Annotated in this window: 64 protein-coding genes (1 of these 64 only partly in view); 47 read left to right on the plus strand and 17 right to left on the minus strand. The window is 67.0% G+C overall.

What is annotated here, in order from left to right; genetic code table 11:
- Positions 1-177: 177 nt before the first annotated feature.
- Entirely contained in the window at positions 178-942 is a 765-nt protein-coding gene (locus OPU67_RS11820; protein WP_267619741.1) for a TlyA family RNA methyltransferase, read from the plus strand.
- Positions 943-1,034: 92 nt separating this feature from the next.
- Here OPU67_RS11820 and OPU67_RS11825 read toward each other — a convergent pair whose 3' ends face one another.
- Positions 1,035-1,256 (minus strand): hypothetical protein, encoded by a 222-nt coding sequence (locus OPU67_RS11825; RefSeq protein WP_267619742.1) that lies wholly within the window; start codon positions 1,254-1,256, stop codon positions 1,035-1,037.
- Positions 1,257-1,558: 302 nt separating this feature from the next.
- Between OPU67_RS11825 and OPU67_RS11830 the strand changes: the two genes are divergently transcribed.
- The 5 genes from OPU67_RS11830 (at position 1,559) to OPU67_RS11850 (ending at position 5,321) form a co-directional block, all read left to right on the plus strand.
- Entirely contained in the window at positions 1,559-2,107 is a 549-nt protein-coding gene (locus tag OPU67_RS11830; protein WP_267619743.1) for a TspO/MBR family protein, read from the plus strand.
- Positions 2,108-2,277: 170 nt separating this feature from the next.
- Positions 2,278-2,526 (plus strand): accessory factor UbiK family protein, encoded by a 249-nt coding sequence (locus OPU67_RS11835; protein WP_267619744.1) that lies wholly within the window; start codon positions 2,278-2,280, stop codon positions 2,524-2,526.
- Positions 2,527-2,544: 18 nt separating this feature from the next.
- Positions 2,545-3,147 carry a DNA repair protein RecO gene (gene recO, locus OPU67_RS11840; RefSeq protein WP_267619745.1) on the plus strand — a complete coding sequence of 201 codons (603 nt, stop codon included), beginning with the start codon at positions 2,545-2,547 and terminating at the stop codon, positions 3,145-3,147.
- A gap of 13 nt (positions 3,148-3,160) precedes the next feature.
- Positions 3,161-4,219, plus strand: a complete 1,059-nt coding sequence (gene leuB, locus OPU67_RS11845) for a 3-isopropylmalate dehydrogenase (RefSeq protein WP_267619746.1) — start codon at positions 3,161-3,163, stop codon at positions 4,217-4,219.
- A gap of 7 nt (positions 4,220-4,226) precedes the next feature.
- Positions 4,227-5,321 (plus strand): glycosyltransferase, encoded by a 1,095-nt coding sequence (locus OPU67_RS11850; protein ID WP_267619747.1) that lies wholly within the window; start codon positions 4,227-4,229, stop codon positions 5,319-5,321.
- Between the two features lie 52 nt (positions 5,322-5,373).
- Here OPU67_RS11850 and OPU67_RS11855 read toward each other — a convergent pair whose 3' ends face one another.
- Together OPU67_RS11855 and OPU67_RS11860 are read right to left on the minus strand one after the other, a co-directional pair.
- Positions 5,374-6,711 (minus strand): phospholipid carrier-dependent glycosyltransferase, encoded by a 1,338-nt coding sequence (locus OPU67_RS11855; RefSeq protein ID WP_267619748.1) that lies wholly within the window; start codon positions 6,709-6,711, stop codon positions 5,374-5,376.
- Between the two features lie 151 nt (positions 6,712-6,862).
- Positions 6,863-7,273 carry a hypothetical protein gene (locus OPU67_RS11860; RefSeq protein WP_267619749.1) on the minus strand — a complete coding sequence of 137 codons (411 nt, stop codon included), beginning with the start codon at positions 7,271-7,273 and terminating at the stop codon, positions 6,863-6,865.
- Positions 7,274-7,376: 103 nt separating this feature from the next.
- Between OPU67_RS11860 and OPU67_RS11865 the strand changes: the two genes are divergently transcribed.
- The 4 genes from OPU67_RS11865 to OPU67_RS11880 all read left to right on the plus strand — a co-directional run bounded on the left by OPU67_RS11865 (position 7,377) and on the right by OPU67_RS11880 (position 11,639).
- On the plus strand, positions 7,377-7,913 hold the full coding sequence (locus OPU67_RS11865) for a TetR/AcrR family transcriptional regulator (RefSeq protein WP_267619750.1): 537 nt from the start codon (positions 7,377-7,379) through the stop codon (positions 7,911-7,913).
- 10 nt (positions 7,914-7,923) lie between these two features.
- Positions 7,924-9,141 carry a trans-sulfuration enzyme family protein gene (locus OPU67_RS11870; RefSeq protein ID WP_267619751.1) on the plus strand — a complete coding sequence of 406 codons (1,218 nt, stop codon included), beginning with the start codon at positions 7,924-7,926 and terminating at the stop codon, positions 9,139-9,141.
- 12 nt (positions 9,142-9,153) lie between these two features.
- Positions 9,154-9,774, plus strand: coding sequence for a 2-hydroxychromene-2-carboxylate isomerase (locus OPU67_RS11875; RefSeq protein WP_267619752.1), 621 nt, complete (start codon positions 9,154-9,156; stop codon positions 9,772-9,774).
- A 119-nt stretch (positions 9,775-9,893) separates the two neighbouring features.
- Positions 9,894-11,639, plus strand: a complete 1,746-nt coding sequence (locus OPU67_RS11880) for a methyl-accepting chemotaxis protein (protein WP_267619753.1) — start codon at positions 9,894-9,896, stop codon at positions 11,637-11,639.
- Between the two features lie 26 nt (positions 11,640-11,665).
- On the opposite strand, the gene OPU67_RS11885 is transcribed toward OPU67_RS11880, so the two are convergent.
- On the minus strand, positions 11,666-12,388 hold the full coding sequence (locus tag OPU67_RS11885) for a M15 family metallopeptidase (protein ID WP_267619754.1): 723 nt from the start codon (positions 12,386-12,388) through the stop codon (positions 11,666-11,668).
- A gap of 240 nt (positions 12,389-12,628) precedes the next feature.
- Here OPU67_RS11885 and apaG point away from each other — a divergent pair, with 240 nt between their 5' ends.
- Together apaG and OPU67_RS11895 are read left to right on the plus strand one after the other, a co-directional pair.
- On the plus strand, positions 12,629-13,042 hold the full coding sequence (gene apaG / locus OPU67_RS11890; protein ID WP_267619755.1) for a Co2+/Mg2+ efflux protein ApaG: 414 nt from the start codon (positions 12,629-12,631) through the stop codon (positions 13,040-13,042).
- 59 nt (positions 13,043-13,101) lie between these two features.
- Positions 13,102-13,905, plus strand: a complete 804-nt coding sequence (locus tag OPU67_RS11895) for a LysR family transcriptional regulator (RefSeq protein ID WP_267619756.1) — start codon at positions 13,102-13,104, stop codon at positions 13,903-13,905.
- On the opposite strand, the gene OPU67_RS11900 is transcribed toward OPU67_RS11895, so the two are convergent.
- Positions 13,882-14,772: a hypothetical protein gene (locus OPU67_RS11900; RefSeq protein ID WP_267619757.1), complete on the minus strand. Its 891-nt coding sequence runs from the start codon at positions 14,770-14,772 to the stop codon at positions 13,882-13,884. The genes OPU67_RS11895 and OPU67_RS11900 overlap by 24 nt on opposite strands.
- 275 nt (positions 14,773-15,047) lie before the next feature.
- Positions 15,048-16,793, minus strand: a complete 1,746-nt coding sequence (locus OPU67_RS11905) for a hypothetical protein (protein ID WP_267619758.1) — start codon at positions 16,791-16,793, stop codon at positions 15,048-15,050.
- A 435-nt stretch (positions 16,794-17,228) separates the two neighbouring features.
- On the opposite strand from OPU67_RS11905, the gene rpsL reads away from it, so the two are divergent.
- The 35 genes from rpsL (at position 17,229) to OPU67_RS12080 (ending at position 41,275) form a co-directional block, all read left to right on the plus strand.
- Entirely contained in the window at positions 17,229-17,600 is a 372-nt protein-coding gene (gene rpsL, locus OPU67_RS11910; RefSeq protein ID WP_006831873.1) for a 30S ribosomal protein S12, read from the plus strand.
- Between the two features lie 137 nt (positions 17,601-17,737).
- Positions 17,738-18,208: a 30S ribosomal protein S7 gene (gene rpsG, locus OPU67_RS11915; RefSeq protein WP_069310558.1), complete on the plus strand. Its 471-nt coding sequence runs from the start codon at positions 17,738-17,740 to the stop codon at positions 18,206-18,208.
- 120 nt (positions 18,209-18,328) lie between these two features.
- Complete coding sequence (gene fusA, locus OPU67_RS11920; RefSeq protein WP_267619794.1) at positions 18,329-20,461, plus strand: elongation factor G; 2,133 nt, start codon at positions 18,329-18,331, stop codon at positions 20,459-20,461.
- Positions 20,462-20,555: 94 nt separating this feature from the next.
- The gene (gene tuf / locus OPU67_RS11925) at positions 20,556-21,746 is read left to right on the plus strand and encodes an elongation factor Tu (RefSeq protein ID WP_267619797.1); all 1,191 of its coding nucleotides are present in this window, start codon (positions 20,556-20,558) and stop codon (positions 21,744-21,746) included.
- A 328-nt stretch (positions 21,747-22,074) separates the two neighbouring features.
- The gene (gene rpsJ, locus OPU67_RS11930) at positions 22,075-22,386 is read left to right on the plus strand and encodes a 30S ribosomal protein S10 (protein ID WP_017665146.1); all 312 of its coding nucleotides are present in this window, start codon (positions 22,075-22,077) and stop codon (positions 22,384-22,386) included.
- A 278-nt stretch (positions 22,387-22,664) separates the two neighbouring features.
- Positions 22,665-23,432: a 50S ribosomal protein L3 gene (gene rplC / locus OPU67_RS11935; protein ID WP_066529797.1), complete on the plus strand. Its 768-nt coding sequence runs from the start codon at positions 22,665-22,667 to the stop codon at positions 23,430-23,432.
- A gap of 3 nt (positions 23,433-23,435) precedes the next feature.
- Positions 23,436-24,062, plus strand: coding sequence for a 50S ribosomal protein L4 (rplD, locus tag OPU67_RS11940; RefSeq protein WP_267619804.1), 627 nt, complete (start codon positions 23,436-23,438; stop codon positions 24,060-24,062).
- Entirely contained in the window at positions 24,055-24,363 is a 309-nt protein-coding gene (locus OPU67_RS11945; protein WP_267619807.1) for a 50S ribosomal protein L23, read from the plus strand. Before rplD ends, OPU67_RS11945 begins: the two co-directional genes overlap by 8 nt.
- 23 nt (positions 24,364-24,386) lie before the next feature.
- Positions 24,387-25,223 carry a 50S ribosomal protein L2 gene (gene rplB / locus OPU67_RS11950; protein WP_267619809.1) on the plus strand — a complete coding sequence of 279 codons (837 nt, stop codon included), beginning with the start codon at positions 24,387-24,389 and terminating at the stop codon, positions 25,221-25,223.
- 6 nt (positions 25,224-25,229) lie between these two features.
- On the plus strand, positions 25,230-25,505 hold the full coding sequence (gene rpsS / locus OPU67_RS11955) for a 30S ribosomal protein S19 (RefSeq protein ID WP_088914647.1): 276 nt from the start codon (positions 25,230-25,232) through the stop codon (positions 25,503-25,505).
- A complete protein-coding gene (rplV, locus tag OPU67_RS11960; RefSeq protein WP_072675056.1) occupies positions 25,505-25,882 on the plus strand; it encodes a 50S ribosomal protein L22 in 378 nt (125 codons plus the stop codon). Before rpsS ends, rplV begins: the two co-directional genes overlap by 1 nt.
- A gap of 1 nt (position 25,883) precedes the next feature.
- Complete coding sequence (gene rpsC, locus OPU67_RS11965) at positions 25,884-26,579, plus strand: 30S ribosomal protein S3 (RefSeq protein WP_267619815.1); 696 nt, start codon at positions 25,884-25,886, stop codon at positions 26,577-26,579.
- Between the two features lie 12 nt (positions 26,580-26,591).
- Positions 26,592-27,026, plus strand: a complete 435-nt coding sequence (rplP, locus tag OPU67_RS11970) for a 50S ribosomal protein L16 (RefSeq protein ID WP_017665138.1) — start codon at positions 26,592-26,594, stop codon at positions 27,024-27,026.
- Positions 27,026-27,238, plus strand: coding sequence for a 50S ribosomal protein L29 (gene rpmC, locus OPU67_RS11975; RefSeq protein ID WP_066529807.1), 213 nt, complete (start codon positions 27,026-27,028; stop codon positions 27,236-27,238). Before rplP ends, rpmC begins: the two co-directional genes overlap by 1 nt.
- An 11-nt stretch (positions 27,239-27,249) precedes the next feature.
- A complete protein-coding gene (rpsQ, locus tag OPU67_RS11980; protein WP_066529809.1) occupies positions 27,250-27,540 on the plus strand; it encodes a 30S ribosomal protein S17 in 291 nt (96 codons plus the stop codon).
- A 76-nt stretch (positions 27,541-27,616) separates the two neighbouring features.
- The gene (gene rplN / locus OPU67_RS11985; RefSeq protein ID WP_066529816.1) at positions 27,617-27,985 is read left to right on the plus strand and encodes a 50S ribosomal protein L14; all 369 of its coding nucleotides are present in this window, start codon (positions 27,617-27,619) and stop codon (positions 27,983-27,985) included.
- The gene (gene rplX, locus OPU67_RS11990) at positions 27,985-28,305 is read left to right on the plus strand and encodes a 50S ribosomal protein L24 (protein ID WP_267619821.1); all 321 of its coding nucleotides are present in this window, start codon (positions 27,985-27,987) and stop codon (positions 28,303-28,305) included. Before rplN ends, rplX begins: the two co-directional genes overlap by 1 nt.
- Positions 28,298-28,879, plus strand: a complete 582-nt coding sequence (gene rplE, locus OPU67_RS11995; protein ID WP_267619824.1) for a 50S ribosomal protein L5 — start codon at positions 28,298-28,300, stop codon at positions 28,877-28,879. The genes rplX and rplE overlap by 8 nt, the downstream gene beginning before the upstream one ends.
- A 43-nt stretch (positions 28,880-28,922) precedes the next feature.
- Complete coding sequence (gene rpsN, locus OPU67_RS12000; protein ID WP_086609106.1) at positions 28,923-29,228, plus strand: 30S ribosomal protein S14; 306 nt, start codon at positions 28,923-28,925, stop codon at positions 29,226-29,228.
- 10 nt (positions 29,229-29,238) lie between these two features.
- Positions 29,239-29,634 carry a 30S ribosomal protein S8 gene (gene rpsH / locus OPU67_RS12005; RefSeq protein WP_073975064.1) on the plus strand — a complete coding sequence of 132 codons (396 nt, stop codon included), beginning with the start codon at positions 29,239-29,241 and terminating at the stop codon, positions 29,632-29,634.
- The gene (gene rplF / locus OPU67_RS12010; RefSeq protein ID WP_267619830.1) at positions 29,634-30,167 is read left to right on the plus strand and encodes a 50S ribosomal protein L6; all 534 of its coding nucleotides are present in this window, start codon (positions 29,634-29,636) and stop codon (positions 30,165-30,167) included. Before rpsH ends, rplF begins: the two co-directional genes overlap by 1 nt.
- Position 30,168: 1 nt before the next feature.
- Entirely contained in the window at positions 30,169-30,513 is a 345-nt protein-coding gene (gene rplR / locus OPU67_RS12015; protein ID WP_267619833.1) for a 50S ribosomal protein L18, read from the plus strand.
- Between the two features lie 2 nt (positions 30,514-30,515).
- Entirely contained in the window at positions 30,516-31,220 is a 705-nt protein-coding gene (rpsE, locus tag OPU67_RS12020) for a 30S ribosomal protein S5 (RefSeq protein WP_267619835.1), read from the plus strand.
- 6 nt (positions 31,221-31,226) lie between these two features.
- Complete coding sequence (gene rpmD, locus OPU67_RS12025) at positions 31,227-31,403, plus strand: 50S ribosomal protein L30 (RefSeq protein WP_066529830.1); 177 nt, start codon at positions 31,227-31,229, stop codon at positions 31,401-31,403.
- Between the two features lie 74 nt (positions 31,404-31,477).
- The gene (rplO, locus tag OPU67_RS12030) at positions 31,478-32,002 is read left to right on the plus strand and encodes a 50S ribosomal protein L15 (protein ID WP_267619868.1); all 525 of its coding nucleotides are present in this window, start codon (positions 31,478-31,480) and stop codon (positions 32,000-32,002) included.
- Between the two features lie 139 nt (positions 32,003-32,141).
- Positions 32,142-33,506: a preprotein translocase subunit SecY gene (secY, locus tag OPU67_RS12035; protein WP_267619870.1), complete on the plus strand. Its 1,365-nt coding sequence runs from the start codon at positions 32,142-32,144 to the stop codon at positions 33,504-33,506.
- A 103-nt stretch (positions 33,507-33,609) separates the two neighbouring features.
- Positions 33,610-34,257: an adenylate kinase gene (locus tag OPU67_RS12040; RefSeq protein WP_267619873.1), complete on the plus strand. Its 648-nt coding sequence runs from the start codon at positions 33,610-33,612 to the stop codon at positions 34,255-34,257.
- 88 nt (positions 34,258-34,345) lie between these two features.
- Entirely contained in the window at positions 34,346-35,134 is a 789-nt protein-coding gene (locus tag OPU67_RS12045) for an SRPBCC family protein (protein WP_267619876.1), read from the plus strand.
- A gap of 280 nt (positions 35,135-35,414) precedes the next feature.
- Complete coding sequence (gene rpsM, locus OPU67_RS12050; protein ID WP_267619878.1) at positions 35,415-35,783, plus strand: 30S ribosomal protein S13; 369 nt, start codon at positions 35,415-35,417, stop codon at positions 35,781-35,783.
- Positions 35,784-35,839: 56 nt separating this feature from the next.
- Positions 35,840-36,229, plus strand: coding sequence for a 30S ribosomal protein S11 (rpsK, locus tag OPU67_RS12055; protein ID WP_017666383.1), 390 nt, complete (start codon positions 35,840-35,842; stop codon positions 36,227-36,229).
- A gap of 124 nt (positions 36,230-36,353) precedes the next feature.
- The gene (locus tag OPU67_RS12060) at positions 36,354-37,409 is read left to right on the plus strand and encodes a DNA-directed RNA polymerase subunit alpha (protein WP_267619883.1); all 1,056 of its coding nucleotides are present in this window, start codon (positions 36,354-36,356) and stop codon (positions 37,407-37,409) included.
- Between the two features lie 190 nt (positions 37,410-37,599).
- Positions 37,600-38,019 carry a 50S ribosomal protein L17 gene (gene rplQ / locus OPU67_RS12065; protein WP_267619885.1) on the plus strand — a complete coding sequence of 140 codons (420 nt, stop codon included), beginning with the start codon at positions 37,600-37,602 and terminating at the stop codon, positions 38,017-38,019.
- Between the two features lie 89 nt (positions 38,020-38,108).
- Entirely contained in the window at positions 38,109-39,500 is a 1,392-nt protein-coding gene (locus OPU67_RS12070) for a serine hydrolase domain-containing protein (protein ID WP_267619887.1), read from the plus strand.
- Positions 39,501-39,687: 187 nt separating this feature from the next.
- Positions 39,688-40,212, plus strand: coding sequence for a hypothetical protein (locus OPU67_RS12075; protein ID WP_267619889.1), 525 nt, complete (start codon positions 39,688-39,690; stop codon positions 40,210-40,212).
- A 202-nt stretch (positions 40,213-40,414) separates the two neighbouring features.
- Complete coding sequence (locus tag OPU67_RS12080; RefSeq protein ID WP_267619891.1) at positions 40,415-41,275, plus strand: hypothetical protein; 861 nt, start codon at positions 40,415-40,417, stop codon at positions 41,273-41,275.
- A 4-nt stretch (positions 41,276-41,279) separates the two neighbouring features.
- On the opposite strand, the gene OPU67_RS12085 is transcribed toward OPU67_RS12080, so the two are convergent.
- The 11 genes from OPU67_RS12085 to mdh form a co-directional block, all read right to left on the minus strand.
- Positions 41,280-41,924: a trimeric intracellular cation channel family protein gene (locus OPU67_RS12085; protein ID WP_267619893.1), complete on the minus strand. Its 645-nt coding sequence runs from the start codon at positions 41,922-41,924 to the stop codon at positions 41,280-41,282.
- On the minus strand, positions 41,921-42,601 hold the full coding sequence (locus OPU67_RS12090; RefSeq protein WP_267619895.1) for a hypothetical protein: 681 nt from the start codon (positions 42,599-42,601) through the stop codon (positions 41,921-41,923). The genes OPU67_RS12085 and OPU67_RS12090 overlap by 4 nt, the downstream gene beginning before the upstream one ends.
- 136 nt (positions 42,602-42,737) lie before the next feature.
- On the minus strand, positions 42,738-44,096 hold the full coding sequence (locus OPU67_RS12095; RefSeq protein ID WP_267619896.1) for an amidase family protein: 1,359 nt from the start codon (positions 44,094-44,096) through the stop codon (positions 42,738-42,740).
- An 89-nt stretch (positions 44,097-44,185) separates the two neighbouring features.
- The gene (locus tag OPU67_RS12100) at positions 44,186-45,628 is read right to left on the minus strand and encodes a DUF4403 family protein (protein WP_267619898.1); all 1,443 of its coding nucleotides are present in this window, start codon (positions 45,626-45,628) and stop codon (positions 44,186-44,188) included.
- Between the two features lie 89 nt (positions 45,629-45,717).
- Positions 45,718-46,557 (minus strand): hypothetical protein, encoded by an 840-nt coding sequence (locus OPU67_RS12105; protein ID WP_267619901.1) that lies wholly within the window; start codon positions 46,555-46,557, stop codon positions 45,718-45,720.
- A 10-nt stretch (positions 46,558-46,567) separates the two neighbouring features.
- Positions 46,568-47,971 (minus strand): dihydrolipoyl dehydrogenase, encoded by a 1,404-nt coding sequence (lpdA, locus tag OPU67_RS12110; protein ID WP_267619903.1) that lies wholly within the window; start codon positions 47,969-47,971, stop codon positions 46,568-46,570.
- A gap of 107 nt (positions 47,972-48,078) precedes the next feature.
- On the minus strand, positions 48,079-49,329 hold the full coding sequence (gene odhB / locus OPU67_RS12115; RefSeq protein WP_267619905.1) for a 2-oxoglutarate dehydrogenase complex dihydrolipoyllysine-residue succinyltransferase: 1,251 nt from the start codon (positions 49,327-49,329) through the stop codon (positions 48,079-48,081).
- 105 nt (positions 49,330-49,434) lie between these two features.
- Positions 49,435-52,230 (minus strand): 2-oxoglutarate dehydrogenase E1 component, encoded by a 2,796-nt coding sequence (locus tag OPU67_RS12120; protein ID WP_267619907.1) that lies wholly within the window; start codon positions 52,228-52,230, stop codon positions 49,435-49,437.
- Positions 52,231-52,315: 85 nt separating this feature from the next.
- Positions 52,316-53,206: a succinate--CoA ligase subunit alpha gene (gene sucD / locus OPU67_RS12125; protein WP_267619909.1), complete on the minus strand. Its 891-nt coding sequence runs from the start codon at positions 53,204-53,206 to the stop codon at positions 52,316-52,318.
- Positions 53,206-53,676: a hypothetical protein gene (locus OPU67_RS12130; protein ID WP_267619912.1), complete on the minus strand. Its 471-nt coding sequence runs from the start codon at positions 53,674-53,676 to the stop codon at positions 53,206-53,208. Before OPU67_RS12130 ends, sucD begins: the two co-directional genes overlap by 1 nt.
- Positions 53,676-54,042, minus strand: the 3' end of a protein-coding gene (mdh, locus tag OPU67_RS12135; protein ID WP_267619914.1) for a malate dehydrogenase. The gene runs 596 nt beyond the window's last position; 367 of the gene's 963 nt are visible here — the last part of the coding sequence; the start codon falls outside the window, past its right edge; it ends in the stop codon at positions 53,676-53,678. Before mdh ends, OPU67_RS12130 begins: the two co-directional genes overlap by 1 nt.

Raw genomic sequence — 54,042 nt, forward strand, 5'->3', positions numbered from 1 at the left:
GGCGCGGGTCGCTGCGCCGCGGACGGCGCGGCGGGCGGCGCCTGGACCGAGGGGGAGCAGGCGGCAAGCGCGAGGGTGGCGGCGGTCAGGGCTGCGGCGGCGGGGGCGCGGGGCGGAGCGGCTTTCATGGGCGCACATTGCGCGCTAGGGCCCATGCCTGTCCACCCCGGAACGCCCATGCCCGATCACACCCCTCGCGCCCCCAAGGCCAAGAAGCGCCGCGTCGACCAGCTGCTCACCGAGCGCGGCCTCGCCGAAAGCCGCGCGCGGGCGCAGGCGCTGGTGATGGCGGGCCTCGTCTTCGCCGGGGACACCAAGATCGACAAGCCCGGCCAGCAGATCGCCGAGGATGCCGCGATCGAGGTGCGCGGGCGCGATCATCCCTGGGTGAGCCGGGGCGGGATCAAGCTCGCCCATGCCATCGACCATTTCGGCCTCGACCCGGCGGGCGCGGTGGCGATGGATATCGGCTCCTCCACCGGCGGCTTCACCGATGTGCTGCTGACGAGGGGCGCCGCGCACGTCTTCGCGGTCGACAGCGGCACCAACCAGCTCGCCTGGAAGCTGCGCGAGGACCCGCGCGTGACGGTTCTGGAACAGCTTTCCGCGCGGCTGCTGACCCGCGAGCACATCACGCAAGCCTGCAATTGGGTGGTGTGCGATGCGAGCTTCATCGGCCTGGCCAAGGTGCTCGAGGTGCCGCTTGCGCTGGCGGCGGAGCGGTGCCGGCTGGTCGCGCTCATCAAGCCGCAGTTCGAGGTGGGTCGCGAGGAGGTCGGCAAGGGCGGGGTGGTGCGCGATTCCCGCCTGCACGCGCGGGTCTGCGACGAGGTGCGCGGCTGGCTCGAAACGGCGGGCTGGGAGGTCGACGGGATCACGACCAGCCCGATCACCGGGCCGCAGGGCAATGTCGAGTTTCTGATCTCGGCCCGGCGTGGCTGAGGGCAAAGAAAAACCGGCGGCCACCCGAAGGTCGCCGCCGGTATTCTGATACCTGGCGTCCCGCAATTGCGGGAACCGGCAAGCCGAAAGGCTTACTGGGCAGCCGGGGTTTCGGTCGCAGCCGGGGTTTCGGCGGCCATCGCGTCGGCAGCCGGGGTTTCGACGGCCATGGCGTCGGCGGCCGGGGTTTCGACAGCCATCGGCTCTTCAGCGGTCATGGTGTCGGCGGCGGTGTTGGCGTCTTCGGCCGGCTTCGAGCAGGCGGCGGTGGCGAGAGCGAGGCCGGCGACGGCGACGAGAGCGATCTTCTTCATGGCTTAGGTTCCCTTTGACCCTCGCGGGCCGATGATGAGCACACAGCGCGTTCTTCGATCTTCCTGCCGGCAACGCGCTTCGAATCACGGCAGGAATGTGGCAGCCTCTAGCAGACGGATTCGCCGCCTCACAGAGGAAATGTGACGACCTGCCCCATTTTTACCACATTTTTGCCGCGATCGCCGCAAACCGGGCGAAGTGCGGGATGGAACGCGCGCCGGAATGGGGCAGGGGCCGCTGGCCGGTTGGCGCGGCGTCGCGGCTCTGATATCGCGGGTGTTCCTCGTCTGGCGGAGACCCGATGAACACCCTTGCATCCCCTGCCCAATTGCGGGCGAGCTTCCTGCGCTGGGCGCTGTTCATGGTGCCGACGATCCTGCTCGTGGGCTTTGCCGCAGGGCAATTGGGCGGGCCGGACACGCCGTGGTTCGCCGCGCTGGCCAAGCCCGCGATCTACCCGCCGCCGATGCTGTTCGGGATCGTGTGGAGCGTCCTGTTCGTGCTGATCGGCCTGTCGCTAGCGACGGTGGCGAGCGCCTGGGGCGCGCCGGGGCGCGGGCTCGCGCTGATCGCCTTTGCGGTCCACTTCATCGTCACGCAGAGCTGGACCCTGGTGTTCTTCGGGTTGCAGGACATGTTCTCAGGGCTGCTGGTGCTCGGCTTCGGCATCGCCTCGCTGCTGGTGGTGCTGGCGTTCTTCTTCCGCGTCCGGCGCGCGGCGGCGCTGCTGCTGCTGCCCTATTTCGCCTGGCTGTGCTTTGCGGGGCTGCTGAACTACCGGTTCATCGCCGAAAACCCCGACGGCGGCCCGCGCGGCGCGAGCGGCGCCGAGACGCGCATCGAGCTTTAGGGCAGCCGAGCACGATTGTGGCTCAGGCCCCGCGGCGCGGCCGTGTGGCATTACACGGATGGCGCAGCATGTCCGCAAGGCCGAACGGCCGCCCGCAGCGACGCGCCCGCAGGGCGTGTGAGCGAGGATTGATGCTTGCCCTTCCGGGCAAGCATCTCCAAATAACCCGCATGCAAAGCCAGAACCCGATCATCGCCGACCTCGTCAAGCTTGCCAACAGCGCCGCCGGAACCATGGCGGGCATGACCCGCGAGGCGCGCGAAAGCGCGCGCGAACGGATGCGCGAGGCCTTCGGCGGCATCGACTTCGTCAGCCGCGAGGAGTTCGAGACGGTCAAGGCCATGGCGCAGAAGGCGCGCGAACAGGCAGATGCCCTCGAAGCGCGCCTCGCCGCGCTGGAAGCCAAGTCCGGCCAGTAAGCCGCTGCGGCGCGGGCCATGACCTCGCGCGCCTCCGCGATCATCCTTGCCCAGCGCCCGCAGGGCGAGACCGGGGCGATGGTGCGGCTGCTCACCCCCGACCAGGGCCTCGTCGCCGCCTATGTCGCCGGCGGGCGGGGCCGACAGATGCGCGCGGCGATGGTGCCGGGGAACCGCGTGGCGGCGGAGTTCACGATCCGGCCCGGCAGTCAGCTGCCCTTCGCCCGGCTGGAGCTCGAACGTTCGCTCGGCGCGCTCATCACCGAGCCCCTGCCGGCGGCCGCGATCCAGTGGGCCTGCGCGCTCGCCGCCGCCGCCCTGCCCGAGCGCCAGCCTTACCCTGCGCTCCACGCAGCGCTCGGCGGGCTGCTCGATGCAATCGCGCTCGCCCCCTCGGCGCGCGGCTGGGTGAGCGGGCTTGCCGCCTACGAGACATTGCTGCTGTCGCAGCTCGGATATGGCGGCGGCGCACCCCCGCCGCCCGCGCCCGACTGGGCCGGGCAGATGGCGCAGCTCGAGACCCTCGGCCGGCGCATCGCGCACTACCTGCTTGCAGGCCCCAAGAGCGATGTTATGGGCGCCCGGACGCTGCTGACCGAGCGGCTCCAGCGCATGGAATGAGGGCGAGACACCCATGAAGATTGCCATCCTGCCCGGCGACGGCATCGGCCCGGAGGTCACCGCCGAGGCGGTCGCGGTGCTCGAGAGCCTCGGCCTGCCGGGGCTCGTGCTGTTCGAGGGCGACGTGGGCGGCATCGCCTATCGCCGCCACGGCGTGCCCCTGCCGGACGAAACGCTGGCGATGGCGCGCGAGGCCGATGCGATCCTGTTCGGCGCGGTGGGCGATCCTGCCTGCGACGCGCTGGAGCGGCACCTCAGGCCCGAGCAGGCGATCCTCGGCCTGCGCAAGCACCTCGGCCTCTTCGCCAACCTGCGCCCGGCGCGGGTGTTTGCCGGGCTCGAGCATCTCTCGCCGCTGCGCGCGGACATCGCCCGCAGCCTCGACCTCGTGATCGTGCGCGAGCTGACCGGGGACGTCTATTTCGGCGCCAAGGGCCAGCGCGTGACCGACGCGGGCGAGCGTGAGGGGTGGGACGCGATGGCCTATGCGGAAGGCGAGGTGCGCCGCATCGCCCACGTCGCCTTCCGCGCCGCCGAGGCGTCCGGGCTCCCGCTCACCAGCGTCGACAAGGCCAACGTGCTCGAGACCAGCCAGCTGTGGCGCGACGTGGTGATCGAGACCGCCGCCGAGTATCCGCAGGTCGTGCTCGACCATATGTATGTCGACAATGCCGCGATGCAGCTGGTCAGCCATCCGGATCGGTTCGGCGTGGTCCTGACCGGCAACCTGTTTGGTGATATCCTGTCGGATCTGGCAAGCGCGGCAGTGGGCTCCATCGGCCTGCTCCCCTCGGCCTCGCTGGGTGAGCGGCGGACCGACCACGGCACCTTCGGCCTTTATGAACCCATCCACGGCTCCGCGCCCGATATCGCGGGGCAGGGCAAGGCCAACCCGATGGCGACGATTCTCTCGGCGGCTATGATGCTGCGCCACTCCTTCGGCCGCGAGGACGAGGCCGCGCGGATCGAGGCGGCGGTCGCCCGCACGCTCGCCGACGGCATCCTCGGCGGCGATCTGGGCGGAAGCCACGGCACGGCGGCGATCGGCGCAGGCGTGCGGGAACGGCTCTAGGCGCGCCATGCCCCTCGATCTGGCGATCATCCTCCCGACGCTCAACGAGCGCGACAACCTCGCCCCGCTGGTCGAGCGGATCGACCGCGCGATCGGCGATGCGGCGGCGTGGGAGGTCATCATCGTCGACGACGACAGCCGCGACGGCACGGCCGACGAGGCGCGCGCGCTGGCGCTCACCGATGCCCGCGTGCGGGTGATCCAGCGGATCGGGCGGCGAGGCCTTGCGAGCGCGGCGATCGAGGGCTTCTGCGCCACCGCCGCGCCCTATGTGGCGGTAATGGACGCCGACCATCAGCACGATCCGGCGCTCCTGCCGGGGATGCTGGCGGCGCTGAAAGAGGGCGAGGCCGAGATCTGCGTCGCCAGCCGCTTCGCCGAAGGGGCGAGCACCGCGCAATGGGCTGCGCCCGAACGCGAGAAGCTCTCGACCTACGCCAATGCGCTGGCGCGCCGGATCACGGGCGTCGAGCTCACCGATCCGATGAGCGGCTATTTCATGCTCCCCGCCGCCACCGCGCGCGCGCTGGTGCCGCGCCTGTCGGGGATCGGCTTCAAGATCCTGCTCGACCTGCTGGCCACCGCCGATGCGCCGATGCGGGTCAAGGAATTCCCCCTCGATTTCGCCGCCCGCCGCGAAGGAGAAAGCAAGCTGGACCGCGCCATCCTGTTCGATTTCCTCGCCGGGCTTTACGACAAGACGCTGGGCAAGGTGATCCCGACCCGCTTCGCCCTGTTCGGCACCGTCGGCGCGCTCGGCGTGGTGGTGCACTTCGCGGTGCTCTCGGCCCTGCTGTTCGCCTTCGGGGAACGCTTCTCCATCGCCCAGACGGGGGCGGTGCTGGTGGCGATGAGCTTCAACTTCTGGCTCAACAACTGGCTGACCTACCGCGACAAGCGCCTCACCGGCGCGCTGGCGCTGCTGCGCGGCTGGCTGGGCTTCATCGCAACCTGTGCGGTCGGGGCCTTCGCCAATGTGGCGATTGCCACCTTCCTCGAAGGGCAGGGCATCCACTGGGCGCTGGCGGCGCTCGCGGGGATCGTGGTGGGATCGGTGTGGAACTACGCTCTGTCGAGCCGCTTCGTGTGGGGGCGGTTTTGAGGACACTTCGTCATTGCGAGCGAAGCGAAGCAATGACGAGGGGGATGATGCTCTACCGCCACCCGTCGAGCCACATCCAGGTCTCGTAGCTCTGCGCGCCCTTCAGCGGGTAGGCGGAGAGGATCGGGTAGAACCATGCGAACACCGCCGCCGACGCGAGCGGGATTATCCAGCCGAGCCAGCGCGTGCGCGGCCCGGCGCGGGCGAGATCGCTGCACGCCAGCGCCAGCGCCGCAAGGAGGAAGATGCTGGGCGTGAAGTAGTGGTAGTAGAACTGCGTCGGCTTGGGCGCGACCACCCACAGGCCGAGCGCCGCCGCGTAGCCGAGCGCCGCTGCGAGCCGGGCCCGGTCCCGCACCCATGCCCCGCGCACCAGGCACCACAATGCCGCCGGCAACCCGATCAGCATGGTCAGCGGGTTGCCGATCAGCAGCACCCCGCGCTGGGCCCCGTCGACAGGCTCGTAGAGATACCAGATTCCGCGCGTGTTCAGCACCCAGTCGGGCCAGGTGCTCATGTAGCGGTGCGGGGTCTTGAGACCGCTCTGGAGCCGGAGCATCTCGCCGTGGAGCCCGACGAGGCCCTCTTCGGCCAGCGGTGAGGGGTGGAGCGGCGCGGCCAGCCAGTAGCCGGGGATGAAGGTGGCGGCATAGACGGCGAGCGGCACGATCCCCAGCCACACGAAAGCCTCCACCAGCGTGATCCCCGGCACCGGCGCGCCGCGGCGGCTGAGCAGGAGGCGCCGCCTTCCGGCCAGCGCGCGGGCGATGAAGAAGGTGATCCCCGGCAGCACCGCGAGCGGGATCGCGTTCCACTTCGCGCCCATTGCCACGCCCAGCGCCGCTCCCGTCAGCGCCAGCCGGCGGCGGCCCTGTTCGGGCTGCGCGACGGCGGCGGCGAACTGCCAGGCGGCGACCATCAGGGCGGCAACCATCACCATGTCGAGCATCGCGATGCGCGCGTGGACGAACAGCGGGAAGCCCGTTGCCAGCAGCACGGCGAAGGCCAAGGTGGCGAAGCGTTCGTGGCTCGCGTGCCACATCGCGCGGGCTGCGGCGAAGAAGGCGATCACGCCGGACAGCCAGGGCACGATCCGCCAGCCGAGCGGATTGTCGCCGAGGGCCAGCATGGCAAGCGCGATCAGCTCCTTGGCGAGCGGCGGGTGCTCGCGGTTGCGGAACATTCCCGCGCCTGTCTCGAAGAGCTTCACCCACTCGCGCGCGGCCGGGATGTAGTGGACCTCGTCGAAATAGAGGGTCGAGGGGGTGGCGAGCCGCCATCCGGCGAGCGCCGCGAACAGCCCGGTGAGCGCGAGGGTCCAGCCCAGCGGATCGCGCAAGGCGCGGGGCGGGACGGCGGCGGGAAGGGGGGACGCGTGCGCCTCGGCCATGGCGGGGCCGCGCTTAGGCAGCCCCGCCATCGAGGGCAAGCATCTGTTTGTTCCGCACGCCATCCGGCGTGCGAAATCCTTGCTCATGCGACCTGAAGGTCGCGTCGCTGCGGGCGGCCGTTCGGCTTGGCGGCGCCTTGGGCGCCGAGTTTCATGCCCGTTGCGGCGCGCCTTGCGCCTGTTCGAGCCAGAACAGCCGTGCGACCATGGCGAGCAGGCCGATGCTGGCGGTGGCAAGGACGAACAGCGTCCAGGGCAGGGCGTTCATCCCCGCCGCCCGGGCCCGCGGCAGGACGAAGAAGAAGGCAACGCCGAGCGAGAACAGCAGGTCCCACCACACCTGCACGCCCCACAGGTTGGTGGTGTGGTTGACGATCACCGGCCAGACGCCTTCGGTGGCGATGGTCACCGCGGTGAAGGCGGCAAAGCCGGCGGACAGCGCGCCGGCGACCAGCGCGCTGCCGGCTGCCAAGGGCCGCAGCAGGATCGACAGGATCGCGGCGACGCCGAACACGAGGCCGCCGGCGGCAAGGGCGATGAACGGGGCGGAAGGATCGGGCATGGGGGTGTCCTCTCTGAGGTGTGTAGCGAATGCTACGCCGGCTTGTAGCCGCATGGCGCGCCCGCTACAAGGCCGCATGGCAAGCGCTGCAAGAAAACCTCCCATGTCCAAGGAGAGCCTGCTGCCGCTGCTGATGGCCCACGTGCTCGAACATGGCATGGGGCAGGCGAGCCTCAGGCCGCTCGCCAAGGCGGCGGGCACCTCGGACCGGATGCTGATCTATCACTTCGGCACCAAGGAAGGGCTGCTGAAGGACCTCCTCGGGCACATCGCCGGGACCTATGCGCTGTTGCTTGACGCGGCGATCGCCGGGAGCGCGCCGCCGGCAACCCGATCGGAGCTGCTCGCCCGGATCCTTGCGCAGTTCGGCGATCCGGCGATGGAGCCGTTCATGCGGCTGTGGTGGGAGATCGTCGGCGGATCGGCGCGCGGGTCACCCGGCTTTCGCGCGGCGGCGCAGGCGATGGTGGACAAGCTTGTCGTCTGGCTCGAGGCGCAGATGCCCGCTGGCGATCCCGATCCGGCCGGGGGCGCGCGCTTCCTCCTCGCCGCGATCGAGGGGACCGCGATGCTCGCCGCGGTCGGGCATCTGGAGACCGCGCAGCAGGGCCTGCTTGCGGGCGGGCTTCTGCCATCCTAGAGGCGGGCCCATGAAGAAGACCACCGGCATGGACCGCGCCGCCACCGCCCATTGGCGCCCTGCCACCAAGGCGCTGCGCGGCGGCACCTGGCGCAGCGAGCACGGCGAGACCAGCGAGGCGCTGTTCCTCACCTCGGGCTACACCTACGACGACGCGGCGACCGTCGCCGCGCGCTTTGCGGGGGAGGCCGAGGGCATGACCTATTCGCGCCTCCAGAACCCGACCGTCGCGATGCTGGAGGAACGCATCGCGCTGATGGAGGGGGCCGAGGCCTGCCGCGCCCAGGCGAGCGGCATGGCGGCGATGACCACCGCGTTGCTGTGCCAGCTGTCCGCCGGCGACCACGTCGTCGCCGCGCGCGCGGCCTTCGGGAGCTGCCGCTGGCTGGTCGACACCCTGCTGCCCAAGTTCGGCATCGAAACCACGGTGATCGACAGCGCCGACAACGCCGCCTGGGAGGCTGCGATCCGGCCCAACACCAAGGTGTTCTTCTTCGAGACCCCGGCGAACCCCACGCTCGACATCGTCGACATGGCCCACGTCTGCGGCCTCGCCCGCGCGCACGCGATCACCACGGTGGTCGACAACGCCTTCGCCTCGCCCGCGCTGCAACGCCCGCTGGAGTTCGGCGCGGATGTCGTGGCCTACTCGGCGACCAAGCTGATGGACGGGCAGGGCCGGGTGCTCGCGGGCGCGGTGTGCGGATCGAAGCAGTGGATCGACGAGGTGCTGCTCCCCTTCCAGCGCAACACCGGGCCGAACATTGCCGCGTTCAACGCCTGGGTGGTGATGAAGGGGCTGGAGACGCTCCCCTTGCGCGCCATGAAGCAGTCCGAACAGGCCGTCGCGCTCGGCCGGTTCCTCGAGCCGCGCATAGACAAGGCAGGCGGGCGGATGCTCCACCCGGGCCTCCCGAGCCACCCGCGCCACAACCTTGCGAAAGCGCAGATGGATGCGACGGGGCCGATCTTCGCCTTCGACGTCGGCACCCGCGCCCGTGCCTTCGCGGTGCTCGACGCGCTCCGGCTCGTCGACATCTCGAACAATATCGGCGACGCGCGCAGCCTGATGTGCCACCCGGCCTCCACCACCCACGCCGGCATGAGCGAGGAGGCCCGCGCCGAGATGGGCGTGACCGAGGGTCTGCTGCGCATCAACGTGGGGCTCGAGGACATCCAGGATCTCACCGAGGACATGGACCAGGCGCTCGCCGCGGCGGGGATCTAGAGGGGAAAAGCCATGGGCAAGCGCGTTGAACTGGTCTTCGATTTCGTCAGCCCCAATGCCTACCTCGTCTGGTGGCCGCTGCGCGAAGTGTGCGACCGCCATGAGGCCGAGCTGGCGGTGATCCCCGCCTTCCTTGGCGGGATGCACAAGCTCACCGGCAACGCTCCGCCGATGATCCGCGACGCGGATGTGAAGGGCAAGAATGCCTACGCGATGCTCGAGATGAACCGCTTCATCGCCAAGCACGGGCTGACCAAATGGCGGATGCACCCGCAGTTCCCGTTCAACTCGATCCTGCTCCAGCGGATGCTGTTCGCCGCCGACCAGGACGGGCGGGCGGTGCAGTTCGCCCAAGGGCTGCTGCCCGCGATCTGGGAGGAGGGGCTCGACATCGCCTCGCCCGAGGCAATCGGCGCCGCGCTGACCGCCGCCGGGTTCGATGCCGCGGATCTCTTCGCCCGCGCGCAGACCGACGAGGTGAAGCAGGGCCTCGTCGCCAGCACCGATGCGGTGGTGGCGCGGGGCGCCTTCGGCATCCCGACGATGTGGGTCAAGGTCGACAACGGACCCGACGAGATGTTCTTCGGCAAGGAGCGCCTCGGCCAGATCGAGGACCTGCTCGCCGCCGGGTGAGCCTGTGGCCCCGGCGCTCTCCCGGGAAAACCCCTAGGCCGGCGGCAGGCAAGGCGCAACGCACCGGGCTTACCTCGAAGGGGCAGAAGGTAAGCGCAGACCCGGTCCGGAGAGCCCCGATGTCGATCCGCAAGCTCAGCCGCCAGGGCGCGGCTTTTCTCGGCGTCGTCCTCGCGCTTGCCACGCTGCTGTCCGCCTATGCCGTCAACACCGTCCGCTTCGGCGGCGAGATGCACCGCGTCAACCAGCAGCTCCACGAGTTCAACGCCGACATCCTGCCGCCGCCCGGCTACCTGATCGAAGCCTATCTCGAGGCGGCGCTGCTGGCACGCGACCCTGCAAGCGCGGCCGTGCGCGCGGAGCGGCTGGCCCAGCTTGAGAAAGATTTCGCCGCGCGCGCCGCCCACTGGGAAGCCTCGGACCTCGATCCCGCCTTGCGCCAGGCTTTCGCCGCCACCGCCGCGCGCGATGCGCCGGCCTTCTGGCGCGTGGTGAAGGACGATCTGCTCCCCGCCGCGCGCCGCGCCGATCGTGCGGCGATCGATCGTGCCACCGCCGAACTCGCGGTTATCTATGCCGCGCACCGCAAGGCGGTGGACGCGATGGTCGCGGGCGCCGCCGATCGCCAGGCCGTGCTGGTCGAGGAAGCCCGCTTCACCGTCGTGGCCACCGTCATCATGCTGGTGTTCGCCGTGCTGCTGATCGCTGCGAGCCTGTTCGCCGGGCTCCTGCAGCTGCGCAAGCGCGTGGTCTGGGCGCTCCACGACACCGCCTCGGTCATGGAGCGCATGGCCGCCGGGGACCTCGACGCGGGCGAGCGCGACGATCACGGCGACGACGAGATGGGCACCATGACCCGCGCGATAGAGATCTTCCGCGCCTCGGCCCGGGCCGAACAGGCGAGCGCGATCAAGCAGAAGCAGGTCGTCGATGCGCTCGGCGCGGCGTTGGAACGGCTTGCCGAGGGTGACCTGTCGCACCGCATCACCGCCGAGCTTGCCCCCGAATACGCGGCGCTGAAGGCCGGCTACAACACCTCCGCCGAGCGGCTCGCCGCGATGATCGCACAGCTGCGCGGCACCGCTGCCGGCGTGGCAAACGGATCGCGCGAGATCCATGCCGCCTCCGACGATCTTGCCGCGCGCAACGAACGCCAGTCGGCCAGCCTCGAGGAAGCGGCGGCCAGCATGAACCAGATCACCGCGCTGGTGTCCGAAAGCGCCACGCGGGCCGATCGGGTGCGCGCGGTCATGGACGGGGCCCAGGCCGAAGCCGGGAAGGGCGGTGCGGTCGTCGCCCGCGCAGTCGCGGCGATGGGCCGGATCGAGGCGAGCGCCGAGGAAATCCGCCAGATCATCGACGTGATCGACGGCATCGCCTTCCAGACCAACCTCCTCGCCTTGAACGCCGGGGTCGAAGCGGCGCGCGCGGGCCCTGCGGGCGCGGGCTTCGCGGTGGTCGCGAGCGAGGTGCGCGCGCTCGCCCAGCGCTCGGCCGACGCCGCACAGGGGATCAAGACGCTGATCCACACCAGCAGCGCCGAAGTCGGCGAGGGCGTGGCGCTGGTGGGCGAGACCGGCACCCTGCTGGGCGGGATCGTCGCGCGCCTCGGCGAGGTCGGCACGGGGATCGGCGAGATCGCCGATGCGGCCGCCGCGCAGGCGGCGAGCCTCGGCCAGATCAACACCGCGGTGCGCGAGATGGACCGCATGACCCAGCAGAACGCGGCGATGGTCGAGGAAGCCACCGCCGCCGCGCGCAGCCTCGCCGCCGAGGCCGGGGAACTCGCCGGGCTGGTCGCGCAGTTCCGGCTCGAGGGTGCCGGGCAGGTGATCAGTCACGATATCTGGCGCAATGCGGCCTGAGGCCTGAGCGGGCGGGGGCGAGGCCGTCAGCGGGCCGTCACATCCTCCAGCGGCACGTCCATCACGGGATAGCGCCGCCACTCGGCCCAGTCGTAGTGCCACCACTCGTTGGCGAGCGGCACGAAGCCCTCGGCGACCATCCAGCCCTCGAGCAGGTCGCGCAGGCGCAGCGCGTCTGCCGGGGCATCGGCGAAACTGCGGTAGGCGGCCGGGGTGAAGTCGTCATAGGGGCTGGGCATGGTGACTTCGACGCCGCTGCGGTGAAGCGAAAGGTCGACCGAGCACCCGCGATTGTGGCGCGATCCGGTGCGCGGGTCGGCCACGAACTCGCGGCTTTCGGGCGGGGTGGCGTCCCACATCGCCTTGGTGATCCGCCACGGGCGGTAGGCATCGAAGATCAGCAGGCCATAGCCCTCGGCCTCGGCGCGGGTCTGGACGCGGGAGAGCGCCTCGGCGACGGGCCGCTGCGCCACTGCCCGCGCAACCGGATAGAGCACCCGGCGCATGAAGTTGTCCGGCGTCGCGTAGCGGATGTCGAGCCTGAGGCGCGGATCGAAGCGCGCAAGGTCGACGAGATCGGGCGTGGCGGTGGCCTGCGGGTCGAGGGGCGGCCCGGACGGCGCGGGATCGGGACTGCCCAGCCGCGGCGCGCACCCGGCGAGCAGACCCGCGCCGAGCCCCGCCAGCGCGGCGCGGCGGGTGAGGGCGGCCGGGCCGGGGGCGATCTCCGCGTCGATCCGGGGCTGCATGGGTCCGCCTTCTCCTTCCCGTCATTCGGCGCCACCGCGCCGCGCGATGCGCGCCTGCGGCCCCGCGAGCCGTGCCGATCGGCACGCGCATCGCCTATGCCATCCGCCGCATTCCGGCAACGGGCCGGCAGGCGCGGGCCGCGCCTAGGGCATTATTCGTATGCCAGCCGGGATACGCTGGGCATTATGCGTGTTCATGGTCTTGTGACCCTGCAAAGAATCGCTAACTTCGGGGGCGACATGAAAGAATTCTTCCAGCACGCCGCCACCACCGACGGGGTCACCGTGAGGGTCGCCGTCAACTACCTGCCGGAGCAGTCGCACCCGGAGGCCGGCAAGTGGTTCTGGGTCTATCATATCCGCATCGAGAACGCCTCGCACGAGCCGATGCGCCTCATCACCCGTCACTGGCGCATCACCGACGGGCGCGGCATGGTCAACCATGTCGATGGCGAGGGCGTGGTCGGCGAACAGCCGCTGCTCCAGCCGGGGCAGAGCCACGACTATGTCTCGGGCTGCCCGCTGACGACGCCGTTCGGCTCGATGGAGGGCTTCTACACCTTCAAGCGCGCCGATGGTTCGCCGCAGGAAATCCGCATCCCCTTCTTCCCGCTCGCCGCGCCCGAGACCGCCGAGGGCCGCCCCTCCCGGTAAAGGCGCCGCGCTGACGCGGCGGCTTGCGATGAACCGCGCCCGCGCCTAACGCTCGCGGCGTGAAGCGCACGCACCTCCCCCTCAACGCCCTGCGCGTGTTCGACGCCGCCGCCCGGCACCTGTCCTTCACCCGCGCCGCGGACGAGCTCGCCGTGACCCCCGCCGCGGTCGGCCAGCAGATCCGCGCATTGGAGGACGTGCTCGGCGTCGTCCTGTTCCGCCGCACCTCCAAGGGTCTCGAACTCACGCCCGAGGGCGAGGCGGGCCTCGACCCCTTGCGCGAGGGGTTCCTCCGCTTCGAGGAGAGTGTTGCCGCGATGCAGGCCGGGCAGTCGTCGGACCGCTACACCATCGCCGTCCCGCGCGAGTTCTACGCCGAATGGCTCGCCCCGCGCCTTGCCGTGTTCCAGGCCGGCACGCCCAATGATTCAGGGGGGGGCGTCCAGTACATCCTCGCCCCCGACGAGCACGCCGATTTCACCGAGGCGAACCTCGATATCGCGATCCGGCTGGTCGACGGGCCGGGCGATCTCCAGGGCGTCCAGCTCGCCCCGGCGCTGAAGGTGACCGTCGCCGCGCCCGAGCACAGGAGCGCGTGGATCGACTGGCCGGGGATGACCATGCCCGATGGCATCAACCCGTGCATCCGGGCGGGCTCCCCCGGCCAGGCGCTCGCCTCGGCGCTGGCAGGGATGGGGCGCACGATCCTCCCCCACGCGCTCGCCGAGGCGGCCATCGCGCGCGGCGCGCTCGCGGCGCTCACCGAGCCCGAGCCTGCCCAGCGCGCCTACTGGCTCCTCGCCCCCGCGCCGCAGTGGCGCAGCAAGAAGGTGCGCGCGCTAGTGGCGTTCCTGTCGGCGTAGCACCGCGCGGCTGGCCGCAAGCGCGCGCTCCCGCGCTGCCGCCTCCGCCGCCCGCTCGCGCTCCCATGCCTCCTCGTCCTCGAGGGGGACGAGCGTCATCCCGAATTGCTGGCGGGTGACGTCCGGCCAGCGCCCCTCGGCCTTCAGCGCCTCGACGCGCGCGGCGTGGTCCGGCCCGGCGAGGTCGATGCCCAGCAGCGCCATCCGCCGCTCCCACATGTCCTCGAGCGCGCCGAACCACCGCCCGAACATGATGTCGAGGCTCCGGCGGGTCTGCTTGTCCTGCTCCGGGGTGCGCCGCTGCTCGGCGGCATAGGCGGCCGCGACCTTCTCGTAGAGCGGGTGCCCCGGCCCCACCTCCTTCTGCTGGTCGTAGCGGTGGGGGAGGCGGGTCTTGAGGAAGAACATCACCAGCGCCTCGTTGTGCCGCCGCTCGACGCCGACGACCTTGCCCGCGTGGAGGATCGGCTTCTCCTCGCCCTCGATGGCGCGGGCGAGCGCGCAGTCCTCGAGCCGGCTCACCCCCCGGTCGAGCGCCGCATCCCACGCCGCCCGAAAGCCCTCCGCCCCGGGCCGCTGGCGCAGCTTGTAGAGCGCCTCCATGCTCTTGCCGACATGGCGCGCGGCCTGCTGGACGATGCCCGTGGCGGCGAGCTGCGCGATGAAGGCGCGCTGCACGTCGGGCGTGATCGAGTTCGCCTTGGGCCGCACATGGGGCACCGGCATGAAGTCGAGCAGCGGATCATCGGGCGCGGGCGGCACGAGCTCGTAGGCGACCGAGGAGGTCGCCTGCCGCGGGATCTTGCGCTTGTTGCGAACGACGGTGGAGCGGGAGGGGCGGGGGGAGGGGGTGCGCGGCTGGGTCATGGCGCGGGAGGGTGACAGGTTTGCCGGGAGTAGGAAAACGATATCCCCCTCCCGTTCACGGGAGGGGTCGGGGGTGGGCGCGGAGCCACCAATGGCGCGCATTGCACCCCCGCTCTCCCCGAGCCAAGCACTACCCCCCTGTCCAACCCCGCCCTGCAGGCGGCAAAACCGGGCACCCGCAGGGTGCCCTCGATTGCGTGAGATAAAGTGTATTCACGAACGCGCCGGACCTCGGCAGGGCCACAGAAGGTCACTCGGGGAGGGTAGTCTACAAGTTAGGGAGCTTGCTCAAGAATAATTCGGATCGCATCGAATGAGGTGACTACATTATATAATAAATGCTCACCGCCGAAGATCGTTGGTGCGTTAGGATCAATGTCCAGTATTTTGAAACGACTTGCAATTTCACTTTTTGGCAAGTGCGCATCCTGAAGTCTGAGATCATAAGTTGCGAAAAGGGGACCGAAAATTTGATGAACGACATCAGGGTCGTGCAGCTCACTTATCGCATGTTGGAGTGCCTTCAGGCTTCGCAAATTCTCCTTTGGTGGAAATTTACTTGCCGCAACCACAGCTTTTTCATCAATTAAATCAGCTGAAATGCGCGCAACGTCCTTCGCTAGCGCATATAGTCCGTCAAGGTTCAATGCACGGAAGCGGTGGCATCTAGACAGAATCTCAAGATATTTGTCGTGCTTCCTGAAAAGCTCTGTCCCGAACTGTTGTCGCCAAGCGTCTCTGACTTGATCCAGAACAATGGGAAGCCATTTTTCGGGTGATTGTGTTTCGGCAGGCCGCACCTCGACCTGTGACATCAACAACTCGGCACAAACTTTGCCCTCCGGAGCGACATTATAGCCACCCCATAAGCGCCTTTCCCATTCCGGAAGGCGTGCCACGTCATTTGCATAGACAGTGACTAAGCCCGACGAGTTTATCCCGAAATGCACGGCCGGATCAGAGGGAGTGGAAATGCCGCCTGTGAACCGTGAGTACCAATTGAGTTCGGCGCCTCTCCGTTCCGCCAGCGAGGCGATGATATCGGGTTTAAACCACAGCCACTTGCCTACGTCTTCATTGTCTAATTGGTCGGCCGACATCCGCTGTCCGCTAGCATCAACGATGAATGTGACGTTAGATGGAACCTCGTCGCCTCGGACTCGGATGCTACCATTATTGGCCTCGAAGATTTCGTCCCTCCAGTAGTCTGCCATTAATCTAGCTGCGACAGCTTCGCCACGCGTAAACGACCAAGATTCACTGCTCGTGTTTTCGTTTGTTTCCGGCCCAAGTTCCGGCACGTCCTCCTCGGGATCAACGTCGGTGCGCGCCACTCTAAACACGGCCACTCCGGCGCCGGCCATGTCGCCGGTCTGGTCCAAGTCCATTCGCCGAATTGCGAGCCTACCGCCTTCAAATTCCTCTTCTAGTTCTTGAAACTCTTGTGGGATGTCGGAAATCCTTAAGACGGCTTGTTGGCTCGAAAAAGATGAAATTCTCAGAATTGAGTTCCGAGCTGAAAGATAATCGGCCAAAAACTCCGCTTTTGCTTCTATTCCACAAATCCTATCTTGAGAGTCGCGGATCTCCCTCGCGACCTCGATATAATTTTCACAGGGTCGAACCCACGAACCAGTTTCATAAGCAAGGTTCAAGGCGAAAATGAAATCATGATGTAAGTGGTATACTTGATCTCGATCCGGGAGGGATTGACGTGACACTAGGCGAAAGCCAAGGCGACTGTCGCTCTCATCTGACTCCCAATATTCATCGAATGGTTTATAGGTTTGTCGGCTCGCCCATGGTGCATGATGATAATCATTACTCCACCCATAAGATCCGAATTTTTCGCTTAAACTACGATGTATGACAAGGCTGTGAACACCTTCAAATGAGGATCGCCATCCGACGTGCGGATATTTACCAATGTCATTTGATCGCGAAAGAAGGATGGGGATCCACGTGCGACGCGCAATCTTTCGGCGCACCGCGTTTTTGAGGTCTGGCCAGCCCGGGATCATGTCGGCGCTGTTAGCAAGTTTGGCTGCGAGTCGTAAGTCTGTCGGCGCATCTCCGAATCCCTTGACCCCCACCCCAAACCCGCCTAAGGGCGCGCATCCTTCCGGGGGTCTCCCTCGGAAAGCGAGCTGAACATTGGCGGTGCGTCCTCCTCGTGAGGGCAGCCGGCAAAGTAACCCGGTGGCCGAAGGGCCTGACATGCGGGTGGAGCGTTTCGGCCTCGTCGTCGTCCCAGCGAAAGCTGGGATCTCATGCGGCAAGCGATATGCTTGCGGCCCTGGGTCCCAGCTTTCGCTGGGATGACGGTTGGGTTTGATCTCTCCTCCAGCATCGTCCGGCACCCGTGTCACCTTTATTCTGACCCGTCCGGGCGCCAAACCGGTGCCCACTTTGGCTGACGGGTCAGGCCACACGGTGAAGAGAGAAAGTTTTTTCACATGCCGACGATCAACCAGCTGGTCCGCAAGGGCCGCGTTCCGCAGAAGGCCAAGAGCAAGGTCCCTGCGATGGAGCAGAACCCGCAGAAGCGCGGTGTCTGCACCCGCGTCTACACGACGACCCCGAAGAAGCCGAACTCGGCGCTGCGCAAGGTGGCCAAGGTCCGCCTGACCAACCAGCGCGAGGTCATCAGCTACATCCCGGGCGAGGGCCACAACCTGCAGGAGCACTCGGTGGTGCTCATCCGCGGCGGGCGTGTGCGCGACCTTCCGGGCGTGCGCTACCACGTGCTGCGCGGCGTGCTCGACACGCAGGGCGTGAAGGACCGCAAGCAGAGCCGCTCGAAGTACGGGGCGAAGCGTCCGAAGTAAGGTTCAGGCGCGGGTTCGGCACGTTCCCCCACCCGGCTACCCTAACGAGGTAGTCTCTGGGTGGCCGGGTGGGGGAGCGGGCCGGAGCCGCAGGGCGCTCACGGAGGTGAGCGACCACTCCGAAGGAGTTTTCAAATATGTCACGTCGTCGTCGTCCCGAAAAGCGGGTCATCCTGCCCGATCCCCAGTACGGGGATCAGATCCTGTCGAAGTTCATGAACAACCTCATGCTCGACGGTAAGAAGGCTGTTGCCGAAAAGATCGTCTATGGCGCGCTTGCCACGGTCGAAGCCAAGGCCAAGGCCGATCCCATCCAGCTGTTCCACGATGCGCTCAACAACGTGAAGCCGCAGGTCGAAGTGCGCAGCCGCCGCGTCGGTGGTGCGACCTACCAGGTGCCGGTGGAGGTGCGTCCCGAGCGCGCCCAGGCGCTGGCGATCCGCTGGCTGATCACCGCCGCGCGCGGTCGTCCGGAAACCACGATGGCGGCGCGCCTGTCGGGCGAGCTGCTCGATGCGGCCAACAACCGCGGCAACGCGGTGAAGAAGCGCGAGGACACGCACCGCATGGCGGACGCGAACCGCGCCTTCTCGCACTACCGCTGGTAACTCGTGCGATTGTGGGCAGCCGGGGGCTCCAAGCTGTTGGGGTCTTTCGGCTGTCACAATCTTCCCTATATGGGGCCCTGACCGCACCCCGGCGGCCCCCTCACAGTCAAGGAACCTGATATGGCCCGCGAGTATCCGCTGGAGCGCTATCGCAATATCGGCATCATGGCGCACATCGATGCCGGCAAGACCACCACGACCGAGCGTATCCTCTACTACACCGGCAAGTCCTACAAGATCGGCGAAGTGCACGATGGCGCTGCGACGATGGACTGGATGGAGCAGGAGCAGGAGCGCGGGATCACCATCACCTCGGCCGCGACCACGACCTTCTGGACCGCCGAAGACGCCTCGATGGACCCCATGAGCGATCCTGACGCGCTGCGTGAAAATCAGCCCAAGCACCGCATCAACATCATCGACACCCCCGGCCACGTCGACTTCACCATCGAAGTCGAACGCTCGCTCCGCGTGTTGGACGGTGCAGTTGCAGTATTCGATGGCGTTGCCGGTGTCGAACCTCAGTCCGAGACTGTGTGGCGTCAGGCCGACAAGTACGGCGTGCCCCGGATGTGCTTCATCAATAAATTGGACCGCACCGGCGCCGATTTCTATTACTGCGTCCAGTCGATCATTGATCGTCTGGGTGCCAAGCCGCTTGTTCTCTATCTCCCCATCGGGGCCGAGAGCCAGCTGCAGGGCGTGGTCGACCTCGTCAACAACCGCGGCATCGTCTGGAAGGACGAGAGCCTCGGCGCGAAGTACGAGTTCATCGAGATCCCCGCTGACCTCGCCGACAAGGCCGCCGAATATCGCGAGCGCCTGATCGAGCTCGTCGTCGAGCAGGACGACGAGATCATGGAAGCCTATCTCGAAGGCAACGAGCCCGATGTCCCGACGATCAAGAAGCTGATCCGTCAGGGCACCATCGCGCGCGCCTTCGTGCCGGTGACCTGCGGCTCGGCGTTCAAGAACAAGGGCGTCCAGCCCCTGCTCGACGCCGTGGTCGACTACATGCCCTCGCCGCTCGACATTCCGCCGATCAAGGGCGTGCTGCCCGACAGCGATCAGGAAGACGAGCGTCCTTCGAGCGACGATGCGCCCTTTGCCGCGCTCGCGTTCAAGATCATGAACGATCCCTTCGTCGGCTCGCTGACCTTCACCCGCATCTATTCGGGCAAGCTCACCAAGGGCCAGGTCCTGAACTCGGTCAAGGACAAGAAGGAAAAGATCGGCCGCATGCTGCTGATGCACTCGAACAACCGCGAGGACATCGATGAGGCGTTTGCGGGCGACATCGTGGCGCTGGCCGGCATGAAGGACACCACCACCGGGGATACCCTGTGCGACGCGTCCAAGCCGATCATCCTTGAGCGCATGGAATTCCCCGAGCCCGTGATCGAGCTTTCGGTGGAACCCAAGACCAAGGCCGACCAGGAAAAGATGGGCATCGCGCTCAATCGTCTGGCGCAGGAAGACCCCTCGTTCCGCGTCTCGACCGACCACGAAAGCGGTCAGACGATCATCAAGGGCATGGGCGAACTCCACCTCGACATCATCGTCGACCGCATGCGCCGCGAGTTCAAGGTCGAAGCCAACGTCGGCGCGCCGCAGGTGGCTTACCGCGAATACCTCGCCCGCGAGGTCGAAGTCGATTACACCCACAAGAAGCAGTCGGGCGGCTCGGGCCAGTTCGGCCGCGTGAAGGTCACGGTCACCCCGGGTGAACGCGGCCAGGGCGTGATCTTCGAGGACCAGATCAAGGGCGGGAACATCCCGCGCGAGTACATCCCGGCGATCGAAAAGGGCTTCCGCGAGCAGGCCGAAAGCGGCCATCTCGTCGGCTTCCCGATCATCGACTTCTCGATCAAGCTGACCGATGGTGCCTACCACGACGTCGACTCGAGCGCGATCGCGTTCGAAATCGCCGCGCGCGGTGCCATGCGCGAAGTGGCGCAGAAGTCGGGCATCAAGCTGCTCGAACCGATCATGAAGGTTGAAGTCGTCACCCCCGATGACTACCTCGGCGACGTCATCGGCGACCTCAACTCGCGGCGCGGCCAGATCCAGGGCACCGACACGCGCGGCAATGCCCAGGCGGTCGAGGCCTTTGTGCCGCTCGCCAACATGTTCGGCTACGTCAACGAGTTGCGTTCGTTCACCCAGGGGCGTGCGCAGTACACCATGCAGTTCTCGCACTACGACGAGGTTCCGGCCAACGTCGCAGCCGAGGTCAAGGAGAAACTTGCCTAAGCTGCCACGGCAGTCTAGGGGCGGCGCCTGATTCTGCGGGCGCCGCTGTTCTCCCGCGAACACGCATTTTCATCCAAGAAGGTACACCAGAGAAATGGCCAAGGAAAAGTTCCAGCGGAATAAGCCGCACTGCAACATCGGCACCATCGGTCACGTCGACCATGGCAAGACCACCCTGACCGCGGCGATCACCAAGGTGATGGCTGAAACCTACGGCGGCAGCGCCGTGGACTTCGCCAACATCGACAAGGCCCCGGAAGAGCGTGAGCGCGGCATCACGATCTCGACCGCGCACGTCGAGTATGAATCGGCTGCCCGTCACTACGCGCACGTCGACTGCCCGGGTCACGCCGACTACGTGAAGAACATGATCACCGGTGCCGCCCAGATGGACGGCGCGATCCTGGTCGTGAACGCCGCCGACGGCCCGATGCCCCAGACCCGTGAGCACATCCTGCTCGCCCGTCAGGTCGGCGTGCCGGCGCTGGTCGTGTACATGAACAAGGTCGACCAGGTCGACGACGAGGAAATCCTCGAGCTCGTCGAACTCGAAGTGCGCGAGCTGCTGAGCTCCTACGACTTCGACGGCGACAATATTCCGATCGTCAAGGGTTCGGCTCTGGCCGCTCTTGAAGGCCGCGATGACAACATCGGCAAGGATTCGGTCATTGCCCTGATCGAAGCCGTCGACAGCTACATCCCGCAGCCCGACCGTCCGATCGACAAGAGCTTCCTGATGCCGATCGAAGACGTGTTCTCGATCTCGGGCCGCGGCACCGTGGTGACCGGCCGTATCGAAACCGGCGTCGTGAACGTGGGCGACGAAGTCGAAATCGTCGGCATCAAGGACACCCGCAAGACCACCGTCACCGGCGTGGAAATGTTCCGCAAGCTGCTCGATCGCGGTGAAGCCGGCGACAACGTCGGCGCCCTGATCCGCGGCGTGGCCCGTGAAGAAGTCGAGCGCGGCCAGGTTCTCGCCAAGCCGGGCACCGTGACCCCGCACACCGAGTTCAGCGCCGAGGTCTACGTGCTGTCGAAGGACGAAGGCGGCCGTCACACGCCGTTCTTCGCCAACTACCGCCCGCAGTTCTACTTCCGCACCACCGACGTGACCGGCGAAGTGATCCTTCCCGAAGGCACCGAAATGGTGATGCCTGGCGACAACGTGACCATCGGCGTCAAGCTGATCGCGCCGATCGCCATGGACGAAGGTCTTCGCTTCGCGATCCGCGAAGGTGGCCGCACCGTGGGTTCGGGCGTCGTCGCCAAGATCACCAAGTAAGGTCGCCGCTGCCGCGCGCAGCTGACTGAACGATAAAGAGGCCCGGCGCTCCTAGGAGCGGCCGGGCCTTTCTTGTGGGGGCAGGGCGCTCTTCACGGCTCGGACATGGTCGTTTCGCGGTCATGTAATTTTCGGTCCGGAGGCCCTTGCCAGAATCCAACTCGGCCCGTATAGGCGCGCATCCCCGACGGAGATTCGTCTCCCGACGGCACGAGTTTTGAGGAAGGCCGCCCGCTCACGGGAAACCGAAGCAAGCGGGGCGGTCTTTGTTTTTGGGAAATGCCGGCTCGCCGGTTGCTCCTTGGCTCTTTCGCATCGGTAGTAGGACATGGAAGCTCAGAATATCCGTATTCGCCTCAAGGCGTTCGACCACCGCGTTCTCGACCAGGCCACTGGCGAGATCGCCGATACGGCCCGCCGCACCGGCGCGCTCATTCGCGGCCCCATTCCCCTGCCGACGCGTATCGAGAAGTTCACCGTGAACCGCGGCCCGCACGTCGACAAGAAGTCGCGCGAGCAGTTCGAGGTGCGCACCTACAAGCGGCTGCTCGACATCGTGCAGCCCAACGCCCAGACCGTGGACGCGCTGATGAAGCTCGATCTGGCTGCCGGCGTGAACGTCGAGATCAAGCTGGCCTAAGAGGCTGGCCGAAATGCCCCTTGCTTCGGCAGGGGGCCTCTATCGTTGGAGCGCAAGACGCTCCGCCTGACGATAGGGTGGATACCGCCGGAGAACATCTCCGGGCTGCGTCCCCCGTCTCGCTCCCGAGGCCACCCGGCCGGCAGGAGCACTCAGCCCGGACGGGGCGATGCATCAAAATATGGGCTGAACGGGGCCGCAGGCGCATTCGTGTCTGCGGTCTCACACGCACCTGGCGGATGGTCCGTCGGGTGCCTCTGTTGAGGAGTGAACTGACGATGCGCACCGGCGTTATCGCAAAGAAAGTCGGGATGACCCGCCTCTTCCAGGAGGATGGACGGCACGTGCCCGTGACCGTTCTGTCGCTGGAAGAATGCCAGGTGGTCTCGCACCGCACCGAAGACCGCGATGGCTACTACGCCGTCCAGCTCGGCGCGGGCGAAGCCAAGCACAAGAACGTTGCCAAGCCGCAGCGTGAACAATTCGCCAAGGCCGATGTCGGCCTCAAGAAGCAGGTCGCCGAATTCCGCGTCGACAGCGCCGATGCGCTGGTCCCGGTCGGCGCCACCATCTCGGCCGAGCACTTCGTTGCTGGCCAGATGGTCGACATCACCGGCCACACGCAGGGCAAGGGCTTTGCGGGCGCCATGAAGCGCTGGGGCTTCGGCGGTATGCGCGCGACGCACGGCGTCTCGATCTCGCACCGTGCCCACGGTTCGACCGGTAACCGCCAGGATCCGGGCCGCGTGTTCAAGGGCAAGAAGATGGCCGGCCACATGGGCGACCGTCAGCGCACCCAGCAGAACCTCGAAATCGTCCGCACCGACGCCGAGCGCGGTCTTCTCTTCGTCAAGGGCTCGGTCCCGGGCGCAAAGAACGGCTGGCTGCTCGTTCGCGACGCGGTGAAGCTCAAGGCTCCGGCTGACCTGCCGTTCCCGGGCGCGATCCTTGACAAGAACAAGGCTCCCGTCGCCGACGAGACCCCCGTGGCTGTCGAGGCTGTCGAGATCGACACCGCGGCCACCGAAGAAAACAAGGAAGGCTGAGCCATGAAGATCAAGGTTCAGAACATCGCAGGCGGCAAGGCTTCGGGTGAAGTCGAGCTGTCGGATGACGTGTTCGGCATCGAGCCGCGCGCCGACATCCTCCACCGCGTGGTGACCTGGCAGCTCGAAAACCGCCGTGGCACCGCCCGCCCGACGCGTGAGCGTTCGGACGTGGCCCGCACCGGCAAGAAGTTCGGCCGCCAGAAGGGTGGCGGCACCGCCCGTCACGGCGACCGCGCTGCCCCCGTCTTCATTGGCGGTGGTAAGGCCCACGGTGCGCGCAAGCGTGACTTCGAGCAGTCGCTCAACAAGAAGGTCCGTGCGCTGGGTCTCAAGATGGCGCTCTCGACCAAGGCCAAGAGTGGCCTAGTGGTGGTTGACAGCCTCGAGCTGAAGGACGCCAAGACCAAGGCATTGAAGGGCCACCTCACCGCTGCCGGTCTCACGGGCAAGGTGCTGGTGATCGACGGCGAGCAGGTCGACGCGGGCTTCAAGAAGGCCGCCGGCAACCTGCCGGGCATTAACGTGCTCCCCGCGATCGGTGCCAATGTCTACGACATCCTCAACCACGACACGCTGGTGCTGACCAAGGCCGCCGTCGAAAAGCTGGAGGCCCGTTTCAATGGCTAAGAAGCAGACCGTCGACGCGCGTCACTACGACGTGATCATCGCGCCGCACATCACCGAAAAGTCGACCCTCGCGTCGGAAAACAACGCCGTGGTCTTCAAGGTCGCCAAGGACGCGACCAAGCCGCAGATCAAGGAAGCGATCGAGGCGATCTACGACAAGAAGGTCGTCGCCGTGAACACCCTGGTCCAGAAGGGCAAGACCAAGCGCTGGAAGGGCAAGGCCTATCAGCGCTCCGACGTGAAGAAGGCCATTGTCACCCTCGCCGAGGGTGAAATGATCGACATCACCAGCGGTATCTGAGGCCAAGGGACAGGACACGAACAATGGCACTCAAGAACTACAAGCCGACCAGTCCCGCCCGCCGCGGTCTGATCCTGGTCGACAAGTCGGCGCTCTACAAGGGCAAGCCCGTCAAGGCGCTGACCGAAGGCAAGCGCAAGACCGGTGGCCGCAACAACAAGGGCCACGTCACCTCGCGCGGGATCGCCGGGGGCCACAAGCAGAAGTACCGCTTCATCGACTTCAAGCGTCGCAAGTGGGACATGCCGGCCACCGTCGAGCGTCTGGAATATGACCCGAACCGCACCGCCTTCATCGCGCTGGTGAAGTACGAAGATGGCGAGCAGGCCTACATCATCGCGCCGCAGCGTCTGGCTGTCGGTGACCAGGTCGTGGCCGGCGAGAAGGTCGACACCAAGCCGGGCAACGCGATGCTGCTCGGTCAGATGCCGGTCGGCACGATCTGCCACAATGTCGAGATGAAGCCGGGCAAGGGCGGCCAGATCGCCCGTTCGGCCGGCACCTATGTGCAGGTCGTCGGTCGTGACCGCGCCTTCGTGATCGTCCGCCTCAACTCGGGCGAGCAGCGTTACCTGCGCGCCGATTGCATGGGCACGGTGGGTGCGGTGTCGAACCCCGACAACGCCAACCAGAACTTCGCCAAGGCCGGCCGCTCGCGCTGGATGGGCAAGCGTCCGCTGACTCGCGGCGTTGCGAAGAACCCGGTCGACCACCCGCACGGTGGTGGTGAAGGCCGGACCTCCGGTGGTCGCCATCCGGTGACGCCGTGGGGCAAGCCGACCAAGGGTGCTCGCACGCGCCACAACAAGCAGACGGACAAGATGATCATCCGTTCGCGTCACGCGAAGAAGAAGAGGTAAGAGACGATGGCACGTTCCGTCTGGAAAGGTCCGTTTGTCGAGCTGAGCCTGCTCAAGAAGGCAGAAACGGCGCAGGAAACCACGAATGCCAAGCCGATCAAGACCTGGTCGCGGCGTTCGACGATCCTGCCGCAGTTCGTCGGGCTCACCTTCAATGTCTATAACGGGCACAAGTTCATTCCCGTTTCGGTTTCGGAAGAAATGGTCGGCCACAAGCTTGGTGAATTTGCGCCCACGCGCACCTTCCCGGGTCACGCTGCCGACAAGAAGGGCAAGCGCTAATGGGCAAGGCAAAAGCACCCCGCCGCGTGGGCGATAACGAGGCGCTGGCCGTCGGCACCACGATCCGTGGTTCGGCGCAGAAGCTCAATCTCGTCGCGGCCCTGATCCGCGGCAAGAAGGCCGAAGAGGCGTTGAACATCCTCGCCTTTTCGAAGCGGGCGATGGCGCGCGATGCGAGCAAGGTGCTCGCCTCGGCGATCGCCAATGCGGAAAACAACCACAACCTCGACGTCGACGCGCTGGTCGTCGCTGAAGCGAGCGTCGGCAAGTCGGTGACGATGAAGCGCTTCCACACCCGTGGCCGCGGCAAGTCGACCCGGATCCTGAAGCCGTTCTCGCGTCTGCGGATCGTCGTTCGCGAAGCAGAGGAGGCGTAATATGGGTCAGAAGAGCAATCCGATCGGTCTGCGCCTGCAGATCAACCGCACCTGGGACAGCCGCTGGTACGCCGAAGGGCGTGACTATGCGCAGCTGCTCAAGGAAGATGTCGCGATCCGCAAGTACATCATGAAGAACCTGCCGCAGGCGGCGGTTTCTAAGGTGGTGATCGAGCGTCCGGCCAAGCTGTGCCGGGTGTCGATCTATGCGGCCCGTCCCGGTGTCATCATCGGCAAGAAGGGCGCGGACATCGAAAAGCTGCGCTCCAAGCTGGCGACGATGACGAAGAGCGACGTGAAGCTGAACATCGTCGAGATCCGCAAGCCGGAAATCGACGCCAAGCTCGTCGCCCAGGGCATCGCCGACCAGCTGGTGCGCCGCGTGGCGTTCCGCCGGGCGATGAAGCGCGCGGTGCAGTCGGCGCTGCGTCTGGGTGCCGAAGGCATCAAGATCGTGTGCGGTGGCCGTCTCGGCGGGGCGGAAATCGCCCGCGTCGAATGGTACCGCGAAGGCCGCGTGCCGCTTCACACCCTGCGTGCGAACATCGATTACGCCGAGACCGAGGCGCTGACCGCCTACGGGATCATCGGGATCAAGGTGTGGATCTTCAAGGGCGAGATCCTCGCTCACGATCCGACCGCGCAGGACCGCCTGATGATGGAAGCCCAGACTTCCGGCGTCCGCCCGGCCCGCTAGAGGTAACAGACCATGTTGCAACCGAAAAAGACCAAGTTCCGCAAGCAGTTCAAGGGCCGGATCAAGGGCGATGCCAAGGGCGGCACCACCCTGAACTTCGGCTCCTACGGGCTGAAGGCTCTGGAACCCGAGCGCGTCACGGCCCGTCAGATCGAAGCCGCGCGTCGTGCGATCACCCGTCACATCAAGCGTCAGGGTCGTCTCTGGATCCGCGTGTTCCCCGATGTGCCCGTGTCGAAGAAGCCTGCCGAAGTCCGTCAGGGTAAGGGCAAGGGTTCGGTCGAATATTGGGCGGCCAAGGTGAAGCCGGGCCGGATCCTGTTCGAACTCGACGGCGTCGCCGGCCCGTTGGCCGCCGAAGCCTTCGAGCGTGCAGCGATGAAGCTGCCGATCAAGACCAAGGTTGTCGCCCGTCTCGGCGACACCAGCCACCTGGGAGGCGAATAATGGCCGATATCGCGGACCTTCGCACCAAGACCGATGACCAGCTGACCGCCGAGCTCACCGAGCTCAAGCGCGAGCAGTACAATCTGCGGTTCCAGGCTGCGACCAACCAGCTCGAGGCCCCGTCGCGCATCCGTCAGGTGCGCCGGACCATCGCGCAGATCAAGACGCTGCAGAGCGAGCGTGCGGCCAAGGCCGCCGCCGCCAAGGCGTAAGGAGAAAGCACATGCCCAAGCGCATCCTCGTCGGGACTGTGACCTCCGACAAGACCGACAAGACCGTGACCGTGCTGGTCGAACGCAAGGTGAAGCACCCGCTCTACGGGAAGATCATCCGTCGTTCGAAGAAGTATCACGCGCACGACGAGCAGAACGAATACACCGTGGGTGACGTGGTGCGGATCGAGGAGACCCGCCCGATGTCCAAGACCAAGACCTGGATCGTCAAGGACCGGGTCGTGGCAGGCGGCGTGCAGGCGGTGGAAGCCGACCTCGACGTTGCGGCTGCGGGTAACTGAATTAGGCGTAAACGGAACTGCTGGGCCCCGGTCGGATCGGGCGTCCCGGTAAGCCAATGAGAAGGACAACGGATCAATGATCCAGATGCAATCCAATCTCGACGTCGCGGACAACAGCGGCGCCAAGCGCGTCCAGTGCATCAAGGTGCTGGGTGGCTCGAAGCGTCGTACCGCGGGCGTCGGCGATGTGATCGTCGTCTCCATCAAGGAGGCGCAGCCGCGCACCAAGGTCAAGAAGGGCGACGTTCACCGCGCGGTGATCGTGCGCACCCGCAAGGACGTGCGCCGTCCGGATGGCACCGTCATCCGCTTCGACACCAACGCCGCGGTGCTCGTGAACAAGAACGAGGAGCCGATCGGCACCCGTATCTTCGGCCCCGTGGTGCGCGAACTGCGGAGCAAGGGCTTCATGAAGATCATCTCGCTCGCGCCGGAGGTGCTGTGATGGCTGCCGCTAAGATCAAGAAGGGTGACAGCGTCGTCGTGCTGTCTGGCAAGGACAAGGGCCGCACCGGTACGGTCGCCCAAGTCATGCCGAAGGACGGCAAGGTCGTTGTCGAGGGCGTGAACATCGTCGCCCGTCACCGCAAGCCCAGCCAGGCCAACCCTCAGGGTGGCATCGACCGCTTCGCGGCGCCGATGGCCATCTCCAAGGTTGCTCTCGCTGATCCCAAGACCGGCAAGGCCACCCGCGTCCGTTTCGGAGTGAAGGACGGCAAGAAGGTGCGCGTTGCGGTCAAGAGTGGGGAGACCATCGATGGCTGATTACACCGCCCGGATGAAGGCCAAGTACGATAACGAAATCGTCAAGGCCATGACCGAGAAGTTCGGCTACAAGAACCGCATGGAAGTGCCCAAGCTCGAGAAGATCACGCTTAACATGGGCGTGGGCGAGGCGAGCCAGGACAAGAAGAAGGTTCAGACCGCCGCCGAGGAAATGGCGCTGATCGCCGGCCAGAAGCCGGTGATCACCATCGCCAAGAAGTCGATCGCGCAGTTCAAACTGCGTGAAGGCATGCCGATCGGCTGCAAGGTCACGCTGCGTCGTGAGCGGATGTACGAATTTCTCGATCGTCTCGTCACCGTGGCCATGCCGCGCATCCGCGACTTCCGCGGGCTGAACGCCAAGTCGTTCGACGGCCGCGGCAACTACGCGATGGGGCTGAAGGAACAGATCGTGTTCCCCGAAATCAGCTACGACAAGATCGAGAAGGTGCGTGGGATGGACATCATCGTCACCACCACCGCCAAGACCGACGAAGAGGCGCGCGAGCTGCTGCGCCTGTTCGGCTTCCCCTTCGCTGGTGAAGCCAAGACCGAACAGAAGGAAGCGGCGTAAGCCGCCTTCCGCTTAGAGACACGAAAGCAGAGAGCTTAAGTCCATGGCGAAACTGAGTTCCATCAACAAGAATGAGCGTCGCAAGAAGCTCGTCAAGCAGTACGCTGCGAAGTACGAGAAGCTGAAGGCGATCGCGAATGACGAGTCCCTCGACGAGACCGAGCGACTGGTCGCCCGGCTCAAGATGGCCGAGCTTCCGCGCAACGCGAACCCGACCCGGGTGCGCAACCGTTGCGCCACCACCGGCCGCCCGCGCGGCTATTACCGCAAGTTCGGCATCAACCGCATCGAACTGCGTCAACTTGGCAACAGCGGGATGATTCCCGGTCTGACCAAGTCGAGCTGGTGAGGACTGAACAATGGCAATGACCGATCCTCTGGGTGACATGCTCACCCGCATCCGCAACGGCCAGCGCGCCAAGAAGGACTCCGTCCTGACCCCGGCGAGCAACCTGCGTGCGAGCGTGCTCGAAGTGCTTCAGCGTGAAGGCTACATCCGTGGCTACAGCGAAGATACCTCGGGGAAGCACAAGGCGCTGCGGATCGAACTGAAGTATTTCGAAGGCGAGCCCGCAATCAAGCACGTGGCGCGCGTCTCGAAGCCGGGCCGCCGCGTCTACTCGGGTTCCAAGGAACTGCCGACGATCCGCAATGGTCTCGGCATCACCATCGTCTCGACGCCGCGCGGCGTGCTTTCGGATGCCGAAGCGCGCAGCCACAACGTCGGCGGCGAAGTGCTGGCGGAGGTGTTCTGATGAGCCGCATCGGTAAGAAGCCGGTGGCGATCCCGGGCGGCGTGACCGCCACGATCGACAACGGCACCCTCACGGTGAAGGGCCCCAAGGGCACCCTGACCCTCGGCCTGTCCGATCTCATCGACTACAAGGTCGAAGAGGGCGAGATCTCGGTGAAGCCCGCCAATGACAGCAAGCAGGCTCGGGCCTTCTGGGGCATGCAGCGCACGCTGGTGTCGAACCTGGTGGAAGGCGTCAGCGCCGGCTTCACCAAGGTGCTGGTCATCAAGGGCGTCGGCTACCGTGCCAACGCGCAGGGCAAGACCCTGAAGCTGCAGCTCGGTTACAGCCACGATGTCGATCTGCCGGTGCCCGAGGGCCTGGAAGTGAAGACCCCGGACCAGACCACGATCGAGATTTCCGGCACCGACAAGCAGGCCGTCGGCCAGTTTGCCGCCGAAATCCGCCGCTGGCGCAAGCCCGAGCCCTACAAGGGCAAGGGGATCGCCTATCGCGGCGAGTTTATCTTCCGCAAGGAAGGGAAGAAGAGATAAGATGGCAAAGCTTTCCCTTTTCGAACGTCGCCGTCGCCGGGTTCGCACTGCGCTGCGCGCGCGTGCCGGTGGCAAGCCCCGTCTGTCGGTGCACCGCACCGGCCGTCACATCTACGCCCAGATCATCGATGACGCGGCCGGCCGCACGGTTGCCGCTGCCTCCACGCTGGGTGCCAAGGCGAGCGGCGCGAACGTCGATGCCGCTGCCGAAGTCGGCAAGAAGATCGCCGAGGCCGCCAAGCAGGCGGGTGTGACGACTGTCGTGTTCGATCGCGGCGGCTTCCTGTTCCATGGCCGCGTCAAGGCGCTGGCCGATGCCGCCCGTGAAGGCGGGCTGGAGTTCTGATCATGGCTGACGAAAACACCATCGAGACCCCGGACGTGGCGCTCGAAGCTGGCGACGCCGGCGAGAACCAGGGCCGGCGTGGCCGTGGCCGTGGCGGCAACCGCGAAGGCGGCGATCGTGGCCGTGGTCGCGGGGGTCGTGACGACCGTCGCGGCGGCAAGCAGGAAGAAGATGACGGCATCATCGAGAAGCTGGTGCACATCAACCGCGTCTCCAAGACCGTGAAGGGCGGCAAGCGCTTCGGCTTTGCAGCATTGGTCGTGGTCGGCGACGGCCAGGGCCGCGTCGGCTTCGGCCACGGCAAGGCCCGCGAAGTGCCCGAGGCGATCACCAAGGCGACCGCTTCGGCGCGCAAGAAGATGATCCGCGTTCCGCTCAAGGAAGGACGCACCCTTCACCATGACGGCAATGGCCGTTTCGGCGCGGGCAAGGTGACCGTCCGCACCGCGCCTCCGGGGACCGGCATCATCGCCGGCGGTCCGATGCGCGCCGTGTTCGAGAGCCTCGGCGTCGCCGACGTGGTGACCAAGTCGGTCGGCACCTCGAACCCCTACAACATGATCCGCGCCACCTTCGACGCGCTTGCCGACCAGACTTCGCCGAAGTCGGTCGCCCAGCGTCGCGGCAAGAAGGTTGCCGACCTCCTGGGTCGCGGCGGGGCCAGTGCAGCCGAGGCGGAAGCCGACGCTGCCGCGATTGCGGAGTAACCCTCGATGGCTACCATCAAGATCAAGCAGATCGGCTCGCCGATCCGTCGCCCCGCCAGCCAGCGCCAGATCCTCATCGGTCTGGGGCTGAACAAGATGCACAAGATCGTCGAGCGTCAGGACACCCCCGAGGTGCGCGGCGCGATCGCCAAGATCCCGCATCTGGTGCAGGTGGTGGACTAAATCAGGCAAGGCCCCGCTAAGTCGGGGCCTTCCTTTCTTATCAAGCGCGACAAAAGCGAAAGCGAGTGCACACAATGAAACTGAATGACATCCGCGACAACGCCGGTGCCCGCAAGGGCCGCATCCGTGTCGGCCGTGGTATCGGCTCCGGCAAGGGCAAGACCTCCGCGCGCGGTCAGAAGGGCCAGAAGGCTCGTTCGGGCGTTGCCATCAAGGGCTTCGAAGGCGGCCAGATGCCGCTCCACATGCGCCTGCCGAAGCGCGGCTTCAACAACCCCTTCGCCAAGGATTACGCCGAAGTGAACATCGGCATGATCCAGAAGTTCATCGACGCGGGCAAGCTCGATGCCAAGGCCACCATCACCGAGGAAGCGCTGCGTGCAGCCGGCCTCGTGCGCGGCGGCAAGGACGGTGTGCGTCTGCTCGGCAAGGGTGAGATCACCGCCAAGGCGACCTTCGCCGTGACCGGCGCGACCAAGGGCGCGATTGCCGCGGTCGAGAAGGCCGGCGGCAGCGTCGAAGTGGCGCCGGCGCCCACTCCCGAGCACGAGAAGAAGCTCGCCCGCCGCGACGCCAACAAGGCGGCGAAGGCGAAGTAATCGACAAAAGGCGATGCGCGGGGGTTCGACAAGAGCCCCCGCGCTCCCTATTTACGCTCTCGCGCGCCGGATCGGCCCTTTGCGAAGGGCCCCGCAAGCAAGGCGCGCCCGGATCAAGAGCTAGGATCGACCCGTTCCCATGGCATCACGCGCCGACAATATCGCGAGCAACCTCAGCCTCGGCAATTTCTCCAAGGCGACCGAGCTCAAGCAGCGCATCTGGTTCACGATCGGCGCGCTGATTGTCTTCCGCTTCCTGAGCTTCGTGCCGCTGCCGGGCGTCAATCCGCTGATTCTGAGCGAGCTATACGATCAGACCCGCGGCGGGATTCTCGACCTGTTCAACGCCTTCTCGGGCGGCAGCCTCGAGCGCATGAGCCTCATCGCGCTGGGCGTGATGCCCTACATCACCGCCTCGATTGTGGTGCAGATGGCATCGGCCCTCCACCCGGCGCTTGCGGCGATGAAGAAGGAAGGCGCGAGCGGTCGGCAGAAGCTGAACCAGTACACCCGTTACGGCGCGGTGCTGCTGTGCGCGATCCAGGGCTACTTCCTCGCTGTCGGGCTCGAGAGCTTCGCCGCGCAAAACGGGCTTCAGGCCGTGGTCGACCCCGGCATCATGTTCCGCGTGGTCGCGGTCATCAACCTCGTGGGCGGCACGATGTTCCTGCTGTGGCTGGGCGAGCAGATCACCAGCCGCGGGATCGGCAACGGCATCTCGCTGATCATCATGGCGGGCATCGTCGCGCAATTCCCGACTTTCGCGACCAACCTCTTCGAAGGCGGGCGTACCGGGTCGATCGCGCCGTGGATCATCATCTTCTTCCTCGTCATGGTCGTTGCGCTGATCCTCCTGATCTCGTTCATGGAACGCGCCCAGCGCCGCCTCACCATCCAGTACCCGCGCCGCGCGACCGAGCGCGGGATGATGCAGGGCGAGCGCTCCTACCTGCCGCTCAAGATCAACACCGCAGGCGTGATCCCGCCGATCTTCGCCAGCTCGCTGCTGCTGCTGCCGCTGACGATCACGCAATTCGCGGGCAATTCGGTCGATACCGATAGCGGGTTCTACACCGTCCTTCAGGCGCTGAACCAGTATCTCGCGCACGGTCAGCCGCTCTACATGACGCTCTATGCGATCGGGATCGTGTTCTTCTGCTTCTTCTACACCGCAGTGGTCTTCAACCCCGAGGAGACGGCGGACAACTTGAAGAAGAACGGCGGATCGATCCCCGGCATCCGTCCGGGCAAGCGCACGGCAGACTACCTGGAATACGTCCTAACCCGCATCACCGTGGTCGGGGCCGGCTATCTCGCGCTCGTCTGCGTGCTGCCCGAATACATGATCGCGCAGACCGGCATCCCGCTGTTCCTCGGCGGCACCAGTCTGCTGATCGTGGTCAACGTCACGGTCGACACGATCAGCCAGATCCAGTCGCACCTTCTGGCGCTGCAATACGGCGATCTCATCAAGAAAGCTAAGCTCAAGGGCCGGATGCGCTGAGGCTGGCCGAAAGTCGGCTTGACGCGCCCGCCTGCTTGGTTGAACCCACTTGTCTGAAAGCGAGCCCCGGGCGTCGACCCGGGGCGGAATTGGGGGACGGTTCGTGAACATCATTCTTCTGGGCCCTCCCGGTGCTGGCAAGGGAACGCAGAGCGCTGGGCTGGTCGAGCGCCACGGTATGCGCCAGCTTTCGACCGGCGATATGCTGCGCGCTGCGGTCAAGGCGGGCACGCCCGTGGGCCTGCGCGCCAAGGAAGTGATGGAGCGCGGCGAACTCGTCTCGGACGAGATCGTCTCCGACCTGATCGACGCCGAACTCGCCGGCATGGCACCGGGGATGGGCGCGATTTTCGACGGTTTTCCGCGCACGGCGGCACAGGCCGACGCGCTCGACGCGATCCTTGCCCGCAACGGCCGCGTGCTCGACCATGTGATCGAGCTCGAGGTCGACGAGGATGCACTGGTCGAGCGTATCACCGGCCGCTTTTCCTGCGCCAACTGCGGCGCGCTCTATCACGACACCGCCAATCCGCCTTCGACGCCCGGCGTGTGCGACACTTGCGGCAGCACCGAGTTCAAGCGACGTCCCGACGATAACGAGGAGACGGTGCGGATGCGGATGCAGGAATACCGCGCAAAGACCGCGCCGATCCTGCCGGGTTACGAGGCGCGCGGGATCGTCACCCGGGTCGACGGGATGGCGCCGATCGACACCGTTGCGGATCAGATCGACGCAATTCTCGGCGGGTAAGCGCCGCGCCCCTCTTGCCTGCATCGCGCTTTTGCCGCAGCGTCGACCCATCGGCAAAGGGGTAAGGGCTATGGTCAAATCGAGGGCAATGGCGGCCATGCTCGCGTTCGGTGCGCTGGCGGGCACGCACCCCCTTGCTGCTGAAGTCGTCCAGACGACCCAGAGCGGCTTCGTCAGCCGGCACGAGGCCGTGGTCAAGGCGACACCGAAGGAGGTTTGGCTCGCATTGATCTCGCCGGCAGGCTGGTGGCAGGCGGCGCACACGTGGTCGGGCGATCCCAAGAACCTGACGCTCACCCCGCAAGCGGGCGGGTGCTTCTGCGAGATCATTCCTGAGAGGGACGGGCCGGGCGGCTTCACGCTCCAGGGCAGCGTCGAGCATATGCGCGTCGTCCAAGCCTACCCCGAACAGGCGCTGCGCATGGTTGGCAGCCTCGGCCCACTGCAGAGCGAGCCGGTGACGGGTGTCCTGACCATCGCGATCAGCAAGGTCGAGAAGGGGACGCGGATCGTGTGGGAATACAATGTCGGCGGCCCGATGCGCTACGAGGTGCCGGTGATCTCCAAGGCGGTCGATGCGGTGATGGGGGCGCAGCTCGGCGCCTTGGCCAAGCTGCTGGGCGTGGTGTCGCTCCCCGCAGCGCCCGCCTCGGCTCCGTCTCCCGGGGCGCCGAAGCCCGCAGCCGCCGGTCCGACCCAGGTCCCTTCCGCACCGCGCGCAGCGGCAGGGGCCCTTGCGTCGCCCGCCTCCAAGCCCGCCGGTTCCGTGCCGGCCGGGGCAAAGCCGGCCGCGGCGCCGACCACACCCGATGCCAAGACGCCCTCGGTGGCGGATGCCTTCGGTGATCTCAAGGAAAAGGAAAAGCCGAAGCGTTGACCGGTCCGGATGTGGGCCGTGTTGCCAGGCGAATCCGCTCGCCGCGAAGGCGTCCCGCTTGCGGTTGACGCTCGGTGCGAATCGGCCTATGCGCGCGGCTCATTCGACACGTTCGAAGTCAGTTCGGCAGGCATCGCCCTTGCGCGTGCCGACCGGACTTTTTGCCGTTTGCGATCCGGGCTCCTGCCTCGATCATGCCGGCATCGGACAGGCGGATGGATGAGCGATGAGATAGGGGTGGCCAAACGGCCATTTGCCCCTGTGGAGCATGGAGAAATAAGTGGCTCGTATTGCCGGGGTCAATATCCCCACCAACAAGCGCGTGATCATTGCGCTCACCTACATTCACGGGATCGGTCGCACGACCGCAGTCCAGATCGCCGACAAGCTCGGCATTGCGCACTCGGCGCGCGTCCAGGATCTGTCGGACGAGGAAATCCTCCGCATCCGCGAGACGATCGACGCCGATTTCACCGTGGAAGGCGACCTGCGTCGCAACACCGCGATGAACATCAAGCGCCTGATGGACCTGCGCGCCTATCGCGGCCTGCGTCACCGTTCGGGTCTCCCCGTCCGCGGCCAGCGCACCCACACCAACGCCCGCACCCGCAAGGGCAAGGCCAAGCCCATCGCGGGCAAGAAGAAGTAAGCGGGAGCTCAGGCTTCCACGCTTTTTCCTTCTGACGAGCTAGAGGAATTCAGACAATGGCACGCGAACCAGGCCGTATCCGGCGCCGTGACAAGAAGAACATCACCAGCGGCGTTGCGCATATCAACGCCAGCTTCAACAACACCATGATCACCATCACCGATGCGCAGGGCAATGCGATCAGCTGGTCCAGCGCCGGCATGATGGGCTTCAAGGGCAGCCGCAAGTCGACCCCCTACGCCGCGCAGGTCGCCGCCGACGATGCCGGCAAGAAGGCCGCCGAACACGGCGTGCGCACCCTCGAGGTCGAGGTCAAGGGTCCGGGCTCGGGCCGCGAGAGCGCGCTACGGGGTCTTGCAGCCGTGGGTTTCAACATTACCTCGATCCGCGACGTCACCCCGATCCCGCACAACGGGGTCCGTCCCTCCAAGCGTCGCCGCGTCTGATCCGCCGGGATGGCGGAGGCGCGTATCGCCTCCGCCACCCGATCGGGTCCGATGCCGCACCGTGTCTAACGCATCCGGCCCGCCCAAGTTTGAACCGCCCGAAACGGCGAATTAGGGGAAATCCATGTCCGTCAACACCAAGAACTGGCAGGAACTCAAGAAACCCAACTCCCTCGAAATCAAGGATGGCGGCGATCGTCAGCGCAAGGCGACCTTCGTGGCCGAACCGCTCGAGCGCGGCTTCGGCCTGACGCTCGGCAACGCGCTGCGCCGGGTGCTGCTGTCGAGCCTTCAGGGCGCCGCGATCACCTCGATCAAGATCGAGAACGTGCTCCACGAATTCTCGAGCCTCGCGGGCGTGCGTGAAGACGTCACCGACATCGTGCTGAACGTCAAGCAGATCGCGCTCAAGATGGAAGGCGAGGGCCCCAAGCGGCTTCAGCTTTCCGCGACCGGCCCGGGCGAAGTCCGCGCCGGCGATATTGCCGTGACCGGCGATATCGAGGTGATGAACAAGGACCTCGTGATCTGCCACCTCGACGAGGGCGCGACGCTCAACATGGAGCTGACCGCCGACACCGGGAAGGGCTACTCGCCCGCCGTCCAGAACCGTCCGGCCGACGCGCCGATCGGGCTGATCCCGGTCGACTCGCTCTACTCGCCCGTGCGTCAGGTGAGCTACAAGGTCGAGAACGCCCGCGTCGGGCAGGAGCTCGACTATGACAAGCTTTCGCTGACGGTCGAGACCGATGGCACCGTCACCCCCGACGATGCGGTGGCCTATGCCGCGCGCATCCTGCAGGATCAGCTGACGCTGTTCGTCCACTTTGAGGACGGCATCCCGCAGCCGGTCGGCCAGATGATCGGCCACGCGGTGCAGCCCGAAGAGAGCGACGCCAACCAGCTCAACCGCTACCTCCTCAAGAAGGTGGACGAACTGGAACTCTCGGTGCGTTCGGCCAACTGCCTCAAGAACGACAACATCATCTATATCGGCGACCTGGTCCAGAAGACCGAAGCCGAGATGCTGCGGACGCCGAATTTCGGCCGCAAGTCGCTCAACGAGATCAAGGAAGTTCTCTCGAGCATGGGCCTCCGCCTCGGGATGGACATCCCGGGCTGGCCGCCCGAGAACATTGAGGAAATGGCCAAAAAGCTGGAGCAGGAGCTGCTTGGCTAAGCCAAGCAGCAGCCGCCTGAGGCAACCGCAGGTTGCCGACGGACGGCGGCCTGCCGGCCAGCGAGCGAAGCTCGTCTGACGACACGGGATTTACTCCCGTGTCGGCCTTGCCGAAGAATGGGAAGGTCGAACCCTTTTCGACCAGCACTGGGCTACCTGACACGGGCCCTTTTCGAACGGAATAAAGAATATGCGTCATGGTATTTCGGGCCGCAAGCTGGGCCGCCGCACGGGTCACCGCAACGCCCTGTTCCGCAACATGGCCGCCGCGCTGATCAAGCACGAGCAGATCACCACCACGCTCCCCAAGGCGAAGGAACTGCGCCCCTATGTCGAGAAGCTGATCACGCTCGCGAAGCGTGGCGGCCTGTCGAACCGTCGTCTCGCGATGAGCCGTCTGGGTGACGAGGCGCAACTCAAGAAGCTCTTCGACGTCCTCGCCGAGCGTTATGCGGATCGCGACGGCGGCTACACCCGCGTGCTGCGCGCCGGCGTGCGTGCCGGCGACGCGGTGCAGATGGCGATCATCGAGCTGGTCGACCGCGACGAGGCGGCCAAGGGCCAGGATTCGGGCCCGGTGCAGTCCGAAGAAGAATACGAAGACGCGTAATCCGCGCTTCGCGCAATCAGGTGAAGGGCCGGGGAGTGCAGGCTTCCCGGCCCTTTCCTTTTGGCGAGCCGCGCATAGGATGCGCGCCCATGATCCGCCTTACTGTCGCAGCCGCCGCGCTGCTCGTCGCCGCCGTTCCTGCCGCCGCTCAGCTGCAAGAAGATACGCTTCAGGCCCGCTACGCACCCGCGCTTGCCGCTGGGTACAAGGCCCTCATGCTCTGCGGGGCGATCGCCAATGCCGAGGCGAACGGCGCCACGCGCACGCCCGCAAGCGTCGCCCGCTGGGAACTCAGCGGCATCCAGGCGCCGATGTCGAACCATGTCGCCGATCTTCCCGCGCGGATCGTCCGTAGCCCGTCCGGCCAAGTGACATATGTCGCGGTCGATTGGGCCGCCGACATGCCGCCGCGCCTTGCGGCTTACAGGGGCGCGCAGAAGGGCTGCTCGGTGCTGCCGATCGGAACGCCCGAGACCGCGCTGGAGGGGGCGCAGCAGAGGCCAACCCCGGTTCCCGCGACAGCAGCTCGCGCCGCTCCCAAGCCGGCAAAAGGGATCGCCGGACGCGACCTCCTAGCCATGGCCGCGCAGAAGGCGCTGGACGGATTCGCCTACGGGGTCGGCGCGCGGACCACCGCGGTCCTGATCCGTAAGGGAGGCGCAACGCTGCTCGAAAGCTATGCGCCCGATTTCGGACCGGATATCCCGCAGCGCACCTTTTCGGTCGCGAAGAGCATCACCGCGACGCTGGTCGGCGCGGCGGTCCTGCGAGGCGAGGCCGACGTGAATGCCTCGGCCGGCCTGGGTCTTTCGGACGCCGATCCGCGCCGCGCCATCACAGTCGATCACCTGCTGAGAATGGGCTCGGGGCGCTACACGGACGCGCCGGGGAACCGCTCCGACCCGCTCTACTACGGCGGCGCGAGCGTCGAGGAAGCCGCGCTCGACTGGCCGCTGGTCGCGCCCCCTGGTAGCACCTTCCGCTATGCCAATAACGACACGCTCGCTGCGGTCGCCGCGATCAAGCCGACCTTCGCCCGGCATCCGCCTGCCGAGCTTTTCGCCAAGCTCGGCATGACGGGAACCGTCGCCGAGACCGATTGGCAGGGAAGCTACGTCCTCTCCTCGCAGGTCTGGTCGACCGCCGGCGATCTGGCCAAGTTCGGGGAGCTCTACCTCAGCGACGGCAGGCTCCCCTCGGGCGAGCGCATCCTTCCCGAAGGCTGGGCCAGGTACGTATCCACCCCGAGCGGCCCGCAACCGGCAAGCGGTTTCGGTTACGGTGCCGGGTTCTGGCTGCTGAACAAGGAGGAGGGGGTTCCGCCCGACACCTTCGCGGCGGTCGGGGCGCGCGGGCAATATGTGGTGATCGTGCCCTCGCGTCAGGTCGTGATCGTGCGGCGGGGGGAGGACCCGGTGGGCACCCGCTTCGACATCGCCGGCTTCACCCGCGACGTGCTCGAGGCTCTGAGGCCCAAGTAAGTTGATGAAACACCAGCAGGCCCGTCTTGCCGGAATCTTCAACTTGCGACGAGCCGTTCATCTTGATCGTCCTATAAATTAACAACGCCTGTCATCCCGATTCAGCGAGGCCTCACGCCCAATCCCGCAGAACACCTCCTATGCCGCAAGCATTCAGGCCCGCGGCACCAAGACGAGGAGTGGATGGATGACGACCAGGACAACATCGGCGCGGCTGGTTCTCGGCGCCGTCACCGCGACCGCGCTGAGCGCGGCCGCCATCAGCCCGGCGGCGGCGCAAGGCCGCTTTGATCGCGACGATCGCGGCGGCATCGGCGCGGGCGAGATCATCGCCGGCGCGGTGGTGCTCGGCGGCATTGCGGCGCTCGCGGGCGCCTTCGACGGGGACCGTGGCCGCGATGCCTACTACGACCGCAACTTCCGCGGCGGTGGCTGGGATCGTAGCGGCGGCTGGGGCGTCTCCCCGCGCTTTGCCGTCGACCGCTGCGTGCGTGCGGCCGAGAACCAGGCACGCCGCGGCGGGTACCGCTTTGCCGACGTGATCGACGTGCGCGACATCGACCGCACCCGCGACGGTTTCCGTGTGCGCGGCCGGATTGATGTCGGCGGCGGCTGGGACCGGCGCGGCAATGATCGCGGGAACTTCACCTGCCGCATCGACGGTCGCGGCGCGCCGTTCATCAACTTCAGCGGCGTGCGCGGCCTGCGCTGAGGCCCGCGCCCGAAAGACCGCGCGCCACCTTTCCTTTTCGCGGCGCGCACCCTTGCCGCCTCGTGCTTCCTCCACCGGAGCACGGGGCGGTCTTGTATCGGAGGGGCGCAGCGGTTCAGCCGGGCGCAAGCTCGCCCCGGTTAGGCTCATGATCGACACCGGGGCGCATGGTGGAACGGCCCGGCCGCAACAGGAGAGTGCCATGCCTCAGATGATCCGCAATGCCGTTCTTGCCGCAGGGCTCGCCGCGACCACCGCGCTCAGCCTGCCTGCCTCCGCCGCGCCTGCCGCGCCGCCACAGGTCTTTGCCGCGAGCCGCTTCGACCCGGCTGATGCTGTCGCCGATCAGTGGCGCTGCCGCTGGAACTGCGGCTGGGGCGGGGGATGGGGCCGGGGCCGCGGCTGGGGTTGGGATCGGGGCTGGCGCCGCAACCGGGTGGATGCCGGGGACGTCATCCTCGGCGCCGTGCTGATCGGCGGCATCGCCGCGATCGCGAGCTCGGCCCTCCGCCGCGAGCGTGACCGCGACCGCGACGTCATCGTCTATGACCGTGTCCCCGATCGGCGCGATGGCGAGTGGGTGCGCCGCGATGTTCGTCCCACCCGCCCGGTCGGTGCGACCTCGGGAGCCATGGCCTCAGGTCTCGACAATGCCGCGGCCCTGTGTGTCGACGCCGTCGAGCGCGACTCCCGGGTCGCGAGCGTCGACAATGTCCGGCGTGATGCTTCGGGTTGGGAGGTCACGGGGGCGCTGGCACGGGGGCAGGGCTTCCGCTGCCGGATTGGCAATGACGGCCGGATCGCCGCTGTCGATCTTGGCGATGGCGCTGCCGCGGGGAGCTCCGCCGATGGTCAATGGAGCGGCGATGCCTATGCCGCGGCGCGTCAGGAGATTGGCGGAACCGTGCGGCCCGACATCGCCGTGCAGGAGACCACCATGAGCGCGCTCGGCCCGACGCCGCGCCGTACGGCGGCCGCGCAGGCAATGCCAGCCTATCCGGGCGGGCCGATCCCCGGCGAAGACATTCCCGAAGACGCGCCCGAAGGCGCGGGCGGCTGGTAACGCCTTAGCCCCCGCCGCGCGTCTCGTCGTAGATCGGGAGGCCCCACTCCCACCGGATCGCAGCGCTGCGCAAGGCGAAGCCGCAAGCGAAGGCGAGTGCCCATGCAGCCGCGTCCGGCAGGCCCAGCTCGCGCGCGGCGAGCATCCCGCCCACGCTCAGCGCGGAGGTCAGCGCCGCCGGGGTCACGTAGAGCTCGGGGCTCATGATGATCGAGGGGCGGCCCGCCACCACGTCGCGGATGATCCCGCCGACGCAGCCGGTGATGACCCCCATCAGCGCGGCCGGGACAGGCGGCACCCCGTAGGCGAGCGCCTTGGCGCTGCCGAGCACGGCATAGGCGGCAAGCCCCGCGCCGTCGGCATAGGCGAAACCCTTGCCCTCCCACCAGCGCACCGGCGTGAACCACGCGATCAGCGCGGTGCCCAGGCACACGGCGGCAACCCACGGATCGTCGATCCAGAACACCGGCGCGGCGATCAGCAAGTCGCGCACCGTCCCGCCGCCGACCCCGGTGACGAGCGCGAAGAAGGCCATCGTCACGAAAGTCTGCCTGAGGCGCGCCGCCAGCACCGCGCCCGACAGCGCGAACAGCGCGATGCCGGCGAGGTCGAGGAGGTCGAGGATCGGGGTCAGGACGGTCGGTGTCATTGCAGCGGCCGAATGCGCCGCGCCCTGCGGCGGCGGAACATCAGGACGCAGCCGATCAGCGCGCCCGTCAGCGAGAGGGCGGCGAAGGCGATCAGGACCGGGTGGCTGGTGTCCTCGCGCCCCGAGAGGTCCATGATGTGGAAGCCCCAGGCAAGGTCGAAAGCGCGCCACCAGCGGGTGCGCACCGCCTCGATCTCGCCGGTGTCGCGTCCGACATAGACGTTGGTGCCGTCAGCGAGCGCCACCCGCCACACGGCCACCTCGCGGCGGAAATCGGGCGGTGTGCGATCGGCGGGGAAGAGCGTGACGCTGTCGGCCTTGTCCCCGCCTGCGATGCGCGCGGCGACCAGCGCCTGTGCCTCGGCGGCCCCCAGCGCGGGGATGGCCGCGCCGCTCGCGAAATCGACCCGGCGCACCGACCCGTCGAGCCCGGTCAGGATCGCCACCGCGCGGCCCTGCTGCATCGTGACGCGCATCTCCTTGAGCTGTGCTTCCGCAGAGGCGACGGCGCTGCCCGGTAGCACCAGCGCGTCGGGTGCCTGCTTCAGACGCAGATGCTCGCCGCGCACCTCCTCGATCGGGCGCAGGGTCATGAACAGGCCGCTCGCCAGCCACATCACGATCGGCACGCCGACCAGCCAGCCGAGCCAGACGTGCCAGCGGGCGAGGGTGCGCATGAACAGGATGCCTTCTCCGGTTGATCGTCATTGCGAGGCGCCGAAGGCGACGCGACAATCCACGGAGCCTTGCTCGCGATTTAGGACCGCTGATCCATGGATTGCTTCGCCTGCGGCTCGCAATGACGAAGTCGAACTAGTTGTGCAACACCTGCCCGATCGCCTCGGCGGCGGCGATGCAGTCGAGGTCGGCCCAGCGCGGGCCGATGACCTGCATCCCGCAGGGCAGCTCGCTGCCGAGATAGGCGGCGCTGCCGATCGGCAGCACCGTGGCGGGAAGGCCCGGGAAGGTCGCGATCCCCGCCCAGACGAGGCCCTTGCCGCCCGGCTCCTCCACCCCGTCGATGCTGAGCGTGCCGCGGAACACCGCCTGATCGGCATGGGGCACGGCCAGAACCGGCGCGGGCGGGGCGAGGACGAAGTCGTAGGCGGCGAACAGCGCCTCCCACTGCGCGGCGCACGTCGCCTGCGCGTTCATCAGCGCGAACCAGTCAGCCGCGGTCGCGCGGGTGCCGTCGGGGGCGGGGGCGCCGCCCGACATGGCGATGTTCATCATCTTGAGATAGCTGCGATGATGCGCGGCGAGATCGGGGAGCAGTTCCGTGCTGCGCTCGATCCGCACCCCCGCCCGCGCGAGCGCCTCGAGCGCGGCTTCCATCGGCCCGCGCACGCTGGCATCGACCGGCGCGCCGGGCAGGTCGGTCAATACCAGCAGGCGGCAGTTCTCCAGAGGCTTCGCACGGGCCCGCAGCGGCACCTCCGCACCGGCCGCGGTCAGCACCGCAAGGTCGGCGGCATTCCGCGCCAGGGGACCGGCGATCGACAGCGGCCCGTCGGCGGCGGCGAGGAAGCCCTCGCGCCGGGACAGGGCAGGGTGGTCGTGCCCGTGCTTGGGGACGAGACCCCAGGTCGTCTTGTGACCCCACACCCCGCAGAAATGCGCGGGCACCCGCACCGATCCGCCGATATCGGTGCCGTAGTCGCAGGGCACCATGCCGCTCGCGACCGCGGCCGCGCTCCCGCCCGACGATCCGCCGGGGGAACGTTCGGGATCGTGCGGATTGCAGGTGCGCCCGTAGACCGGATTGAAGCTCTGCCAATCGGTGAGGTCGACGGGCACGTTGGTCTTGCCGATGATCACCGCGCCCGCCGCCTTCAGCCGCCGGACGAGCAGCGCGTCGCGCGGGGCGATCTGGTCCTTGAAGCGCGGGTGTCCCCAGGTGGTCGGGAGCCCGGCGACGTCGAAGCTCTCCTTGATCGTCATCGGCACGCCGAACAGCGGCTGGTCCTCGGTTGGTCCCGCCCTGTCGAGCGCGCGGGCAGCGGCGATGGCGCGCTCGAAGTCGGGCACGGCGAGCGCGTCGATCTCGGCATCGCGCTCCGCCACCCGCGAGATCGCGGCCTCGACAGCCTCAAGGGCGGAGAACTTCCCTGCGCGGATCGCCGCGGCGGTGGCGAGCGCGCCGGGCTCGCGGCTGAGTTGCGGATAGGCCATGCACGCTCCCCTCCTGCGCGTTTTCGCGTCGCGGGGAACCTATCGCCTTGCCCCGCCGCCGCAAGGGGAGGGCTGGGGCTATCCCCGCTCTAGGGCAGCCGCAGCGTGTCGGCCGCGATCCGCGCCTCGATATCCACCGGCAGATACAGGCCCTGCCCGTAGGCGGCGATTTCTCCGGTCCCGACCTTCACGATCTCGACCCGGTAGGACAGCGGCCCGTCCTGGCGCTGGGCGATGGCGCGGTCGATCTTGACCAGCAGTTCGGCGAAATCCTTCTCGAAGTTCTGCCGCAGCGCGTCGGCGATCGCCGCCTGGAAATCGGGCGCGTTGGCGAGGCCCAAGAGCAGGCTCTCCGACTTCAGCGAGGTCTCGCCCATCACCTCGAGATCCGAGAAGCTGACCTCGCGCGAACCGGGGGCATTGCGGGGGCGGGCGGTGAGCCAGATCCTGCCCTTGGCCTTGGGCACTAGCGACAAATCGGAGGTCGCGTCGAAATCCACGCCCACCGCGATGCGGTTCCCTTCGGTCCCATAGACCGTGACCTTGCCGAAGCGCGCGTTCACCGTCCCCAGCTCGCCGAGCGCGAAGGGCCGGGCGGACCGCTTCGCCAGCGCCTTGGCGATGACCGGCTCGAGCACGGCGTAATCCGCGATCACCGGCAGGTGCAGGCTGGCACGACCCGGCTTTTCGGCCAGCGGGGCGAGCGGCGGCAGCCGCGAGGGCGTGGGCGCGGCGGGCTGCTTGCCGAGCTTGGTTTCGATCCTCGCGTCGATCCCCAGCGTCGCGATCAGCTTGCGCCCCTCGATCCGGTAGCCGCCGTAACGCACCCGCTCGGGCGTGACCCGCGCCCACACGGCGGGGTTCTCGCGATTGAGCTCGAGCACGGTGTGCCCTGCCCGCCAGCCGCGCTCGGCCGCATCGCGCAGTGGCACCTTGGCGAGTTCGGCGGCGAGCGTGCGCTCGATCTGCCCGCGCACCTTGGCGAGCTCGGCATCGGCCTGGCGGGTGAAGGTGATGCGCTGACCGAGCAGGTCGATCCCCGGCTCGCGCGACCACTTGTAGGCGAGCTGGGGCTTGCCCGTGAGGCGCCAGTTGCGGGTGATGTCGAGCCGCACCGTCAGCGCCAGGTCGGCCGCAGCCGTTGCGGTCTTGCCCTTGAGCACCCCGGCCACGTCATGCGCGCGCACCGTGGCGCTGGCGGGGAGGGTCACGATCAGGTCCTTGCCGCGCCCCGCCACCCTCAGCCGGCCGCGCGTCACCACCCCGTCGATGTCGCATTTGATCTTGGGCGACTTGATCGTGACCACCGCCAGATCGACCTTTTGCGGCGAGACGCATTCGGCGTCGTTCTCGTGGATCTCCCACAGCCGGCGCGGCACCTCGCGTTCGAGCTGGCGTTCGAGATCGCCGAGGTCGAGCGCCAGCGCGGCGGCAACGGTGGAGGTCTCCTGCGGAAAGACGATCGGATCGGTGGCGCGCGGCGGGGCGCTCGCCGCCGCGTCGTCGGCGCCCGAGCAGCCTGGCAGCAGCATGGCGGCGCCGAGCACAATCGTCGATATCCTGCGCGCCAGCCCCACGCCTGTCCCCTGTATTGTCGGCTCTGGCCCGGGGGGATAGCGGATCAGGCGGCGGCTTGAAAGCGCGGCGGCGCAGGCGCTCGCAAGGGCAGCGCACCGATGCCAATCCCGAAGCCCAGGATCGGCGCGGCGCCGTAGCCGATCAGCGGGAAGGGGAAGGGGGCGATCACCGCCATGGCGGCGAAGCCGACCAGCAGGGCGGCCAGCGCATGGGTGTCCGGGTGGCGGACCTCGGACGGGATCACCAGTTGCCACAGCGGCTCGACGAACAGCAGCAGACCGAGCGCAACCGCCACGCCCATCGATCGCTCGGCGACGTGGGCGAGCACGCCTTCGGTGTAAAGCTGCGGCTCCAGCCCGCCGGCATCGAAGGTGAGCACGGCAAGGCCTGCCGCGCCCGCTCCGACCAGCGCGAAAGCCAAGCTCCGGCGCATCGCCGCCAGCACCACGCCGGCCAGCGCGAGGGCGGCAAGGGAGGCCGCGTCGGGTTGCAACGCAAGCGCGGCGGCCGCCAGTGCCAGGAGCGCCGGGCCGAGCCGAGGCGCATCGGCAGCAAGCACCACCAGCAGCGGGAGCAGCAGGGCGCCCGAATGCAGCTGCACCGGCCCGAGCGGAAACGAGCGCGCCACGCCGCCAGCCTCGGGACCGGTCAGCAGCGGCAGGAACAGGGACCCCGCCGCCAAGGCCGCCAGGCCGAGCCGCGCTCCATGCCCCGCCGGCAGGCGCCCCCACGGCGCGCAGACCAGCGCCAGCACCAGCGCCCCGGCATTGACGGCGATCAGCCGCGCGGGTGCATCGAAGCCGGCGAGGTAGGCAAGCCCTCCCAGCGCAGGGAGCAGCAGCGCGAGGGCGGGCCGCCAGCGATCGGAGATCTGCGCGCCCACCCCTGCCAGCTTACATATGGATCGGCTTGCCCGTCACCGCCATCGCCGCTTCCTTGAAGGCCTCGGCGTGGGTCGGGTGAGCGTGGCAGGTGTAGGCGATGTCTTCGGAGGTCGCGCCGAATTCCATCGCCTGCGCGGCCTGCGCGATCATCGTGCCGGCAAGCGAGTTTATCATCCACACGCCGACCACGCGGTCGGTCTCGGCATCGGCGATCACCTTCACGAAGCCGTCGGTGTCGCGGTTGGCCTTGGCGCGGCTGTTGGCCATCATCGGGAACTTGCCGACCTTGACGGCGAGGCCCTTTTCCTTGGCCTGTTCCTCGGTGATGCCGACGCCCGCGATCTCGGGCGCAGTGTAGACGACGCTCGGGATCACGTCGTGGTTCACGATGCCAGTCAGCCCCGCAATGTTCTCGGCGACCGCGATCCCCTCGTCCTCGGCCTTGTGGGCGAGCATCGGGCCGGGGACGACGTCGCCGATCGCCCAGATGCCGGGGACGGCAGTGTCGAAATCGTGACCCACCTCGATCTGGCCGCGGTTGTTCACCGAAAGCCCCGCCTTCTCGAGCGCGAGGCCCTCGGTGTTGGCGCGGCGGCCGATCGCGACGAGCACGTGGCTGGCGGTGATGGTCTGCACCTCGCCCCCGGCGGCAGGCTCGACGGAGAGGGTGACGGTTGTGCCATCCACCTGCGCTCCGGTGACCTTCTGGCCGAGCATCAGGTTCATGCCCTGCTTCTTGAAGATCTTGCCCGCTTCCTTGCGCACCTCGCCGTCCATGCCGGGGAGGAGCTGGTCGAGATATTCGATCACGGTGACCTTGGCACCGAGCCTGCGCCACACGCTGCCCAACTCGAGGCCGATGACCCCGCCGCCGATCACCACGAGGTGTTCCGGCACCTCGTCGAGGTCGAGCGCGCCGGTGGAATCGACGATCCGCTTGGCGGCATTATCGACCGGCACGCCGGGGAGCGGCATGACCGAGGAGCCGGTCGCGATCACGATGTCGCGCGCGGTGACGGTGTCATCCCTGACCTTGACGGTGTGCGCGTCCTCGAACGCCGCATGACCCTTGAGCCAGGTCACCTTGTTCTTCTTGAACAGGAACTCGATGCCCCCGGTCAGCTCGCCCACGGCCTTGGTCTTCTCGGCCATCATCTTGCCGAGATCGAGCGTGGGCGTGGCGGTGATGCCCCAGGTGGCGAAATGGCCGCCCGCGGCTTCCTCGAACAGCTCCGATCCGTGGAGCAGCGCCTTGGAGGGGATGCACCCGACATTGAGGCAGGTGCCGCCCAAGGTGGCACGCGATTCCACACACGCGGTCTTCAACCCGAGCTGCGCGGAGCGGATCGCCGCGACATAGCCGCCGGGGCCGGCACCGATGACAAGGACGTCGTAATCGTAATTCTCAGCCATTCTTCTTCTCCGTCGCCCCAGCGAAAGCTGGGGTCTCAGGCCTCAGGGGGCAAGACATGCCGCCCTAGGCCCCAGCTTGCGCTGGGGTGACGCGGGAGTGCGTGAACTTACAGGTCAATCAGCATCCGGGTGGGATCCTCGATCGCTTCCTTGATGATCTTCAATGCCGTCACCGCCTCGCGCCCGTCGATCAGGCGGTGGTCGTAGCTCAAGGCGAGATACATCATCGGGCGGATCACGATCTGGCCGTTACGCACCACCGGGCGGTCCTCGATGCGGTGGAGGCCCAGCACCGCCGACTGCGGCGGGTTGATGATCGGGGTGCTCATCAGCGAGCCGAAGACCCCGCCATTCGAGATGGTGAAGGTGCCGCCGCTCATGTCCTCCATGGTCAGCGTGCCAGCCTTCGCCCGCGCGCCGAAATCGGCGATGTCCTTCTCGATGCGCGCGAAGCCCTTCTTGTCGGCGTCGCGGATCACCGGGACGACGAGGCCGTTGGGTGCGGATACGGCCACCGAGATGTCGACATAGTCGTGGTAGATGATCTCGTCGCCCTCGATATAGGCGTTGGCGGCCGGCACATCCTTCAGCGCAAGGCAGGCGGCCTTGGCGAAGAAGCCCATGAAGCCCAACCGGATGTCGTGCTTCTTGGCGAACAGGTCCTTGTACTTGTCGCGCGCCTCGATGACCGCGCTCATGTCGACGTCGTTGAAGGTGGTGAGCAGCGCGGCATTGTCCTGGGCGGCCTTCAACCGCTTGGCGATGGTCTGGCGCATCCGCGTCATCTTGACGCGCTCGGTCGCGCGCTCACCGCCGGACGAGGCGGGTGCAGCTTGGGCGGGAGCGGCCGCCGGGGCAGCCGGGGCCGCGCCGCCCGCCTTCTTGGCTTCCGCCGCGGCGAGCACGTCTTCCTTGGTCAGGCGGCCATCCTTGCCGGTGCCCTTGATCGTCGAGGGGTCGACCCCGTGCTCGAGCACCGCGCGCCGGACGGCGGGCGACATGGTCTGGGCGGGGGTGAGGAGTTCCTCCTTGGCCGCCGGGGCGGGGGTGTCGGCCTTTGCGGCTGCGGGGGCGGCGGCAGGCGCAGCCGCGGCGGCCGGTGCCGGGGCGGGGGCGCTCGCCCCGTCCTCGACGATCGCGATCACCGCGCCCACTTCGACGGTATCGCCGACCGCGACCACGTGCTGCGACATGATCCCCGCAACCGGCGAGGGCACGTCGACCGCGACCTTGTCGGTCTCGAGGCTGGCGATCGGCTCGTCGACGGCGACCGCCTCACCGGGCTGCTTGAGCCATTCGGCGATCGTGCCTTCGGTGACGGATTCGCCGAGGACGGGGACTTTGATTTCGGTTGCCATTGCAATGCGTTCCTGAATTCTGTTCCGTTCGGTTCGAGCGAAGTCGCAAAACCGTTCGTGCGCGTGTCTCGACTTCGCTCGACACGAACGGCGGTGTGGTGTCGGCTAGAGCCCCAGCGCTTGGGCGACGAGCGCCTCCTGCTGGGCCTTGTGGCGGCTGGCGAGGCCCGTGGCGGGCGAGGCGGCGGCGTCGCGTCCGGCGTAGCTGGGGCGCATCCCCCGGTGCCCGGCGGCGGTGAGCGTGTCCTCGATCTTCTCGTTCACGAAGAACCACGCGCCGTTGTTGCGCGGCTCCTCCTGGCACCACACGACCTCCTCGAGGCCCGTCATGCGCTGGAGTCGAACGCTGAGCGGATCGCCCGGGAAGGGGAAGAGTTGCTCGATGCGCAGGATCGATACATCCTCCAGCCCCGCCGCGTCCCTCGCCTCGATGAGGTCATAGGCGACCTTGCCCGAACACAGCACCAGGCGCCGCACCTTCTCGTCGGCGATCGGCGTGCGATCGGGGAGGATGCGGCGGAACTGCTTCTCGCCGAGGAAGTCCGCCTTGCTGCTCTTGGCCATCGGGTGGCGCAGCAGCGACTTGGGGCTCATGATGACGAGCGGCTTGCGGAAGGACCGCAGCATCTGGCGGCGCAGCACGTGGAAGTAGTTGGCCGGTGTGGTGATGTTGCACACGCACATGTTATCGTCAGCGCACAGCTGGAGGAAACGCTCCAGCCGCGCCGAGGAGTGCTCCGGCCCTTGGCCTTCGTAGCCGTGGGGCAGCAGCATGACGAGGCCGTTGGCGCGCAGCCACTTGCTCTCGCCGCTCGCCACGAACTGGTCGATCATGATCTGCGCGCCGTTGGCGAAGTCGCCGAACTGGCCTTCCCACAGCACGAGGCTTTTGGGATCGGCCATAGCGAAACCGTATTCGAAGCCGAGCACGCCGTATTCGGACAGGGTGCTGTCGTGCACCTCGAACTTGCCGTGGGGCAGGGTCGAGAGCGGCACGTATTTGCGTTCCGACTTCTGGTCGACCCACACCGCATGGCGCTGCGAGAAGGTGCCGCGCCCGGAGTCCTGGCCCGAGAGGCGCACCCCGTAGCCTTCCATGACAAGGCTGCCGAAAGCGAGCGCCTCGGCGGTCGCCCAGTCAAAGCCCTCGCCGGTCGCGAACATCTCGCGCTTGGCGGCGAGCACGCGGTCCAAGGTCTTGTGGACCTGGAGATCGGCAGGGACTTCGGTCAGGACGCGGCCGAGCGCATCGAAGGTCTTGGGCTCGATCGCGGTCTCGACGCTGCGGCGTGCGGTTTCCGGGTCGGCGGGCTTGCTGAGACCCGACCAGCGCCCGCCGAACCAGTCGGCCTCGTTGGGCTTGTAGCTCTTGCCGGCCTCGAACTCCTCTTCGAGCAGCGCGGTGAACTCGGCGGCGACGCGGTCGCGGGTGCCGGGCTCTACCACACCCTCGCGGATCAGGCGCGCCTCGTAGCTCACCGAGACCTTGGGGTGGGCGCGGATCGCCTCGTACATCAGCGGCTGGGTGAACTTGGGCTCGTCGCCCTCGTTGTGGCCGAAGCGGCGGTAGCACCACATGTCGATCACGACATCGCGGTGGAAAGTCTGGCGATATTCGACCGCGAGCTTGCAGGCGAAGGTCACGGCTTCCGGATCGTCGCCGTTGACGTGGAGGATGGGGGCCATCACGCCCTTGGCCACATCGCTCGGATAGGGCGAGGAGCGCGCGAACTTCGGCGAGGTGGTGAAGCCGATCTGGTTGTTGATGATGAAGTGCACGCAGCCGCCGGTGTCGTAGCCCGGGACGCCCGACAGGGAGAGGCTCTCCCACACCACGCCCTGACCCGCAAAGGCAGCATCGCCGTGGATCAGCACGGGAAGCACCTGATCCTTCTTCTTCAAATCATCGCGGATCGCCTGCTGCGCGCGCGCCTTGCCGAGCACCACCGGGTTCACAGCCTCGAGGTGCGAGGGGTTGGGCACGAGGCTCATGTGCACCGAAATCCCGTCGAACTCGCGGTCGGTCGAAGTGCCGAGGTGGTACTTCACGTCGCCCGAGCCGCCGACATCGTCGGGGTTGGCCGAGCCGCCCGAGAACTCGTGGAAGATCACGCGGTAAGGCTTGGCCATCACGTTCGCGAGCACGTTCAGCCGCCCGCGGTGGGCCATGCCATAGATGATCTCGCGCACGCCCGCGCTGCCGCCGTGCTTGATCACGGCTTCCAGCGCCGGGATCATGGACTCGCCGCCATCAAGGCCGAAACGCTTGGTGCCGACATACTTCTTGGCGAGAAATTCCTCGTAGCCTTCCCCGCGCAGCACCGCGGCGAGGATCGCCTTCTTGCCCTCGGGGGTGAACTGGATCGTCTCGCCCGGCTTTTCGAACTTGTCCTGGAGGAAGCGGCGTTCCTCCGTATCGGCGATGTGCATGTATTCGAGGCCGACCTTGCCGCAGTATACTTCGCGCAGGCGCTGGTGGAGCTTGCCGACGGTGGTCCACTCCATGCCGAGCACGCCGCCGACATAGACCTCCTCGTTCTCCTTGCCCGCAAGCCCGTGCCATTCGAGCGTGAGGTCCGCAGGCCCCTCGCGGTTGGAGAGGCCGAGCGGATCGAGGTCGGCCGCCATGTGCCCGCGCACGCGGTAGAGGCGCACCAGCGTCATAGCCGCGATGCTGAGCGCGGCGGCCTTCTCGACCGCCTTCGGATCGAGCGCCTTGCCCGCGTCCTTCGCGGCCTTGGCGACCGCGAGCTTCATCTCGGTCGGGTCCATCGCGGACGTGAGGTCCGCGCCGCTGTCTGCCAGCGTGTCGAGCCAGCCACGCTTGGCCCATGAGGGGCCGGGCTGCGGGCCTTCCTGATCGGTGAAGGCGGGGATGAAGTTCTGCGGTTCGTTGCCCATGGTGGGACTCCCGGGGAGGAGGAGGGTGAGTGAGGGGCCCCGGCGGGGCGCGGCTGACGCCGCACCCGCCGGGGTCCGGAAGAAGTTAGGCGTCTTCCTTGAGCATTGCGGCCAGGGTTTCGCCGAGCAGGGACGGGGACGGGCTGACCCGAATGCCCGCATCCTCCATCGCCGCGATCTTGTCCTCGGCGCCGCCCTGACCGCCGCTGACGATGGCGCCCGCGTGGCCCATGCGGCGGCCCGGAGGGGCGGTGCGCCCGGCGATGAAGCCGACCATCGGCTTCTTGCGGCCCTTGGCGGCCTCGGCCTTGATGAAGGCGGCCGCCTCTTCTTCCGCCGAGCCGCCGATTTCGCCGATCATGATGATGCTCTCGGTTTCGGGATCGCCCAAGAACAGGTCGAGCACGTCGATGAAGTTGGTGCCATTGACCGGGTCGCCGCCGATGCCGACCGCGGTGGTCTGGCCGAGGCCCGCCATCGTGGTCTGGTGCACGGCTTCATAGGTGAGCGTGCCCGAGCGGCTGACGATGCCGACCGAGCCCTTCTTGAAGATGTTGGCCGGCATGATGCCGATCTTGCACTCGTTCGGCGTCAGCACGCCGGGGCAGTTGGGGCCGATGAGGCGCGACTTCGAGCCGGCGAGCGCGCGCTTGGCGCGGACCATGTCGAGCACCGGAATGCCTTCGGTGATGCAGATGATCAGCTCGATCTCGGCATCGATCGCCTCGCAGATCGCGTCGGCGGCGAACGGCGGGGGCACGTAGATGCAGCTCGCGGTCGCGCCGGTCGCGGCCTTGGCCTCGCGCACGGTGTCGTACTGCGGCAGGCCGATATGGGTGGTGCCGCCCTTGCCCGGCGTCACGCCCGCGACCATCTGCGTCCCGTAATCGAGCGCGGCCTGGGTGTGGAAGGTGCCGGTGTTGCCGGTCATGCCTTGGGTGATGACGCGGGTAGTCTTGTTTACGAGGATGGACATTACTTGCTCGCTTTCATTTCCCCGATCACGGCCATCGCAACCGTTCGATCTTGGGTTTGCTTGGTGCTGAATGATACTCTGAACTTACGAGAATTGATGGTCGCCACAGAGGACATACCGGAGGCCTGATCCTTCACCTCGGCCAAGGCAGAAAAATCGAATGCGGTTCGGGCTGCTTCAAGCAGGTTCTCGTAGGATTGACCCTCGTCGAGTACCGAAATCACGATGCAGATTGGGTCAGCCTCATCGCCAAGAAACTGAACCTGCACCGGAAAATCCGGTCGACTCTGTTCTGCGGCCCGGCGCTGCGCCTTCGGATCGCCCGCGTGGGCAAGGCAGATATCGCTCCATGCCGACACGACCTCGGTTGCTGGTGCGGTCATGCGGCTTTGTGATGCAGCCGGACTTGCAGCCAACATCATGGCGGGCAGCGCGAGCGCAGAAGCCGGGAGATGTCTAAGGCGCAGCATCACGCCAGCGAGCTATCCAGCGCCTTGCACGCCTCGAGCAGTTCCTTGACCGCATCGACGCTGACCTGGAGGTTGGCCGTCTCTTCGTCGGTGAGGTTGATCTCGATCACCTCTTCCGCGCCGCCTGCGCCGATCACCACCGGCACGCCGACATAGAGGCCATCGACGCCATACTTGCCGTCAACCTGCACCGCGCAAGGGAGGATGCGCTTCTGGTCGTAGAGGTAGGCTTCGGCCATCGCAATGGCGCTGGTGGCGGGGGCATAGAAGGCCGAGCCGGTCTTGAGCAGCGCGACGATCTCGCCGCCGCCCGAGCGGGTGCGCTGGACGATTTCGCCGAGGCGCGCTTCGGAGATGCCCTTGATC

The organism is Erythrobacter sp. WG (genome assembly GCF_026586795.1).
In the GTDB taxonomy this organism is placed as follows: Bacteria; Pseudomonadota; Alphaproteobacteria; order Sphingomonadales; family Sphingomonadaceae; genus Erythrobacter.

Excerpts from the sequence above, each read along its gene's own strand:
- OPU67_RS11820 (WP_267619741.1), top strand. The coding sequence starts at position 178 with ATGCCCGATCACACCCCTCGCGCCCCCAAGGCCAAGAAGCGCCGCGTC.
- OPU67_RS11825 (WP_267619742.1), bottom strand. The coding sequence starts at position 1,256 with ATGAAGAAGATCGCTCTCGTCGCCGTCGCCGGCCTCGCTCTCGCCACC.
- OPU67_RS11830 (WP_267619743.1), top strand. The coding sequence starts at position 1,559 with ATGAACACCCTTGCATCCCCTGCCCAATTGCGGGCGAGCTTCCTGCGC.
- OPU67_RS11835 (WP_267619744.1), top strand. The coding sequence starts at position 2,278 with ATGCAAAGCCAGAACCCGATCATCGCCGACCTCGTCAAGCTTGCCAAC.
- recO (WP_267619745.1), top strand. The coding sequence starts at position 2,545 with ATGACCTCGCGCGCCTCCGCGATCATCCTTGCCCAGCGCCCGCAGGGC.
- leuB (WP_267619746.1), top strand. The coding sequence starts at position 3,161 with ATGAAGATTGCCATCCTGCCCGGCGACGGCATCGGCCCGGAGGTCACC.
- OPU67_RS11850 (WP_267619747.1), top strand. The coding sequence starts at position 4,227 with ATGCCCCTCGATCTGGCGATCATCCTCCCGACGCTCAACGAGCGCGAC.
- OPU67_RS11855 (WP_267619748.1), bottom strand. The coding sequence starts at position 6,711 with ATGGCCGAGGCGCACGCGTCCCCCCTTCCCGCCGCCGTCCCGCCCCGC.
- OPU67_RS11860 (WP_267619749.1), bottom strand. The coding sequence starts at position 7,273 with ATGCCCGATCCTTCCGCCCCGTTCATCGCCCTTGCCGCCGGCGGCCTC.
- OPU67_RS11865 (WP_267619750.1), top strand. The coding sequence starts at position 7,377 with ATGTCCAAGGAGAGCCTGCTGCCGCTGCTGATGGCCCACGTGCTCGAA.
- OPU67_RS11870 (WP_267619751.1), top strand. The coding sequence starts at position 7,924 with ATGAAGAAGACCACCGGCATGGACCGCGCCGCCACCGCCCATTGGCGC.
- OPU67_RS11875 (WP_267619752.1), top strand. The coding sequence starts at position 9,154 with ATGGGCAAGCGCGTTGAACTGGTCTTCGATTTCGTCAGCCCCAATGCC.
- OPU67_RS11880 (WP_267619753.1), top strand. The coding sequence starts at position 9,894 with ATGTCGATCCGCAAGCTCAGCCGCCAGGGCGCGGCTTTTCTCGGCGTC.
- OPU67_RS11885 (WP_267619754.1), bottom strand. The coding sequence starts at position 12,388 with ATGCAGCCCCGGATCGACGCGGAGATCGCCCCCGGCCCGGCCGCCCTC.
- apaG (WP_267619755.1), top strand. The coding sequence starts at position 12,629 with ATGAAAGAATTCTTCCAGCACGCCGCCACCACCGACGGGGTCACCGTG.
- OPU67_RS11900 (WP_267619757.1), bottom strand. The coding sequence starts at position 14,772 with ATGACCCAGCCGCGCACCCCCTCCCCCCGCCCCTCCCGCTCCACCGTC.
- OPU67_RS11905 (WP_267619758.1), bottom strand. The coding sequence starts at position 16,793 with ATGATCCCGGGCTGGCCAGACCTCAAAAACGCGGTGCGCCGAAAGATT.
- rpsL (WP_006831873.1), top strand. The coding sequence starts at position 17,229 with ATGCCGACGATCAACCAGCTGGTCCGCAAGGGCCGCGTTCCGCAGAAG.
- rpsG (WP_069310558.1), top strand. The coding sequence starts at position 17,738 with ATGTCACGTCGTCGTCGTCCCGAAAAGCGGGTCATCCTGCCCGATCCC.
- fusA (WP_267619794.1), top strand. The coding sequence starts at position 18,329 with ATGGCCCGCGAGTATCCGCTGGAGCGCTATCGCAATATCGGCATCATG.
- tuf (WP_267619797.1), top strand. The coding sequence starts at position 20,556 with ATGGCCAAGGAAAAGTTCCAGCGGAATAAGCCGCACTGCAACATCGGC.
- rpsJ (WP_017665146.1), top strand. The coding sequence starts at position 22,075 with ATGGAAGCTCAGAATATCCGTATTCGCCTCAAGGCGTTCGACCACCGC.
- rplC (WP_066529797.1), top strand. The coding sequence starts at position 22,665 with ATGCGCACCGGCGTTATCGCAAAGAAAGTCGGGATGACCCGCCTCTTC.
- rplD (WP_267619804.1), top strand. The coding sequence starts at position 23,436 with ATGAAGATCAAGGTTCAGAACATCGCAGGCGGCAAGGCTTCGGGTGAA.
- OPU67_RS11945 (WP_267619807.1), top strand. The coding sequence starts at position 24,055 with ATGGCTAAGAAGCAGACCGTCGACGCGCGTCACTACGACGTGATCATC.
- rplB (WP_267619809.1), top strand. The coding sequence starts at position 24,387 with ATGGCACTCAAGAACTACAAGCCGACCAGTCCCGCCCGCCGCGGTCTG.
- rpsS (WP_088914647.1), top strand. The coding sequence starts at position 25,230 with ATGGCACGTTCCGTCTGGAAAGGTCCGTTTGTCGAGCTGAGCCTGCTC.
- rplV (WP_072675056.1), top strand. The coding sequence starts at position 25,505 with ATGGGCAAGGCAAAAGCACCCCGCCGCGTGGGCGATAACGAGGCGCTG.
- rpsC (WP_267619815.1), top strand. The coding sequence starts at position 25,884 with ATGGGTCAGAAGAGCAATCCGATCGGTCTGCGCCTGCAGATCAACCGC.
- rplP (WP_017665138.1), top strand. The coding sequence starts at position 26,592 with ATGTTGCAACCGAAAAAGACCAAGTTCCGCAAGCAGTTCAAGGGCCGG.
- rpmC (WP_066529807.1), top strand. The coding sequence starts at position 27,026 with ATGGCCGATATCGCGGACCTTCGCACCAAGACCGATGACCAGCTGACC.
- rpsQ (WP_066529809.1), top strand. The coding sequence starts at position 27,250 with ATGCCCAAGCGCATCCTCGTCGGGACTGTGACCTCCGACAAGACCGAC.
- rplN (WP_066529816.1), top strand. The coding sequence starts at position 27,617 with ATGATCCAGATGCAATCCAATCTCGACGTCGCGGACAACAGCGGCGCC.
- rplX (WP_267619821.1), top strand. The coding sequence starts at position 27,985 with ATGGCTGCCGCTAAGATCAAGAAGGGTGACAGCGTCGTCGTGCTGTCT.
- rplE (WP_267619824.1), top strand. The coding sequence starts at position 28,298 with ATGGCTGATTACACCGCCCGGATGAAGGCCAAGTACGATAACGAAATC.
- rpsN (WP_086609106.1), top strand. The coding sequence starts at position 28,923 with ATGGCGAAACTGAGTTCCATCAACAAGAATGAGCGTCGCAAGAAGCTC.
- rpsH (WP_073975064.1), top strand. The coding sequence starts at position 29,239 with ATGGCAATGACCGATCCTCTGGGTGACATGCTCACCCGCATCCGCAAC.
- rplF (WP_267619830.1), top strand. The coding sequence starts at position 29,634 with ATGAGCCGCATCGGTAAGAAGCCGGTGGCGATCCCGGGCGGCGTGACC.
- rplR (WP_267619833.1), top strand. The coding sequence starts at position 30,169 with ATGGCAAAGCTTTCCCTTTTCGAACGTCGCCGTCGCCGGGTTCGCACT.
- rpsE (WP_267619835.1), top strand. The coding sequence starts at position 30,516 with ATGGCTGACGAAAACACCATCGAGACCCCGGACGTGGCGCTCGAAGCT.
- rpmD (WP_066529830.1), top strand. The coding sequence starts at position 31,227 with ATGGCTACCATCAAGATCAAGCAGATCGGCTCGCCGATCCGTCGCCCC.
- rplO (WP_267619868.1), top strand. The coding sequence starts at position 31,478 with ATGAAACTGAATGACATCCGCGACAACGCCGGTGCCCGCAAGGGCCGC.
- secY (WP_267619870.1), top strand. The coding sequence starts at position 32,142 with ATGGCATCACGCGCCGACAATATCGCGAGCAACCTCAGCCTCGGCAAT.
- OPU67_RS12045 (WP_267619876.1), top strand. The coding sequence starts at position 34,346 with ATGGCGGCCATGCTCGCGTTCGGTGCGCTGGCGGGCACGCACCCCCTT.
- rpsK (WP_017666383.1), top strand. The coding sequence starts at position 35,840 with ATGGCACGCGAACCAGGCCGTATCCGGCGCCGTGACAAGAAGAACATC.
- OPU67_RS12060 (WP_267619883.1), top strand. The coding sequence starts at position 36,354 with ATGTCCGTCAACACCAAGAACTGGCAGGAACTCAAGAAACCCAACTCC.
- rplQ (WP_267619885.1), top strand. The coding sequence starts at position 37,600 with ATGCGTCATGGTATTTCGGGCCGCAAGCTGGGCCGCCGCACGGGTCAC.
- OPU67_RS12070 (WP_267619887.1), top strand. The coding sequence starts at position 38,109 with ATGATCCGCCTTACTGTCGCAGCCGCCGCGCTGCTCGTCGCCGCCGTT.
- OPU67_RS12075 (WP_267619889.1), top strand. The coding sequence starts at position 39,688 with ATGACGACCAGGACAACATCGGCGCGGCTGGTTCTCGGCGCCGTCACC.
- OPU67_RS12080 (WP_267619891.1), top strand. The coding sequence starts at position 40,415 with ATGCCTCAGATGATCCGCAATGCCGTTCTTGCCGCAGGGCTCGCCGCG.
- OPU67_RS12085 (WP_267619893.1), bottom strand. The coding sequence starts at position 41,924 with ATGACACCGACCGTCCTGACCCCGATCCTCGACCTCCTCGACCTCGCC.
- OPU67_RS12090 (WP_267619895.1), bottom strand. The coding sequence starts at position 42,601 with ATGCGCACCCTCGCCCGCTGGCACGTCTGGCTCGGCTGGCTGGTCGGC.
- OPU67_RS12095 (WP_267619896.1), bottom strand. The coding sequence starts at position 44,096 with ATGGCCTATCCGCAACTCAGCCGCGAGCCCGGCGCGCTCGCCACCGCC.
- OPU67_RS12100 (WP_267619898.1), bottom strand. The coding sequence starts at position 45,628 with ATGCTGCTGCCAGGCTGCTCGGGCGCCGACGACGCGGCGGCGAGCGCC.
- lpdA (WP_267619903.1), bottom strand. The coding sequence starts at position 47,971 with ATGGCTGAGAATTACGATTACGACGTCCTTGTCATCGGTGCCGGCCCC.
- odhB (WP_267619905.1), bottom strand. The coding sequence starts at position 49,329 with ATGGCAACCGAAATCAAAGTCCCCGTCCTCGGCGAATCCGTCACCGAA.
- OPU67_RS12120 (WP_267619907.1), bottom strand. The coding sequence starts at position 52,230 with ATGGGCAACGAACCGCAGAACTTCATCCCCGCCTTCACCGATCAGGAA.
- sucD (WP_267619909.1), bottom strand. The coding sequence starts at position 53,206 with ATGTCCATCCTCGTAAACAAGACTACCCGCGTCATCACCCAAGGCATG.
- OPU67_RS12130 (WP_267619912.1), bottom strand. The coding sequence starts at position 53,676 with ATGCTGCGCCTTAGACATCTCCCGGCTTCTGCGCTCGCGCTGCCCGCC.